The sequence below is a fragment of the Bifidobacterium mongoliense DSM 21395 genome (assembly GCF_000741285.1).
Taxonomy (GTDB): Bacteria; Actinomycetota; Actinomycetes; order Actinomycetales; family Bifidobacteriaceae; genus Bifidobacterium; species Bifidobacterium mongoliense.
In genome coordinates, this window is sequence record NZ_JGZE01000008.1 from 1 (window position 1) to 57,671 (window position 57,671).

The 57,671-nt window shown below is 61.8% G+C and carries 39 protein-coding genes, 3 tRNA genes and 2 pseudogenes; 27 read left to right on the top strand and 17 right to left on the bottom strand.

Translation table 11 applies throughout. From position 1 onward, the window contains the following. The first annotated feature begins 267 nt into the window (after positions 1-267). The 10 genes from BMON_RS03420 to BMON_RS03465 all read left to right on the top strand — a co-directional run bounded on the left by BMON_RS03420 (position 268) and on the right by BMON_RS03465 (position 18,173). Positions 268-3,699 (top strand): adhesin isopeptide-forming adherence domain-containing protein, encoded by a 3,432-nt coding sequence (locus tag BMON_RS03420; protein WP_051917853.1) that lies wholly within the window; start codon positions 268-270, stop codon positions 3,697-3,699. 438 nt (positions 3,700-4,137) lie between these two features. Further along, positions 4,138-4,851 (top strand): GntR family transcriptional regulator, encoded by a 714-nt coding sequence (locus BMON_RS03425; protein WP_033513617.1) that lies wholly within the window; start codon positions 4,138-4,140, stop codon positions 4,849-4,851. A gap of 213 nt (positions 4,852-5,064) precedes the next feature. Further along, positions 5,065-6,459 carry a PTS sugar transporter subunit IIC gene (locus BMON_RS03430; protein ID WP_081882844.1) on the top strand — a complete coding sequence of 465 codons (1,395 nt, stop codon included), beginning with the start codon at positions 5,065-5,067 and terminating at the stop codon, positions 6,457-6,459. A 120-nt stretch (positions 6,460-6,579) separates the two neighbouring features. Then, the gene (locus BMON_RS03435) at positions 6,580-6,882 is read left to right on the top strand and encodes a PTS sugar transporter subunit IIB (protein ID WP_033513616.1); all 303 of its coding nucleotides are present in this window, start codon (positions 6,580-6,582) and stop codon (positions 6,880-6,882) included. Positions 6,883-6,893: 11 nt separating this feature from the next. Next, positions 6,894-7,226 carry a PTS sugar transporter subunit IIA gene (locus tag BMON_RS03440; protein WP_033513625.1) on the top strand — a complete coding sequence of 111 codons (333 nt, stop codon included), beginning with the start codon at positions 6,894-6,896 and terminating at the stop codon, positions 7,224-7,226. Positions 7,227-7,248: 22 nt separating this feature from the next. After that, entirely contained in the window at positions 7,249-8,712 is a 1,464-nt protein-coding gene (locus tag BMON_RS03445; RefSeq protein ID WP_033513623.1) for a 6-phospho-beta-glucosidase, read from the top strand. A 156-nt stretch (positions 8,713-8,868) separates the two neighbouring features. Beyond that, positions 8,869-9,129: an HPr family phosphocarrier protein gene (locus BMON_RS03450; protein WP_033513614.1), complete on the top strand. Its 261-nt coding sequence runs from the start codon at positions 8,869-8,871 to the stop codon at positions 9,127-9,129. After that, on the top strand, positions 9,126-10,769 hold the full coding sequence (ptsP, locus tag BMON_RS03455; RefSeq protein ID WP_237745312.1) for a phosphoenolpyruvate--protein phosphotransferase: 1,644 nt from the start codon (positions 9,126-9,128) through the stop codon (positions 10,767-10,769). Before BMON_RS03450 ends, ptsP begins: the two co-directional genes overlap by 4 nt. Positions 10,770-10,953: 184 nt before the next feature. Then, positions 10,954-16,068, top strand: a complete 5,115-nt coding sequence (locus tag BMON_RS09205; RefSeq protein ID WP_081882845.1) for a carbohydrate-binding protein — start codon at positions 10,954-10,956, stop codon at positions 16,066-16,068. 92 nt (positions 16,069-16,160) lie between these two features. Beyond that, positions 16,161-18,173, top strand: a complete 2,013-nt coding sequence (locus tag BMON_RS03465) for a glycoside hydrolase family 3 protein (protein ID WP_161786351.1) — start codon at positions 16,161-16,163, stop codon at positions 18,171-18,173. A gap of 135 nt (positions 18,174-18,308) precedes the next feature. Here the strand turns inward: BMON_RS03465 and BMON_RS09860 are convergent, their stop codons facing one another. Further along, complete coding sequence (locus tag BMON_RS09860; RefSeq protein WP_033513612.1) at positions 18,309-19,166, bottom strand: mannosyltransferase YkcB-related protein; 858 nt, start codon at positions 19,164-19,166, stop codon at positions 18,309-18,311. A gap of 357 nt (positions 19,167-19,523) precedes the next feature. On the opposite strand from BMON_RS09860, the pseudogene BMON_RS03475 reads away from it, so the two are divergent. Then, positions 19,524-20,710, top strand: a pseudogene (locus BMON_RS03475) (IS256 family transposase). On the opposite strand, the gene BMON_RS09865 reads toward BMON_RS03475, so the two are convergent. The 5 genes from BMON_RS09865 to BMON_RS09870 all read right to left on the bottom strand — a co-directional run bounded on the left by BMON_RS09865 (position 20,634) and on the right by BMON_RS09870 (position 22,995). Then, on the bottom strand, positions 20,634-21,485 hold the full coding sequence (locus tag BMON_RS09865) for a hypothetical protein (RefSeq protein ID WP_156098616.1): 852 nt from the start codon (positions 21,483-21,485) through the stop codon (positions 20,634-20,636). The pseudogene BMON_RS03475 and the gene BMON_RS09865 overlap by 77 nt on opposite strands. Before the next feature lie 130 nt (positions 21,486-21,615). Then, entirely contained in the window at positions 21,616-22,008 is a 393-nt protein-coding gene (locus BMON_RS09210) for a hypothetical protein (RefSeq protein WP_051917856.1), read from the bottom strand. A gap of 255 nt (positions 22,009-22,263) precedes the next feature. Beyond that, positions 22,264-22,488 (bottom strand): helix-turn-helix domain-containing protein, encoded by a 225-nt coding sequence (locus BMON_RS03480; RefSeq protein ID WP_051917857.1) that lies wholly within the window; start codon positions 22,486-22,488, stop codon positions 22,264-22,266. Then, positions 22,485-22,712, bottom strand: a complete 228-nt coding sequence (locus tag BMON_RS10105; protein WP_033513743.1) for a MerR family transcriptional regulator — start codon at positions 22,710-22,712, stop codon at positions 22,485-22,487. Before BMON_RS10105 ends, BMON_RS03480 begins: the two co-directional genes overlap by 4 nt. Continuing rightward, positions 22,705-22,995, bottom strand: coding sequence for a hypothetical protein (locus BMON_RS09870; protein WP_033513745.1), 291 nt, complete (start codon positions 22,993-22,995; stop codon positions 22,705-22,707). Before BMON_RS09870 ends, BMON_RS10105 begins: the two co-directional genes overlap by 8 nt. Positions 22,996-23,096: 101 nt before the next feature. On the opposite strand from BMON_RS09870, the gene BMON_RS09215 reads away from it, so the two are divergent. Both BMON_RS09215 and BMON_RS03500 read left to right on the top strand, forming a co-directional pair. Further along, positions 23,097-23,480, top strand: coding sequence for a helix-turn-helix transcriptional regulator (locus BMON_RS09215; protein WP_051917858.1), 384 nt, complete (start codon positions 23,097-23,099; stop codon positions 23,478-23,480). Beyond that, a complete protein-coding gene (locus BMON_RS03500) occupies positions 23,470-23,934 on the top strand; it encodes an ImmA/IrrE family metallo-endopeptidase (RefSeq protein WP_081882849.1) in 465 nt (154 codons plus the stop codon). The genes BMON_RS09215 and BMON_RS03500 overlap by 11 nt, the downstream gene beginning before the upstream one ends. A 56-nt stretch (positions 23,935-23,990) precedes the next feature. On the opposite strand, the gene BMON_RS03505 is transcribed toward BMON_RS03500, so the two are convergent. From BMON_RS03505 to BMON_RS03515, 3 genes are all read right to left on the bottom strand, one after another. Beyond that, a complete protein-coding gene (locus BMON_RS03505) occupies positions 23,991-25,292 on the bottom strand; it encodes a tyrosine-type recombinase/integrase (RefSeq protein WP_033513746.1) in 1,302 nt (433 codons plus the stop codon). A 191-nt stretch (positions 25,293-25,483) separates the two neighbouring features. After that, a tRNA-Ala gene (locus BMON_RS03510) sits at positions 25,484-25,556 on the bottom strand. Between the two features lie 45 nt (positions 25,557-25,601). Beyond that, a tRNA-Ile gene (locus BMON_RS03515) sits at positions 25,602-25,675 on the bottom strand. A 434-nt stretch (positions 25,676-26,109) separates the two neighbouring features. Here BMON_RS03515 and rhuM point away from each other — a divergent pair. Further along, the gene (gene rhuM, locus BMON_RS09515; RefSeq protein WP_081882850.1) at positions 26,110-26,613 is read left to right on the top strand and encodes a RhuM family protein; all 504 of its coding nucleotides are present in this window, start codon (positions 26,110-26,112) and stop codon (positions 26,611-26,613) included. A 256-nt stretch (positions 26,614-26,869) separates the two neighbouring features. Beyond that, positions 26,870-27,904: a hypothetical protein gene (locus tag BMON_RS03520; protein ID WP_033513774.1), complete on the top strand. Its 1,035-nt coding sequence runs from the start codon at positions 26,870-26,872 to the stop codon at positions 27,902-27,904. Between the two features lie 486 nt (positions 27,905-28,390). Here the strand turns inward: BMON_RS03520 and BMON_RS03525 are convergent. Then, a tRNA-Ile gene (locus tag BMON_RS03525) sits at positions 28,391-28,467 on the bottom strand. 178 nt (positions 28,468-28,645) lie between these two features. On the opposite strand from BMON_RS03525, the gene BMON_RS03530 reads away from it, so the two are divergent. Next, positions 28,646-29,305 (top strand): SprT-like domain-containing protein, encoded by a 660-nt coding sequence (locus BMON_RS03530; protein WP_033512980.1) that lies wholly within the window; start codon positions 28,646-28,648, stop codon positions 29,303-29,305. 297 nt (positions 29,306-29,602) lie between these two features. After that, entirely contained in the window at positions 29,603-30,307 is a 705-nt protein-coding gene (locus BMON_RS03535; RefSeq protein WP_237745313.1) for an SDR family oxidoreductase, read from the top strand. A gap of 30 nt (positions 30,308-30,337) precedes the next feature. Here the strand turns inward: BMON_RS03535 and BMON_RS03540 are convergent, their stop codons facing one another. Then, positions 30,338-31,480, bottom strand: coding sequence for a LacI family DNA-binding transcriptional regulator (locus BMON_RS03540; RefSeq protein WP_081882852.1), 1,143 nt, complete (start codon positions 31,478-31,480; stop codon positions 30,338-30,340). Positions 31,481-31,767: 287 nt separating this feature from the next. On the opposite strand from BMON_RS03540, the gene BMON_RS03545 reads away from it, so the two are divergent. The 7 genes from BMON_RS03545 to bglX all read left to right on the top strand — a co-directional run bounded on the left by BMON_RS03545 (position 31,768) and on the right by bglX (position 44,338). Further along, positions 31,768-33,402: an ABC transporter substrate-binding protein gene (locus BMON_RS03545; RefSeq protein ID WP_033512976.1), complete on the top strand. Its 1,635-nt coding sequence runs from the start codon at positions 31,768-31,770 to the stop codon at positions 33,400-33,402. Between the two features lie 192 nt (positions 33,403-33,594). Further along, on the top strand, positions 33,595-34,575 hold the full coding sequence (locus BMON_RS03550) for an ABC transporter permease (RefSeq protein ID WP_033512974.1): 981 nt from the start codon (positions 33,595-33,597) through the stop codon (positions 34,573-34,575). 5 nt (positions 34,576-34,580) lie between these two features. Then, positions 34,581-35,507, top strand: a complete 927-nt coding sequence (locus BMON_RS03555; protein WP_202805443.1) for an ABC transporter permease — start codon at positions 34,581-34,583, stop codon at positions 35,505-35,507. A 1-nt stretch (position 35,508) separates the two neighbouring features. Then, complete coding sequence (locus BMON_RS03560; protein WP_033512972.1) at positions 35,509-37,233, top strand: ABC transporter ATP-binding protein; 1,725 nt, start codon at positions 35,509-35,511, stop codon at positions 37,231-37,233. A gap of 14 nt (positions 37,234-37,247) precedes the next feature. Continuing rightward, positions 37,248-38,183, top strand: coding sequence for an alpha/beta fold hydrolase (locus BMON_RS03565; RefSeq protein WP_051917859.1), 936 nt, complete (start codon positions 37,248-37,250; stop codon positions 38,181-38,183). A 44-nt stretch (positions 38,184-38,227) separates the two neighbouring features. Next, positions 38,228-42,139 carry a hypothetical protein gene (locus tag BMON_RS03570; RefSeq protein ID WP_033512969.1) on the top strand — a complete coding sequence of 1,304 codons (3,912 nt, stop codon included), beginning with the start codon at positions 38,228-38,230 and terminating at the stop codon, positions 42,137-42,139. A gap of 12 nt (positions 42,140-42,151) precedes the next feature. Beyond that, a complete protein-coding gene (bglX, locus tag BMON_RS03575) occupies positions 42,152-44,338 on the top strand; it encodes a beta-glucosidase BglX (RefSeq protein WP_033512968.1) in 2,187 nt (728 codons plus the stop codon). A gap of 221 nt (positions 44,339-44,559) precedes the next feature. Here the strand turns inward: bglX and BMON_RS03580 are convergent, their stop codons facing one another. The 4 genes and pseudogenes from BMON_RS03580 to BMON_RS03595 all read right to left on the bottom strand — a co-directional run bounded on the left by BMON_RS03580 (position 44,560) and on the right by BMON_RS03595 (position 50,502). Beyond that, positions 44,560-45,039, bottom strand: coding sequence for a Dps family protein (locus BMON_RS03580; RefSeq protein ID WP_033512966.1), 480 nt, complete (start codon positions 45,037-45,039; stop codon positions 44,560-44,562). 444 nt (positions 45,040-45,483) lie between these two features. Continuing rightward, a pseudogene (locus BMON_RS03585) lies at positions 45,484-46,800 on the bottom strand (hemolysin family protein); the annotation flags it as partial. 82 nt (positions 46,801-46,882) lie between these two features. Beyond that, positions 46,883-47,560, bottom strand: a complete 678-nt coding sequence (locus BMON_RS03590) for a carbonic anhydrase (protein ID WP_033512964.1) — start codon at positions 47,558-47,560, stop codon at positions 46,883-46,885. A gap of 185 nt (positions 47,561-47,745) precedes the next feature. After that, on the bottom strand, positions 47,746-50,502 hold the full coding sequence (locus BMON_RS03595; protein ID WP_033512962.1) for a phosphoenolpyruvate carboxylase: 2,757 nt from the start codon (positions 50,500-50,502) through the stop codon (positions 47,746-47,748). A 489-nt stretch (positions 50,503-50,991) separates the two neighbouring features. Here BMON_RS03595 and BMON_RS03600 point away from each other — a divergent pair, with 489 nt between their 5' ends. Further along, on the top strand, positions 50,992-52,713 hold the full coding sequence (locus BMON_RS03600; protein ID WP_051917862.1) for a threonine/serine exporter family protein: 1,722 nt from the start codon (positions 50,992-50,994) through the stop codon (positions 52,711-52,713). A gap of 9 nt (positions 52,714-52,722) precedes the next feature. Here BMON_RS03600 and trpS read toward each other — a convergent pair whose 3' ends face one another. After that, entirely contained in the window at positions 52,723-53,814 is a 1,092-nt protein-coding gene (gene trpS / locus BMON_RS03605) for a tryptophan--tRNA ligase (RefSeq protein ID WP_033512960.1), read from the bottom strand. 141 nt (positions 53,815-53,955) lie between these two features. Between trpS and BMON_RS03610 the strand changes: the two genes are divergently transcribed. Further along, positions 53,956-54,315 (top strand): DUF3073 domain-containing protein, encoded by a 360-nt coding sequence (locus BMON_RS03610; protein WP_033512959.1) that lies wholly within the window; start codon positions 53,956-53,958, stop codon positions 54,313-54,315. Between the two features lie 71 nt (positions 54,316-54,386). Here BMON_RS03610 and BMON_RS03615 read toward each other — a convergent pair whose 3' ends face one another. After that, the gene (locus tag BMON_RS03615) at positions 54,387-54,806 is read right to left on the bottom strand and encodes a sterol carrier family protein (RefSeq protein WP_033512958.1); all 420 of its coding nucleotides are present in this window, start codon (positions 54,804-54,806) and stop codon (positions 54,387-54,389) included. A gap of 217 nt (positions 54,807-55,023) precedes the next feature. Between BMON_RS03615 and BMON_RS03620 the strand changes: the two genes are divergently transcribed. Beyond that, entirely contained in the window at positions 55,024-57,486 is a 2,463-nt protein-coding gene (locus BMON_RS03620; RefSeq protein WP_033512956.1) for a glycogen/starch/alpha-glucan phosphorylase, read from the top strand. Positions 57,487-57,671 lie beyond the last annotated feature (185 nt).

A 57,671-nucleotide genomic window follows, 5' to 3' on the forward strand; every position in this document is an offset into this window, starting at 1 on the left:
CATCTCGTCGGCCTGAAGCGTCCAGCATCCGGGCCCACGGATCTCGGTGACCTTCTGGGTGACCATGCTGGATCCAATTGGGTCTCGAACATGGCTTGGTTGACTTGTATGATTGTATCGGGCATGGTTCTGTCGCCTGCTTTTCTAGAGCGGTTAATGGTCTGGCGACTGAAATCGTACACAGGTGACAAGCCATGCTCCACCACCTCAAAAAGCACCCACCAATTTGCGCAAAAAACCGGACGTTATCTGTCGGCGAAGGTGATCATGCATTATGACGGGCAGAAGAATGGGTATGTGGCCGCGAAGAGTGTGACGAAGAGCATGACCGTCAGCAATGACGGCACGAAGAACTCGCCCGACTTCACACCTTCCGACTTTGGCATGTCGCATTGGCAGGAAGGCACCTACTGGTTTGACGTCCAGGTTGCCAAGCAGGGCAAGATGGCGGCTGCCGTGGATACCACGGATCGTAAGGCTTGTGAATCGTTCCCCGTGGCTGCGGTTCCTCCTGCAAAGCCTTCGAAGAGCATCGAGGACGGCACGTCTGCCGACCAGATGGTGAACCGCACGACGATCACGACCGGTACCGGTCGCGGCGACTACGAGATGACCATTCAGGACAAGATCACACCTAATGGCGTGAGCTATTCCATCGACAAGTACAAGCTGGTGGACACCACGAGTGGTGCCGACGTTTCCGGCGATTTCACGATCACGTGGGACAGAAACGCGAACACGGTTACTGCGGTGCGTGCCGCGTCCAAGGGCGAGATGCCGTTGGACCACACCTATGCGTTCAGCTTCGACGTGACGGTCGCCAAGCCCGACTTCTCCAAGGTGGATGATGTGGCTTCGGTCAAGTGGAATCAGGAGCCGAGCGTGAACACGGATGGCAAGTCGTTCCCGACCTGGCGTCCCAACCCCGACAAGTCCTGGATCAAGGTTGTGGATGGCAAGTGGCAGGCCGTGATCGACCCGTCCAAAAGCAACCAGACCGGTGCCGACACCGAGACGTTCCTGGATGGCGATACGGTCGGCTCGGTGGTCAACGGTACGGTGGCCGCGAACCTGATCCAGGCTCCTACGAAGTTGACTTTGACGGATGATTGGGCGAAGGCCGATTACATCTTCGATGCGGCCGATGCGTCCAAGATCCGCGTGTATGCGGCTGATGCGAGCAGCGAGAAGCAGTCCAGCGTCGCGGACATCGCGAACACGGGCACGGACGTCACCGACCGGTTCATGATTTCGGTGAACGGCACGGTTGCCACGGCGACTGCGAAGGCCGCGTATTTGGCATCGTTGAAGGGCCTGGCGAAGGCCAAGCAGGTGACGTTGCTGATTCCAGGAACCGTGAACTTCGCCAACGGTGGCGGCGCCAAGCAGGTGCGCTCCGACTTCGGCAAGCAGGCGGGCGACGAGCTGACCTTCTGCACGAACCCATCGAACGTGAACGATGGTGCTGGTTTGACGAACGCGGGATCCGAAACCGTGAACACGCAGAGTGAGGATACGAACGAACCTGAGATCTGCGGGTATGTGCCCCCGGTGACGAAGGATGTGCTGGCCGAAGCCTCCCAGGGCGGCGACCAGTCCAGTGTGGACGGCAAGACCGTGTTCCCCGGCCAGAAGGTCGAATACAAGCTTGAGACCACGCCGAAACTGCCCGCGAACCTGGCATACCAGGTCACCAATGTGGGAGTTACTGATAGTTACGACCAGTATCTGAACGTGGACAAGCAGACGTTGGAAGTCACCGATCTGAACACGGGTAACATCATCCCGAAGAGCCAGTACACGAGCACCTGGAACGACGGGGAGCATAATGTGCGTCTCGTGTTCGATGCCGCTTGGGTGAAGGCCAATTGGAAGGCCGGCTCGAACCCTCGTATCATCGTGCGCTTCGAAGGCACCGTCTCCGCTGACGCTCCCGCGAACACGAAGGTGGACAACCAGTGGAAGTTGACCTTGAACAATTCCATCACCCCGTCGAACATCGTGGAGAACACGCCTCCCGACGACCATCCCTCCAAGCAGGACACGCAGAAGGATGCGAAGATCAACATCGATGGCACGACCGCCGTGCTGGGCGACCGGATCTACTATCGCGTCAACCTCGATGCCTCGAAGCTGGACAACACCGCGTATGTGGTGCAGCGCCTGGGCATGGTCGATGACTACGACGAGCAGTACTTGAAGCTCGACACGACGGCGATCCAGGTGCTTGACGCCCAGGGCAGTGACGTGACCGGCAAGTTCAACATCCAGGACAAGGATGGCGTGCTGTACGCCTTCTTCAAGACGGTGGACACGACCATTCCCGCCACGCGCGAGACCGTGAAGGGCGATCCCCAGCCGTCCGACCTGAAGGCGTATTCGACCGCGAAGCCGGATCCGCTCACCTCGCCCGCCATCGACCAGAAGGTGCTTGGCCAGACCTACCAGATCGTGCTGCCCATGACGGTGAAGGCCGTCAAGGACGGGTACACGGTGAAGAACACCGCGATCCAGGTCACCAACAACGAGCAGAAGCTCACCAACACCGTAAGCAACCCGTTGAAGGAGATCAACCCCTCCAAGGATGTCACGGTCAACGTGGGCGGCGCTTCGGCCGACGGTCAGAGCATCTACCTCAACCACCTGTTCCTCTACCAGCTGGACAGCTCCACGCTGCACACGAACCGTGCGTACCAGCAGATCACCGACTGGAAGATCACCGATGACTACGACCAGTCGCATGACCGGTACACCGGCCAGTGGGCGGTGTACGCCACCAAGGATGTGGCCGAATACCAGGACGGCAAGGCCGTGACCTTGGCCAAGAAGGGCGACCGAATCGCCGGCAGTGGCGTGGACTCCACGAAGTTCGGTGGGGACCTGTTCACGGCCGTCGATAAGGATGGTGTGCTCACGGTGACCGCCACGGCTCGTTACCTGGCCATCGCCTCGTCCAACGACACCACGGATCAGGGTTGGCGCGCCTACGTGCAGATGGAACGCATCAAGACCGGGGATGTGAAGAACCAGTTCATCGAGAATCTGAACGGCCAGGATCGCCCGTCGAACGTGGTGGTCACCCACACCCCCGATCAGACACCATCCATCAGCATCGTCAAGTACGACAGGAAGAGTGGCTTGAAGGCCGGTGACCGCAATACGCCAAGCGACGCCCTGAACGTCACAGGTGACACACAGATCGTGTTCCATATCACCAACACCGGCAAGATCAACCTCTCGAAGATTGATTTGAAGGATCAGACCATTACAGGTTCAGGCACGGTCGTGGACTTCAAGTATCCGGCCAACTGGAACACGCTCGTGCTGAAGCCCGGCCAGTCGGTTGACGTCACCGGCACGCTGAAGGGCGTCAAGGCCAACGACCACCACACGGATCGTGCGAAGGTCACCGCCAAGCCGATCATCGACTGCCCGGTCATCGACTCTGACCCGTTCGATGGCAAGACCGCGAAGACCGACCCGGACAAGGTGTGCTATGACACTGCGATCAGCACCAAAGATGATTGGAACGGCTACAACAAGCCCGCTGCCGCGAAGAGTGCTCTGGCGAAAACTGGTGCGGACATTCTCTGGGTGGCTGTAGCGGTTGCCGTGCTCGCCGGTGCAGGTGTTGGCCTGACCTTCTACCGTCGCCGTCTCACTGCCCAACGTGAGGATACTACTGCTCAACAGCAGTAATCATGCTTGCCTCGCTTGCTTCTCTCTTCCAGGCGGGGCATCCCCTACAAGTATTCGCTTATCCAGTCTCTCGAAAGGAGCCATCATCGTGGAGTTCGTCATACTCATGGTGCTGTCACTATGCCGGGCTGCCGCGATAGGAGACAAGCAGCTCGACTATCTGGATGCGGTCTCTCAACACCGCACCGACCCTCATGCGGGGCACTGACGGTTTCGATTCCCGTCGCCCGCTCTCGAAAACATTTCGTCGTGTGCGTGATGGTTGCTGCAGTAGGGCAAGACGTCGTGCTTCATTCCATTGATTCACAAGGCCCCCACAGCTTAGAGCATTGTCGGGGGCTTTCGTGAAGCGAGGCGCGATACACTAATATCATTCGAATGAATCGAATAGATGCTATGCGATAGAGCGGTATACGGTAATCCTGACAGGGGCGGGTTATGACAAGAACAGTGCAGTATCGTGAACTTGCCCATGTCATCAAGCAGAGCATCGATGACGGTCAGTTTCGGCTGACCGGCAAACTCCCCACCGAAGACAACCTCATGAAGTTGTACGGTGTCACTCGGTACTGCGTCAGGAATGCGGTGGCGGTGCTCCAGGAGTCCGGTGACGTGTATCCGGTGCAGGGGAGCGGCATGTTCGTCCGCGAGAACAAGCGTGAAGGGTGCCTGTCCTTGGGGCAGACCCGCGGACTGTCCGCCGAGTTCCCGGGCAAGACGGTTCAGTCAACCGTGCTCTCCTTGGAGCTGGAGCCCGTCGGCGACGCACTGGCGTCACGATTGAAATGCAAGGCGAGCGATATGGCATATAACGTCCAGCGTTTGCGGCTGGTTGACGGGTTGCCTCTGGCGTTGGAGCGTTCGACGTATCTGAAGCGCTTCATTCCGTATCTCAGTGAGGAGATCGCGCAAGGCTCCATATGGGAGTATCTGCGCAACGATCTCGGTCTCAATACCGGTTTTGCCGATAAGGTCTTATATGCCGACCGGCTTTCCTCCGCCGAGGCTGAAGCTCTTGGGCTGAATGCAGGGGACCCCTGTCTCGTCGTGGAAGACGATGTGTACCTGGCCAATGGCGAGATGTTCGACGCTTCACGAGTGGTGTATCACTATGAGCGTGCGAAATTCTTCACTCTCGCTGACTTGAAATAACGCTGACCGACATCTGGTATTGAGCTCTGCCGTCATCAAGGGCTTCCGCCGAGTCGCTTGTCAAACTTATTCGAATGATTTTGACATATACGAATGATGGGATATTCTTGATGAAGTTATTCGCATATTAATAATCTATTCGAATGATTTATGTGGAGAGTAGAGGTGCGGCATCATCGCCGTACCTTGGAAAAATCCAAAGGAGGATTCCAGATGAAGGATTTTGCAGAAAAACTGCTTAATGGATTCATCCGATTTGCAAGTACCAAGGCCGTGACCGCGTTGAAGGACGGCTTCGTGCTGACCATGCCGGCAACTTTGGTCGGTTCATTGTTCATGTTGCTCGCAAATCTGCCATTTGACGGTTATACCGATTTCATGAACAAGTATCTCGGAGAGAACTGGAACGTCGGACTTAACCAGGTCTCAGCCGGGACATTCAATATTTTGGCGCTCATCATTGCCGTGGGCATCGGTTATGCCTATGCGCGAAACGAGAAGCAGGACGGCATTTCAAGCGGTCTGCTCGCGTTGATTTCATTCATTATTCTTTCACCGTCTTCTCTGGCCATCGACAACAGCACGGTTCCTGAACTCGCCAAAGGCAAGAGCGCCGAGGTGGCGAATGTCATCTCGACCTCCTGGACGGGTGGAAACGGTGTTATCACAGCCATCATCGTGGGGTTGATCACCGGTCTGATCTTCACCAAGTGCATGAAGCACAATCTGAGAATCAAACTGCCCGAAGCAGTTCCCGAAGGTGTTTCGAACGCCTTCTCGGCAATGATTCCCGGCTTCATCGTGGTGCTGTGCTCCGCAGTGGTCTATCACCTGTGCAAGGTGTTCGGAGGCGTGTCGTTCACCGAGCTGATCTTCAAGATTCTTCAGATTCCCATGCAGAACCTCACCGACAACTGGGCGGGCGCGATCATCATCACGCTGCTGATCTCAGTGCTCTTCTGGTGCGGAATCCACGGCCCGAACGTGGTCATGGGCATCATGGCACCGCTGCTGACCGCGAATTCTCTGGCGAACCAGTCGCTGATGGACGCGGGCAAAGCCGTGACCGTCGCAAACGGAGGGCATATCCTCACTCCTCAGATCATCGATTGCTTTGTGAAGTTCGGCGGAACCGGAATCACCATCGGCATGCTGATCGCGGCGCTGATGGTGGCCAGATCGAGCCAGATCAAGGAAATCACCAAGCTGTCGATTGTTCCTGGAATTTTCAACATCAACGAACCGGTCATCTTCGGATTGCCGATTGTTTTCAACCCCTTCCTGCTGATTCCCTTCATTCTGGTTCCGCTGATTTCCATGGTCATCACCTATGGAGCGATGGCCATCGGCTTCCTGGCCCCGTTCGGAGCGGTGCAGGTTCCATGGACCACGCCAGTGGTCATCTCCGGCTTCCTGTTGGGCGGGTGGAAGGCCGCGTTGATTCAGATCATCATCCTGGTGATTTCGGTCGCGATTTACTTCCCCTTCATCAAGAAGCAGGATGCAGTGCTGTACGCCCAGGAACAGGCCAATGCGCAGGAAGAATCCGTGGATGCCGAAAAGGGCGGAGAAGCGGCAACAGCAGTGGCAGAGCCTGTAAAGGCCTAGCCCCGAGGATATCCAGACAAATAAGTGAACGCATAAGTCAGGCGAGCCGTCGCCCAATACGGCGCGGCTCGCCAGTACCGCGGCTGTCCATGTCGCCGCAGTCGGATGAAAGGAAACATCATGAAGATCGTATTGTGCTGCAACGCCGGAATGTCGACAAGCATGTTGGTCAAGAAAATGCGGGAGGCCGCGCAGACAGCACATCAGGATGTGAGCATCGATGCTTGCCCCGTCTCTGAAATCGAAGAGAAGGCGGCCGATGCGGATGTGCTGCTGCTGGGACCTCAGGTCCGCTATGAACTCAAGCATGTGCAGGGTGTCTACCCGGATAAGCACGTCGAAGCCATCGCGCCGACCGACTATGGAATGCTCCGAGGGGACAAAGTACTTGCCAGGGCGTTCGAACTGATGAACCAGCAATGATGGAGGCAACGATGACAACAACAGATGAGCAGAGCATCGATTGGGAGACCTGGTGCTTCCAGATGATCACCGCTGCCGGAGAAGCTAAATCCGATTACATGGAAGCCTTGCAGGCCGCCAAGGAACAGGACACGAACAAGGCCGACGAGCTAATGACCAGTGGGGACAAGCATTTCGCCACCTGCCACGATCTGCATACCTCTCTGGTGCAACGTGAGGCCAGCGGGAATCCGGTCCAGGTGTCGCTGCTGCTTACGCATGTGGAAGATCAGATGATGTCTGCGGAAATCATCAAAACGCTCGTTGTCGAGCTCAGGGCATTGTATACGCGACTTGCCCGCTGACCAGAATGATTGGGGTTACATCATGGGATTTCCGAAAGACTTTCTATGGGGTGGCGCGGTTGCCGCTCATCAGCTAGAAGGCGCTTGGGACGTCGACGGCCGTGGACCAAGTATCTGCGATGTGCTGACGGGTGGCAGCAACGATTCGCCACGAGAAATCACGTCGCACGTGATCGAAGGCAAGAACTATCCGAACCACCGCGGAATCGGCTACTACCACACCTTCGAGAACGATAATGCTCTGTTTCGGGAGATGGGCTTCAAATGCTTCCGCACCTCCATATCCTGGTCGCGAATATTCCCTCAAGGCGATGAGTTGGAACCGAACGAAGAAGGTCTGCGTTTCTACGACCGTCTGTTCGCCGATTATCGCGCGAAGGGCATGGAACCCGTGGTGACGCTCTCTCATTTCGAGATGCCGCTTCATCTGGCCAAGGAAGGTGGTTTCGCCAACCGCAAGACGATAGAGTGCTTCGTGCGTTTCGCCGCAACGGTGATGCGCAGATACCACGACAGCGTCAGGTATTGGCTGACCTTCAACGAGGTCAACAATCAGACGAATACCAGCAATCCGATTTTCGCCTACACGAATTCGGGATTGATTCCCGATCCGGAGATGAGTGAACACGAGCGACGCCAGCGGATGTGGCAGTCCGTCCATAACGAGTTCGTCGCCAGCGCCAAGGTCGTGGAGCTCGGGCATGAGATCAACCCTGATTTCGAGATCGGATGCATGCTGGCGATCGTTCCCGTGTACCCGGCAAGCAGCGACCCCGAGGATGTGATGCGCGCCGAAGTGGTGATGCGTGATCGCTTCGTGTTCGGGGATGTCTATGTCAACGGTGAGTATCCGCGATACTTTCTCAAGATGCTTGAGCGTGAGCGCATCCATATCGAGGAGGAGGCCGAAGATCGGGCTATTATCGCCAGAGGCACCGTCGATTTCATATCCATCAGCTATTACATGTCGAGTACGGTCACTGCGGATGAGTCCAAGCCCGATGTTCTGCAATCCGGTTTCCGAGGCAGTGTCCGCAATCCCCATCTGCAGACGACGAGCTGGGGGTGGCAGATTGACCCCATCGGTCTGCGGTACTCTCTGTGCCTGCTGTACGAGCGCTACCGAAAGCCGATTTTCATCGTCGAAAACGGGATTGGGCTATATGAGAAACCCGATGATGAAGGCTATATCGATGATGAGGAGAGAATCGAATACCTTCGCGAACACATCGCCCAGGTGCGCAAGGCCATAGACGAAGACGGCGTTGAAGTAATGGGATACACCGTCTGGGGTTGCATCGATGTGGTCTCCTTCGGCACCGGTGAAATGAAGAAGCGGTATGGACTTATCTATGTCGACGAGGACGACGAAGGCCGCGGCTCCCACAAACGAAGTAGAAAGAAATCGTTCTCATGGTATCGCCGTGTGATCGCGAGCAACGGGGAGGATCTGTCCTCACGGAATCTGCCGGTGCCTGAGCGCTGAGCGGGCGTCTGCAACATCTCGTTCGCATATGTGAGACCTAAACGTCTCGGACATGCAGACACCTGGCATATGCGATGCCGTCGCATCGCTCAGAAGCCGTCATCGGATACCAGGTCATGCCCCGGAGGCGTGAACCATCAACAGGAAGGAAACAACATGTCAATTTCATTCACCACCATTGTCAAGGACCCTGAAGGCATCCATGCGCGTCCGGCGGGCCAGATCGTCAAGGAGGCTCAACGTTTCTCCTCCGACATCACCGTGACCGCAGCTGGGAGCGATGCGGATGCCAAGCGGATTTTTGCAGTCATGGGTCTGGGCGTCAAAACTGGTGATACGTTGACGGTCCGCGTTTCCGGCGATGACGAGGAGCAGGCGGCCAAGGAATTCGAGAGCTTCCTCAGGGAGACCCTATGATGAGGCGGTTGCGTGGCACGGGTGTTTCCTCAGGGATAGCCATCGGCAGAATCCATGTGCTGGCTGCGAAGCACGATGAAGTCCAACGTTACGTCGTCAAGGATGCAGACGCCGAGATCGCGCGCTTCCGGCGTGCTCAGGACCGTGCATTGCAGCAGTTGAAACAGTTGCGGGACAAAGCCGCAAAGGATTTCGGAGAGGGGAAAGCGGAGCTGTTCGATACCCATCAGCTGATGTTGCGGGACCCGGACTACCTGGAGAGCGTAGAAGGATTGATATCCTCGAGCAAGGTCAATGCGGAGTATGCCGTACACAGCACGGCCGAGCAGTTCGCCGCGATGTTCCGTGCCATGGACAGCTCCTACATGCAGGCGCGTGCAGCTGACGTGCGTGATGTGTCATCCCGCGTGATCGACATATTGCAGGCGCCCGCCGAGGCCGACGGGCAGCAAGAAGCCGATGCGCAGCCTCAGGGCGAGCCGTATATCCTAGCCGCGCAGGATTTGGACCCGAGTGAAACCGTTCAACTGGACCGGTCGAAGGTGCTGGCATTCGTCACGGCGGAAGGTTCGGCGAATTCGCATACATCCATCCTGGCCAGATCCATGGGGCTTCCCGCAATCGTCGGCATCGGGGACGAGTTGAACGAGGACTTCGACGGGGTATACGCCATCGTCGACGGTTCACAGGGCGAGCTGCTGCTGGACCCGGATGCCGAAACACTGCATGAGTATCAGAGCAGTCAGCAACGGATTGAGGAGCATCGGCGTCTGCTGCAGGAGCTGAAGGGCAAACCCACCGTAAGCAGTTCCGGTCAGCGGATTCGCTTATACGCGAACATCGCGAATCCCGAAGAGGTGGATAACGTTCTGGCCAATGACGCTGAAGGCATCGGTTTGTTCCGTAGCGAATTCCTGTACCTCGAGAGCGAGGACTTCCCGACGGAGGAATTCCAGTTCAATGCGTACAAGCAGGTCGCGCAGAAGATGGGGGACCGTCTCATAGTCATCAGGACGCTTGATATCGGCGCGGATAAACAGGTGGCCTATTTCGGTCTGGATAAGGAGGACAACCCAGCGTTAGGGTATCGGGCCATACGAATCTGCCTCACGCAACCCGAGATTTTCAAAGTCCAGTTGAGAGCCCTTCTGCGGGCGTCGGCCTTCGGCAATATCGCCATAATGCTGCCGATGATCACCTCCGTCGATGAGGTCAGAAGGAGCAAGGCAATCATTGAGGAAGTCAAGACCGAACTTCGTGCACAGGACATCGAGTTCAATGAAGGCATCCAACTCGGCATCATGGTCGAGACGCCCGCATCGGTGGTGATGGCTCCTGAGTTGGCGAAGGAGGTGGATTTCTTCTCAATCGGCACGAACGACCTCACCCAATACACGCTTGCCTGCGATCGCCAGAATCAGAAACTCCATCAATTCGCGGACCCTCACTCGCCCGCGGTGCTGCGCATGATCGAGATGACCGTGACGGCCGCACATAAGGCTGGAATCTGGTGTGGCATATGCGGTGAGTTGGGCGCTGACCTGACACTGACCGATACCTATCTGCGTATAGGTGTCGATGAGCTGTCGGTGTCGGCACCGATGATACTCCCGCTTCGTGGAGTGATTCGTGGTCGTTGAGTCGCCAGGGCCGTCATCGTGGGTAGGTGGCGGTCCCGTTGAATCGTCAATGAGGGACAGGAGGGGGGAGAACACCGCCAAGATGTGATACCGCCGCTGCCGTGTCAATGGGAAGACGGCACCGGCGTATGGGATAGATAGCAGGGACACACAGGTATGGCACAAGAACGCGCCATACCGCATCATGCACATCGTCGTGCATGATATTCAGAAAGGACAAGTCTTGATCACAAGGAAAAGCGTGCCCACAGCTGCGAAAATCGTCGCGGCTTTGGTATCGGGCGTCGTGGCGCTGTCGGTGATTAGCCCGGCTTCGGCAGACGAAGCCGAGGGCGTCATCGCCCGGGATGCCGTGAGTATGACGACATCATCGTCCGAACATTCACAGGATTCGGGTTGGTACTGGAATCTCAAAGACAGCACTGCGAGCAAACCGAATTGGAGTATCTCAGCCAAGAATGCGCAACAGCCGAAGATCGATCTGACGAATGTGCGTTCAGACGATTCCGGCAGCACAATCGTGGTGAACGATCAGAAGAGCTACCAAAGCATCACAGGCATGGGGACGTCTGTCGACGGCTCCACCGTGGGCAATTGGTGGAAGATGGACGAGGCGCACCGGCGCAGTTTCATCAAGACGATGCTGGATCCGGTGAACGGCGTGGGGCTCAACTCCTTCCGCTTGACCATCGGTACCTCTGATTTCACCGATAAGAACTTCTACACCTATTACGATGCACCCAATGCCTCGCTGAACGGCGCGGCTCCCAACTGGGACGGCGACGGCACGAACGGTTTCAGCATCCAGCAGGACCGCGACGAACATATCATCGACTTTGCCCATGCCATTCAGCAGCAGGCGGCGGAATTGGGGGTCGATGTCAGCTTTTTCGCCTCTCCCTGGACGGCACCGGGATGGATGAAGACCCCGACCGTATCAAGCCAGTCTTATCCTGACAACTCATTGCTGTTGAAAGGCGGTGATTTCAACAGCGCCTACACCAACGACTACGCCAAATATCTCGTCAGATACGTGGAGGAATACAGCAAGGAGGGAATCCCCATCTCCGCACTCACATTGCAGAACGAACCGCTGCTGGAAATCAACTATCCAAGCAACCACATGACCGGTACGCAAGAGGTCAAACTTGCCACTGCGATTAAGTCCGAGCTGACGCGAAGCACGGTGTTGAACGCGTCGCAGCGTGATGTGAAGGTGTGGGCGTACGACCATAATTTTGACGGTGCAGACGCTTTTGTCGCGGAGATGAAGCAATATCCGGAGGATTGGAAGAACGTTGATGGCCTCGCCTTCCACCCCTATGGCGGGGTGCCAGCGACGATGGGGGCTTTGGCGGCAAGCGAGGCAGATAAAAGCATCCACCTGACCGAACGTTCCTGGTGGGGAACCACCGGCTCGAACTGGATGGTGGATTGGTTCCGCAATGGTTCGCAAAGCTACAACAGTTGGGTCTCGATGCTCGACAGTCAAGGCAAAACCCATCATTGGGTAGGGACTCCGGATCCGACTCCCTTCATACAGAACGCCGCTGACGCCAATGACGTGGTAGCCACTCCCGAGGTGTATCTCACGTCGCAATTCTCCCGTTATGTCAGGCCAGGTGATGTGCGTATCGACAGTACGAACGGCAGCGCGGCGACACTCACGAACGTGGCATTCAAGAATCCCAGGACCGGTGTGGTGACGATGGTCGTCGTTAATCAATCCGATAAGGAGCAAAGCTTTACCGCGGTGAACAACGGGGCTCAATTCGTGTCGCAGGTACCGGCGAAACAGGTTGCCACCTACCAGTGGAGCCCGATCGACGGCAGCAGACTGAAAGACATCACCTCTGACATCTCCCTTGCGGACGCCAACCTCAGCGGCGGTGGTGAGAAGAGCGACAACGGTATCACCGGACTGGACGAATCCAGTTCGGTCGAGTATCTGGTGAATGTGCGTTCTGCAGGAACGTACAAGGTCCGATACAAGGTCAAGGCCTCTCGCGAGGATGCACAGGACGTTCCGATCAGCATAGCCAATGCCGGAGGCTTACTGGGTACGGCCCATTATTCCGCTGCGAATGCTGAGGCTTCCACTACGCAGACCTTCATCACTCTGAATAAGGGGATTCAATCGTTGAAACTCGCCTTCCCCAAGGGCGGCGTCGATTTTCTGGGAATCTCATTTGAGGTGGCCCCCGATGCTCAGCCGGTTCCGGGCCAACTGGGAACAGGCAACTATGCCGATCGCAGCGGTATCGCCGTGGTTTCCGACAACGCCCAGGCCTTGCGGAAAGGTGCCTATCTCGATTACGTGGTCGACGTGACTCGTGGCGGCAAACAGAAGGTTTCCGTCGAAGGCGCATCAGACGGCACGGGCGCCGAAGATGGCGGCATCGATCTCTATACGGTCGATGCCGAGGGCGGGCAGACGCCGGTAGGCTTGCGCATTGCGTATGGCAAGAATGCCGAAGTGGAGCTTGCTGCCGGACGGCAAACGATAAGGGTCAGGCTCTCCAACAGCGGCGACGAATTCGGGGGTCTGCTTTTCGGGAACGCCGTATCCGTCTCGCAGCCTGTACTGCGTGAATCCTCATTGAAGGGTGCCGTAGTCGAGGTCGCGCTGCTTCAGGGCGCGTGGTCCCATGATTTGGATACCGCGCAATGGCGGTTGACCGGCGCTCCGAGTGGAGTCGAATACACCGTTGCACGAGTGGACGATATGCATGCGCAGCTGACATTCACCACCGAAGCCGATGTGGACTTCGACAGTAATATCACCGCATACTTGAACGTGTCCTCCAGTCAATACGACGGCACTCCGGACGATGTGCTGCGAGCTCCCATTACCTTCACGGCGATTGATGACCCGGAGACGCTTTCGGCACCCGCTGCCGTGGCGTACCGTGCCGGGGAAACGCGCATAACCATTGATGGCGGTACCTTCAATTCCGCAGCCACCAAGCAGGGTGCAGGCACCCTAAGCGGTGAAATCGCCAAGTACGTCTCCATAGCTTCCGTCGAGGTGAGCGACCCGCATACGTTGATCGTGAAGCTTCAATGGTCCGAGCAGGCCATGTACGGCGATTTGCAGGGCGATTTCACTCTTGCCGCAGCGGCGTACGACGATAGCGACGGAGGTGGCCCCCTTCAGGTTGCGTTGAGATTCACGGGTAGCGATGAGAAACCCTCGGCAATCGCCCTGGGCAACTCCGAAATATCGCTGGGTACGGAGCAGAACAAGCCCTACCGGGGGTCCGCGAGCCTCAGCGATGGGGCGACCAGAGGCGACTATCAGGATTACTACCTCGATGTTCCCCAGGAAGGCGACTACGTGGTCACCTTCAGCATGTGGGATAACGGACAGGTACCGAATGCCTTCAAAATGAGCGGTGGCATGGGACTGGCAATCGATAATCTCGCAAGCATCTCGATTCCGAATCTCTACAATGGTTTTGGCGATTACAAACTCGGTTTGCACCTTGCCAAAGGCCAGCAGACACTGCGCTTCGAGTTGAACGCCGAGGGCGCAAGCATGTGGAATCTGAGAATCAAGCCTTCCTCCGTCAGCCAGATTGCAGGCGGGTCCAATTCCAGCACGATAACTCCTGAGGACGTGGATCACGCCTCAACAGACAAGGTCTGGGGTATCCAAGGCTCGAATCCCAGCAATATCGGGTGGGGCGAGGTCGGCTCCTATCAGGATTATGAGATCAATGTGGATGAAGGAGGAGTGTATGACATCGCCATGGAGGCCGCCAGCGGTGGTGACGGTGCCATTGCGCATCTCCAGGTGCTCGATGGAGGGACGGTCGGTCAAAGCGGGGAACTCACGATACCCAATACGGGTTGGGATGGGTATGGTGTGCAGAAACTCCGTCTTACGTTGAACCCCGGCAGGCATACCCTGCGAGTTACGACGCAAGGGACCGGCATCAACTATCGCAGCCTCGTTTTCACACTCGCTCAGACACTTGAGACCATACCCGTCTCCGACAAAGCCGTGGCACTCGGCGAGGATAAGTCCTACGACCATCAAGGCAGTCTGGAACATGGTCCGGTGAAGGGGAATTACCAGGCCTTCTATCTGGACGTGGCCAACGAGGGGGACTACACCTTGGATTACGGTTTCTGGTCGAATGGCAAATCGGTGCCCGAAGCCATAACCATCTCCGGTTCCGCAATGTCGGACACCCCGGTGAGCTTTCCGGCCACCGGAGCTCCGGCGACCACGGGTGCGCGTAAGACTCTGGTGCATCTCAAGGAGGGAAAGCAAACCCTGCGCGTCTCCTTGGACGCCGAAAACGTGAGCGTCTGGAAACTGAATCTGCAGCCGGTCGCCGTACATGACATCGGCAAGGTTCAAGGGTCTGCGGGCCAGGTTCGTCTGCAGCCGGGTGATGCGATCGGCGGTTCGAACGACAAGGGGTGGGGCATCCGCGACGCGTCAGGCGACGCATCCATCGCCTGGGGTGACAAGGATTCCTATCAGGAGTACCGTGTGGATGCCGCGAGTGCCGGCCGCTATCAGTTCAGCGCCAAAGCCTCCACGGCGACATCGGGAGCTGCGTTGACGCTCAGTGACGTCGCCGCCGACGGCTCGGTTACGGAGCTCACGCGGGTGACCGTGCCGAATTATGGTGATGCCTCATACTCGACGACAGCCCTCGCTTCCTTCGAGTTGGGTAAAGGCGTGCATACCCTGCGCGTATCGTCAACCGTTCCTTCGTTGAACTCCAAGTATGTGAATCTGACGCTTCTCAGCGACGCCGAACCCACACCGGAACCACCCAAGGTCGATACCGCTGCACTGCAGGCGTTGATACAGCAGGCTGAACAGTTGCAGGCTCCTGAGGGAAAGCGGTATACCGAAGCGAGCAAACAGGCTTTGGATGCGGCTATTGCCGCCGGTAAATCCACACTGGGCAATAAGGACGCCACGCAGGTCGAAGTGGACGCTGCCGCCGATTCGCTGCGCAGCGCCATCGACGACATGCTTCTGGAGGATATACCCGGTGGCAACGATGGTGGTAACGGCGGTGACAACGGTGGCAACGGTGGCAACGGTGGCGGTGCTGCGAAGCCGAATGACGGCAGCGGTACGGACAACGGCAGTCAGCATAACAACGACGGCAAAACCCCTCAGAAGTCGAAGGAATCTGGCGCAGCCGGAAAGCACTCAGGCTGGCTGGCCAAAACCGGAGCGGGAATCGCTCCTGTGGTGATTGCGCTCATGCTGGCGGTCGGGGCAAGCGGAGCGTTGCTGAAGGCGCGAGGAAAGTCCGGGCGCCGCTAGGTCGATACCGCCGGGATGAGCGCCAATGAATTCGCTCATCCCGGCGGCATTGCCGCAGCGGCATCGTTAGCAAACCATCTTCAATGATGCAGATGAATACTGAGATTGGAATACGCATGATGAATACACTTGGAAGGCGTCGGGCGAAACAACGGATTACCGTGGCACTAGCAGCGGTGGTCGTCGGCGCGACATCAATTGGTCTAAGCACGGCAGCTGCCAATACGCTGGTCGGCATGGCAGCACCGGTAGCCCAGCAGTCCCAGATTGCTTCGGCGGCGGTTGCACCGAATGGGGAGCGCGTCAAGGCTCTCCTCAACGGCATGTCGTTGGAGGACAAAGTCGGGCAGATGATGCAGCCGGATACCCGGAGCATCACGCCGGAACAAGCTGCCCAGTACCATATCGGTTCGATTCTCAGTGGTGGCGGAGCCGCTCCGTCCACCGGGAATACCGCCCAGGACTGGGCTCAGCGTGCCGATGCCTATCAGAAGGCCATTATCGAAGACTACGGAGTGCCGTTGCTGTACGGCGTCGATGCGGTGCATGGGAACAATAATGTGCTTGATGCAACGATTTTCCCGCACAATGTGAATCTCGGACAGACCGGCGATGCTGATCTCGTTCGAGAAATCGGAGCGATAACCGCTCAGGAGGTCCGTGCGACGGGTGCGAACTGGGCCTTCACTCCGACTCTGGGAATCCCCAAGAACGAACGGTGGGGTCGAAGCTACGAGACCTACGGTGAGAATGCCGAGCTGGTCTCCAAGCTTGGCTCAGCCTACATTGAAGGGTCGCAACGAGGTGCGAAAGGTACCGGATCCTTGTCCGACCAGGGGAGCGTCATGGCGACCGCCAAGCATTTCATAGGCGAGGGCATTACCGCCAACGGCAAGAACCAGGGGGATGTGCCGCTGGACTATAACAGTGCGGAGTTTCAGAGAATACTGCACAGTGAGCTGCTTGTCCCCTATCGCTCGGCAGTGCAGGATGCGGTGGCTTCCGTGATGGTCTCGTATAACAGCATCGGTGGCGTGAAATGCCATGGCAATGCCGCATTGCTCACAGGAGTGTTGAAGAACGAGCTCGGATTCACCGGAATCGTGGTCACCGACTACAACGGTGTCGACCAGATAGAGGGTAGTCTCAGCTACGCTCAGAAGGTCGCGGCATCGGTGAACGCCGGCGTGGATATGCTGATGGTCGATGGGAGCCAAGGTACTCAACCAAAATGGGTGGCTGCGCGTGAAGCCATAATCGATGGGGTCAACAACGGTGACATTCCCATCGAACGAGTCAATGATGCGGCAACGCGTATTCTCAACGCCAAAGAGAGCATGGGGTTGCTGCAGCACCCTGAGTCAGCCTACTCGAACCAGGCTTTGCTGGCGCAGTTCGGCAGCCAGGACCATCGTGCCGTGGCACGCAAAGCGGTTGCCGAATCGCTCACCCTGCTGAAAAATTCGACGACGCAACAGGGTGCCTCCACGCTGATGGCCGACCTGCCCTCCATGAAGAACATCGTGGTTGCGGGTTCCTCGGCGGATGACATCGGTATGCAGAGCGGCGGGTGGACGATTAGTTGGCAGGGATCGCCGGGGAACATCACTGCCGGTACGACCATCTATCAGGGATTGCAGCGTGCGGCGGCAGAACAGGGCAACACTGTTGACCTGGCAAAAGACGGGATATTCCAGAGCGATGACTACGAAGCGGCAATAGTGGTCGCGGGGGAGACTCCATACGCGGAATACGCGGGTGACAGGGAAGCAAATCAGCTGACACTTCAACAAGAGGATGCGAACACCATTGCGACCATCCGCCAGCAGCATCCGAATCTGCCGATTGTGCTGGTGCTCACCAGCGGCCGCGCATTGACCATCACGCCCCAGCTGGCACAGGTGGATGCGCTGGTGATGGCGGGACTGCCTGGTTCTGAGGGCGAAGGGGTGGCTGATATCCTGCTGTCGTCCAAGGATTTTCAGGGGCATCTCACCACGACCTGGCCAAAGGATTCGCAGGACATCCCCGTCAAATTCACCGACGCATCCAAGGTGCTCTTCCCGTATGGCTACGGTTTGAGCAAGACCTCGCGTTCTGAATAAGCGGCCGAGCATATAGGCATCCGCCAGGCCCTGCTTCGCCGAATATTCGCCTGAAGCGGGGCCTGGCGGATATGTGCATACTTGCGGTACGCAGAACATGCTTTGAACACTCGGACCAGATGCTTCCACACGCCCTCAGGAGGCTTCGGCGGATAGGTCGTACACGGTCACTACATCCACGGTGGTTGCGGTGTAGTGTTCGGCGACCCAGGAGGATATCTCGGAAGCGGAGCCCGAACCTCCCATCTGCGTGCCTCCTCCGGACGAGCTGGCGATGTAGTAATGAATCAGTCCTTGCTGCACATATTCCTTGAACTGTTTGAGAGTGGGTGCCGGGTCCGAGCCATTGAAACCGCCGATGGCCATGACCGCTTTCTGCGAAGCCAACTGATAGCTGGCCGCGTTCTGCGAACCGGTGGTTGCGGCTGCCCATCGATACGAGCTTGACGACTGCTCCAGCATCGAGACGATTTTGGAACTTGCAGAGCTGCCGCCCATACCCATGCCGCCCATTGAGCCGCCGCCCTTCTTGTAGCCGGAGTTGAGCACGGCGATGAAGTCGGCCGCGATGGGGTTGTCCCTGCGCAGCGAGCGATCCACTTCGTCAATCTCGATGCTGATGCCGTTGCTCAATACGAGCCATTCGTTGTTTATCCACAGTTCGTATCCATCGGGTACCGTGATGCCGCCCGCATACGTATCGAACTCGGTGTAATCCGCCGGCGTCCACAGCACGACGACGCTGTAATCGGGCAGACGGTACAGGTATCGTGTGTTGGAACGGTACTCAATGGCGGGCATGAACCGCTTTGTCGTTGTTCTGGTGAACTGCTCATGGTCGAACTCGATTTGCTCCACGCCATCGGTAAAGCACCACTGGTTCATGCCCTTGTCGGGGATATGTTCCTCTTGGCCGAGGCGCATGAGCCGTTGCACCGTGGGCGCGTAATCCTCCGTGCTTTGGCTCTTGGATGGCGTTGTGATGCTGGTCATTGGTGGTCCTTTCACTCCCGACTGTTTTCCTGACGCCTGGAATGGCGGCACAACGGAAAGCGGAGAGTCACACCGCGTGTGGGCGAGAACACGGGGAGCGAAGCCCAAGGGGATACGCTGTTTGATCCCCGTGGGCGAAAGCGAGGCGTGAGCGAGAACGCTTCCGGTTTGACTCGTAGCGGGTTGTGCCAGAGTGGAAGGTGGCAGGAAAACCCAATCGTTCAACCATCATGATAACGTCCGGTTTTTTGCGCAAATTGGTGGGTGCTTTTTGAGGTGGTGGAGCATGGCTTGTCACCTGTGTACGATTTCAGTCGCCAGACCATTAACCGCTCTAGAAAAGCAGGCGACAGAACCATGCCCGATACAATCATACAAGTCAACCAAGCCATGTTCGAGACCCAATTGGATCGCATGGTCACCCAGAAGGTCACCGAGATCCGTGGGCCGGATGCTGGACGCTTCAGGCCGACGAGATCACCGGTGCCGCACGCTACGAGCGCTCCGGTGGCAGGAAGGCGTATCGTGCCGGTCATTACGAGCGTGAACTGACACTCAAGGCCGGAAAGATGGCGGTGAGGGTGCCCAAGCTCAAGGGGGCGGTCTTCGAGTCGGCGGTTATCGAACGCTACCGTCGCCGCGAGGAGTCGGTCGAGGAAGCGCTGATCGACATGTATCTGGCGGGTGTCTCCACCCGTCGGGTCGACGACATCAGCCAGGCCCTGTGGGGTGAAAGGATGCCGTCCCAGACCCTGTCGGATCAGTTGAAGAAGGTGTATGCGCAGATCGACCAGTGGCGTGAGCGCCCGCTATCCCAGCCCTACCCGTACGTGTTCATGGACGGGGTCTGGCATAAACGCTCATGGGGTGGTGCCGTGGAGAACGTCAGTGTGCTCGTGGCGATCGGCATTGGTATGGATGGGCATCGGGAGGTGATCGGGGTGGCCGAGGGCATGAAGGAAGACACGCAATCCTGGCGTTCCTTCGTTTCCTCGCTCATCTCGCGTGGGCTTATCGGCGTACGCATGGTGACCGGAGACCGGTGCGCCGGTCTTGTCTCGACGGTCGGCGAGCTCCTGCCCGAAGCGCGCTACCAACGCTGTATGGTGCACTTCATGCGCAACGTGCTCGCCAAGGTCAGTCCCAGGCACACCCGGTGGGCCGCCGACGCGCTGAAAGCGATCTTCGCCATGGAATCACGCGGATCGGCGTTGACCAAGGCCGGGCAGGTCGCCTCCGAGTTGGAGGAGAGGAAACTCAGAGAGGCCGCCAAGTGCCTGCGTGAGGGCATCGATGAAACGACCACGTACCTGATGGAAAGCTATCCGGTCGAGCATCGCAGGCGCATCCGCACCAACAACATGATCGAACGGCTGAACCGGGAGATCCGCAGGAGAACCCGCGTGGTCGGCAGCTTCCCCGACGGCAGGAGCGCCTTGATGCTCATCAGCGCCAGAATCAGATACGTCACCGCCAACGACTGGTCGGCCCGACGCTACCTGGACATGTCCCGACTTCACGACACCATACAGGAAGCGAGTTGAACATCGTGCCATGACAGGCAGAAACAATTTGCGCAAGATTCCGGGCACTACCCGCCGACAGGTTCTCACTTAATGAGGAACCATTATTGGACGTGGTGATCACGTCATGCACCGCAGCGGTGGAACCCACCTTCATCGACGCCGGCGACGACTGCTTCGTGCAAACCGACAGATTATAAGCCACCGGAGGCTCGTCGCTGGACAACACGATCACGATGATGCCAGGAGACTTCGCGGCCTCACGGGCGACCAGCCCATTGATCGTGGTCACACCGTCGGAGAATGGAGTGGTCGTCTGATAGCCGACACCCTCATACGAGTAGGTCTTCCCCTGGGTGACCGCATTCCATGCAGACGCCCACTGAGATGTATTAAATCCACCGGTACTGCCGGTATAGACACCATCGGTGGAAACCGCGCCGACACTGACCAGACGACATCCCGCATCCGTGCTGCCATCGTGCTTCGCGGCATAACGGGACTGGCATTCACTCACCGCACTCGACAACGCCGTGTTCGCTGATGCATCCGCAGGATGCGTGGCATCGTTGTACGAAGTCAGACCCATGCTCGCCAACGCAACGTCCACGTTGGCCAGCGTGGGAGCGCCAAAGCTGTCGCGATAGGCGAAACTGATCTGACCGTCACCGCCCGAGCCTGTGCCGCCGCCACCTGATCCGCCGCCGCCATCGGCGTAGGCCAGTGGTGAAACGAGCGTGGAAAGCGCCGCGATCACAGCAGCAGCTACGGTCGCACCCTTCTTCCAATTCCTCATATTCTTCCCTTATCATGAAGGGGCAGCCCCTTATGGGTTGCCCTAACAGGCCTCTGCTATCGCGTTCATCCGGCAAAAGAGATCCGCGGTAACGGGGGCACAATTGGTGTTCGTCGTGCGTGCGGACATGTCATGGCGTGGATAGGTCATCGTCAGTCGGCAGGCCCAACCGTTGCAGTGCCTGGATGCCGGTGATGCCGGTGTTCAACAGTTTGGCCAGGGTGACCGCGAGACCGTCGGGGGTGGCGTTCTCCTCGTCCCTGCGCAGCAAGGCGAGCACGTGCTTGCATTTCCAGGTGTGCGTGTGGGCGTGGTCGGATGGGTGGCGGGCCTTGATCGTGAGGTTGAGTTCATGGCCGCGTCTGAGCCAGTTGCGGAAACTCGCGTCCCAGTCGGCACTGACCTGTGCCGAGGAGAGACATCGGTCACGGAATTTCGCATATTCGCCATCGCAGTCCAAGCCAAGCGTGGTGGCGAGAGTCTGGTGCGTATCATCGGGCCGCCAATCGCCGATCCCGCTCATCGTGGGTCGGAGACGGCGGTGGGGGAGTCTCTCACTCGGGTTATTGGTCGGGTTATGTGGTTCGTGCGCACCGTGTTGCATGTCTACGGGGTTGTGATTGCATCCCTGGACAGCGCTTTCTGCATCCCTGCGGACATCCACGGGTGCAGGATCTGCACCCGTAACGGTCGTGCTATCCACTGTGTGTCTCGTGACTTGCAGGTTCAGGTCCCATACCGTGGGGCGATGGTTGCCGAGCAGGTATGAGGCGAGCTGCTAGTCGCCGTGGTGTATCGCTCCCAACCGTTCCAGCAGACGCAGCTTGTACTGCACCGTGCGGCGTGACACCTCGGCGATCCGGGACAGTGTCGCCAGACTGGGGTAGGCGCCGGTGCCGTCGGGATTGGCGTAATCACCCAAGGCGATCAGGATGACCTTCGCGGTCGCATCCTTGCCCGTGGGCGCATCGTTCAACGCCCACAGCATGCTGCGCAGACTCATGAGCGTCGCCGGCGATGGATCCGCGTGGTGCTGCGCACCTCGGTGAGCCGTTCGTCCAGATGCTCGATGCTGTCCGTGGACACTCGATACTGGCGTGAGGGCTGGCATACGCGCAGCACGCCCTCCCTGCCGAGCTTGAGGATCTGGCGACGATCCATGCCCAGCATGGTCGATGCCTCACTCAGATTCACCCACTTCGGCACGAACCCGCCACCGCTACTCATGATCGCCCTCTCCGCGCAGACGCGTATCCGTGACCTGAACGCTCGCCTCTTCCCCTGTCGTATCGGGGCTTACCAGGGTCTTGATGTCGACGTGGAAGGCTCGCGCCAGCATCTCCAGCTCATGTACATCGAACGGTGACGTGGAGGGGAACCGCAGGCGGCGTATCAAAGTCACCCGAGGGATCCCCGTCAGTTGCGAGGCGCGCAGCATGGAAGTGCCCGACCGGATGATGACCGCCGCGACATGATGCGCGACGAGTGTCGCGAAACTTGAACTGTCCATGAAAGACATTTTAATGCCCAAACAGGCAGTATGTCAATATCGCAAGTGCCCATAAAGTGCTTGATAATGACTGTTCAGTGTTATAGAGTGTCCATATGGACATGAACGAAGCTACAGCGAAGACCATAGCATCCGAACGATCGGCGGCGGGGCTGACGATCAAACGCCTCGCGGAACGCTCGGGCGTTCCCGAACGCACCCTGATCCGCATCCTCAAGAACGAGCGTGACATCAAGGTCATCCAACTCGCCCAACTCGCCGAGGTGTTCGGCGTCTACCCCCACGAACTCATCCAATCCGCCGAAGCGTTCATCGAACGCGACCAGCGGGGACCCGTCACCCTGGGGGAGCCGCGGCCCAGCGAACTTTCCGAAGCGGACAAAACAGCATACGTGCTCAACAAGATAGGCAACCATGATGTCAGGCTCGCGGCATCGCACGACCCGAACAAATGGGCTGAGGCGGCAGGCGGCGATGGACGATAACAGGCGCATCCTCCCCGATTTCCTGCACCGGGCATACACGCAGATCATCAACGACACCGAGCACCTCGGTGTGAGTGTCGTCAACACGCTGCTTCCCGGGAATCTCACCGGAATATACGATGAAGCAACGAAGCTCATCCTCATCGACCAGCGGCTCATCAGTGCCCAGCAACGCTGCACCCTGGCGCACGAACTCGTGCACTGGGAGCACGCCGACGAAACCTGTTCGGGAACCCTAGGTTCGAAGATCGAGCGTCATGCCCGCATGGAAACCGCATCCAAACTCATACGACCGTGCGAATACGCCCTCGCCGAGAACGAATACGACGGTGACGCCTACGCCATCGCCTGCGAGCTGGACGTCACCGTGCAGGTCATCGAGGACTTCCGTACCTACCTGGCAATGAGCCAAGACATGGCGGGCCAACGGCAAAACACACTGTACCGAATCTGAACCCGCTCATGCAGCACACATGAGAGTTGAGGGGAGGATCGAGTCCGTCCCCGTGTTTATTTGAGTTTTTCAGCTTGCCTCATAACAGCGGTGAGCCGTATCGTCAGTTGCTCGTTCTGCTGCTTGAGTTCCTGTATGCGTTGATCGTTATCCCGTATACGGGAACGCAGCGACTCGACTGTATCCTCACCGGGAATGAGCGAGCCTATCTGCTGCGCGAGGTCCCTTGACCCCGACTGGACACTGTGCTGATAACGCATAGCTGTCTGTGGATCCGAATGACCGGCCGCATCCATGATCTCACGCACCGTCGCACCCTGCTGGGCCAGCAATGTTAACGCCGTATGACGCAGATCGTGGAAACGAAGATCCTTGCGTCCCGCCTGGATTCGGGCCTTGTCGTACCAGCCCCTGAGTGTATTGGGGTGCAGCGGGGCCGAATGGTCATTGACGCCGGGGAAAATAAAAGCGCCGGTTTCGGGACCGGTAAGGTCGAGTAGCGTCTCCATCATTGGTTTCAATTGTGGAGGTATGTTCTCGTCACGTTCACTGTGCTCGGTTTTGGTGCTGCCGATCAGTTCCGGTCCAATGGTCTTGCGGCTCGAGCGAATGTGAAGCACCATATGGTCCAGATCGATGCTGCTTCTGGTGAGCGCGCAGATCTCACCGATACGAGGGCCGTTGCAGAACACGGCGATGTACACCGCTGCACGGTACCGTTCGGGCATGGCCTCGTATATCATGCGTACCTGTGCGATCGTGGCGGGCACCGTCTCGGTGTTGCGTCGCTGCGATGGCGTCATGATGGTGCAGGGATTCCTGGGAATCATTGGGCTTTCCCCATCGGGCCCGGGACTGCTGGCGGATGCCAACACGCTCTTGAGCACTTTGAGCGCATTGATGCACATGCTGCGCTGCGAATGATCCAACCCGTCCCACCACCGATCCACATCACGGCTCGTGATCTCGGCCAAGCGTCGTTTGCCGAAAAACGGGAGGATATGGTTCGTCGCGTCCTTGCGTATCCTGTAGACCGTGCCTGCCTGGAGTTGGTCGCCCGACCGGGTGCGTCGCAGACCCAGCCATTGTTCAAAGTATTGGGCGAAGGTCAACGAGCGGCGCTGCTGCTCCCGAAGGATCTCCCTTTCAGGCTGCCATGAATGGGCGTCGATACGAAGTTTGGCATCCCTGAGCCACACCAGCGCACCGGCCTCGTCATCAATGTCGAAGCTCGCATACTGGCGCTCCCTTAATCCAGGCCACTTGTCGAACGCCCAGAAGGGCGTCAGATAACTCGCCTCTATCCACGCGCTCGTCCGATTGCTCTTATGCCGAAGCGTACCGAATCTCCGAGTCATAAAATCTCCCTGTATCCGTTAACCATGCTGCTTTTACCACATGAATTACCACGCCAAACAGGAAATAACAAGCGAAAACACGCCACTGCACGTCAAGATAGACCAACAGGGAAACCCTGGAAATACAATGGGAAAACACTGGAATGGCAACAAAAAAGGCCGGTCACAGTGGACCGACCTTTAAACAACCGTGGAGCTAGCCGGATTCGAACCGGCGACCCTCTGCTTGCAAAGCAGATGCGCTACCAGCTGCGCCATAGCCCCGAAACAGTAAGCGATGCTGCGATATAACCGCGCCATCGTGCTGCGTGGGCCCGGGAGGACTTGAACCTCCGACCTCATCCTTATCAGGGATGCGCTCTAACCAGCTGAGCTACGGGCCCGCACCATACATCGCGAGATGTACGAGTATGCACAATACCCGACGTGAGCGACATACGCAATGCGGCAGCCTAGTCGGAGTTCATGCGGTGTCACGGTCCGTCATGGTGCCTTTCCGATCGTCTGCGGACGCACGTACGGAGGCTAGTCGAGGAGCACGGTATCAAGGAGACGCGGGGAAAGCCGCCAGGAATAATGGATAACGGATAACGACGACGGGAGGCCCTCATGACATCGAGGGCTTACGAGAGAATCGGCATCCACGAAGTTCAATCGGCGAACAGTTACAGTGTCGCAGGAGGCGTCCCATGTCCGATGTCACGTCCACCCACGAGAACGCTCGCTCCGACGACGTTCAGTTCCATGAGTCTTCGGATGGCTCGGTCCAGCTGGCAGTGCGGACCGACAGTGACACGGTGTGGCTGACGCGCCAGCAATGGCGGCGTTGTTCGGTCGCGACGTGAAGACGATGGGCAAACATATTGCGAATGCGCGTCGGGAAGAACTGAATGCAGTCCCAACTGTCGCAAAATTTGCGACAGTTCAACATGAGGGTGATCGGCTTGTGACGCGTCAGGTCGAGCATGACGACCTCGATATGATTGTGTCTGTTGGTTACCGTGTCAAATCCTCGGAGGGTGTGCGTTTCTGCCAATGGTCTAATCAGGTACTTCGCCAGTATGTGATGAAGGGTGCGGCACTGAACGAGCAGCGACTGCAACACATCAGTCAGGTGCCGGGCCAAGGCCGACGAGCGGAGATCGAGGCAGTCCCTGAAGGCCTTGCGCGAATTACGATGATACGGCGGACCGGTTCACTCTCTGTCGGAACCGAGGTTTTATACTCGGCTTGTGCTCACGTGCTGAGCATATTGGGGTATGCCGGGGGAGAAGAGGAATATGGACGAGAACCGTCGTCATTGTGCGCATTGCGGGAGTGAGATCGAGCAAGGGCAGGCGTTCTGCACGAATTGCGGGCAGCAGGTAGAGCCGGGAGTTGAACAGAGGGCTACGCTGGACGGAAAGCAGAAGGCCGAACAAAAGATAGACGAGGAGCCCACGGCGGCACCGACTCTGACGGACTGGGAACAGACCACGGTGATGCCGATGTGTCCGAGCCCGACTGAGTCCAATCAGACGGCCTCTGCCCCTGTCCCGGTACCTGCCTCGGCGCCGACGGCGTTCGCTCCGGCAGGCGTGAGCCAGGTGAGTCCGGCCCGCAGCACGTCAAGGCTGTCGCTGCTCATCGGCATCGGCGTCATCGTGGCGTGTGTGGCCATATATGCGGCGTGCACCGCGTGGCAATACGCGGATTATCGTCAACTGACGCAGCAGACGATGAGCAGGCAGGCCGAGCTGCAAGGGGCGCTCGAGCGGGCGTCGAAGACGCTGAACGACGTTGATCAGGATACGGTTGCCGATAATACGGCGGTTGATGTGCTGCGAGCCAGCGTGCGTTCGGTGAAGACCGTTGGGGTGAGCCCGCGGCCGGTCGCGCACCCTCTGCTGATCTGGGAGCTTGTTCCCGCCAATCGCGACATGCGCACCTATCTGGGGAGCAGTCGGTCGGCGGTCACCGACCTGCATGCGGGTACGACGAAACTACGCGAGGCCGAGGAAGCCGGGGAGCGCAGTACGGCGCAGCAGAATCTGCAGACGGAGATCGACGACGCCAAGCAGGCGTTGGACTCCGCGAAGACGGCCGGCGTCCCCGACGCGACGATTAGTCCGTTGTCAGCGACAGTCGAGCGAGCCGATGCCATGAGCGGTGCGGCGCATACGGCGACAGTGGAGGCATATCGCGGCATGACGAGTCGTCTCAAGGACGCGACCGACACCCTGAACGGTGCGGTCACGCGGTTCGATCGACACCATTGCTCCTCGTTCGCCGGCATCTTCGACCTGTTCCAAGGCGATGCCGAGTTGACGTTGGGTGGGGATTGCAGCGTCACCCTCGGTTCGCACGATCCGTCCTCGCCCAAGGATTCCCACGAATACGAGGCGGGGTCGTTCCGCCAGAACGCCAATGGTTCCAGCACATGGCAGGCCGACGGCAACACGTACACCTATTCACCCAAAGGCGTGCACGACAGTGCACTGGATTCCTTCATGAATGATGTCTCGCAGAGCGACGACAACGCCGCAGGTTCGTTGGATGATCTGACCAATAGCCACGCGAAGCTAGATGAACAGGATGCGTCGGGGTCGTCCATGTTGTTCCTGGGGCGATAGTGGCTCACTTGGTCCACCAACGCTGACTGAACGTTGACCAACTGGCGGCCGCCCGCCACCGGAACCTCCGTGGTGCGCTTTGTGTAGTCTTTTGTGCGCAGACCGTCGGTGCCCGGCTCGTCGCGGTGCTGTGGATTGGCGGTATAGGCCATTTCTGGTTTTCCGTTTCTCCTGGGCCGGTCAAAAGTACTACACAAAGTGAACGGTCCGTCCGAATCGGGCTTACGTAACGGGTGAATGGGGATTCGGACCGCTGGAAATGCGCCGTCACGGCGTGGGGGCCGCCGAGCGGCCGTCCACGCCCGGTGTCAATGCCGTCGAGCAGGGCTTCGGCATTCGGAACCGCTTGGCGGGAAGTGGTTGCGACGCCGTATGCGGCTCACATTGCTTTACGTGACCCTACGTAACCCTACGTAACCCGGTCGTGAGAGGTCGTTGGCGGCATCGCCAACGCAAATGGGCGGCTCAATGAGCCGCCCATTTTCATGGTGGGCCCGGGAGGACTTGAACCTCCGACCTCATCCTTATCAGGGATGCGCTCTAACCAGCTGAGCTACGGGCCCGCACAACATGCACCATAAGTGCACAACAAGATAGGGTACGCGCTCCCATGGATTAGTCAACCGAAGAGTTGCGTGTCGCCGCCGTGGAGCCATTGCCGGTGTATTCATGAGCTGATTGCGGGTTGTGGCAGGCCCGGGGAATGGGTTCCGGTCAGCGGGTGGCGTGATAATACGGGGCATGCCACGCCACGCGAACCGTCTGCCCGCCGCACCCACTGCACCGGCGACGGCTTCCGTGCCGGCTGAGCGATGGAAGACGGCTGAGCGACGGAAGACGGTCGAGCGACAGATGATGGTCGACGGGCGTCTGGTCCGTGTGCGGCGCAAGCGGATCAAGAACCTGTACCTACGCATCAGCGCCGAGGATGCGAGCATCGTGGTGTCCGCACCGATGCGCACCAGCGAGGCCGCCATCGCGGCGTTCGCCCGTGCACATCACGAGTGGATCGACCGGCAGGAACACCGCATCCGCACGCAGGACCGCGAAGCGCTGCAATGGACGCCGGAACTGCGATCCCGTGCGGCCGGCACCCTTAATGCCGCCCTGCCCGAGTTGCTCGAGCGGTGGAGGCCGATCGTGGGGAAGGGCCCCAGTCGCATCACGATTCGCACCATGACCACTCGCTGGGGTTCGTGTACTCCGCGCACCAGGCGGATACGCCTCAACCTGCAGCTGGGATTGATGGATCGACGTCTGCTGGAGTACGTGTTTGTCCACGAGCTGACCCATCTGTGGTCGGCGGGCCACGGTGCCGATTTCCAGCGGCATATGGACCGGTATCTGCCGCAATGGCGGTCCCTGCGCAGGGAGCTCAACCGTGAGCGCGTACGCCGGTGACGACACGGCGATACGCCGGCCGCGAAGCGACGCAAGGACCTTCCCGGGACTTACCATGAGGGCGTAGGAACGGGCGGCCTCGGGCAGCGTGACGGTCGTCCCGACAGTGGAAGGAAGTCGTCATGGCTGATGGCATGAAGCATACGAACGATAGCGGCAGCAACGATAGCGGTAGCAACAACAGCAGCGGCAATGCCAGCGCGACCAACAGCAACGGCAATGGCATCAACGCCAGCAACAACACGGCGAAGCGTGCGGTGGTGACGGGGGGCGTCCAGCGGCATCGGCGCCGCGACAGTGCGCGAACTGGCCGCGGCCGGCTGGACGGTGGTCGCACTCGCGCGGCGCGAGGACCGGCTACGGGAGCTGACGGAGAGTGTGGGCGCGGCGGGCAGTTACGTCGTCTGCGATCTGACTGATGAGGCGTCCACGCAGCGTGCGGTCGAGGAGATTCTGCGCGGCGGCGCGGTGAAGGCGCTGGTCAATTGCGCCGGCGGCGCGATAGGCAAGGATCCGGTCGCCGAAGCATCCTTGGATGATTGGCGTGCGATGTACGAGCTCAATGTGCTCGGGACCTTACGCATCACGCAGAAGCTGCTGTCGACTCTGAAGCAGGCGCCTGACGGCGGCACCGTGCTCATCGTGTCGTCCACCGCGGGCATCGAGCCCTACGAGGGCGGCGCGGGGTACTGCGCCTCGAAGTCCGCCGAACGCATCATGGCGCGGGTCCTGCGGCTCGAGCAGATAGGCGAGCCGTTGCGCGTCATCGACATCGCACCTGGGTTGGTCAAGACCGAGGAGTTCTCGGTGAAGCGTTTCGGCGGCGACAGCTCCCGGGCTGCCGCAGTGTACGAGGGCGTGCCCGACCCGTTGCGCGCCGAGGACATCGCGCAGGCTGCCCGGTGGGCGCTCGACCAGCCCGACCGGATCGACGTCGATTCCATCGTGGTGCGGCCGCGGGCCGAAGGCTCGTATACGAAGCTGTACCGCGAGACGAGGTAGGGTGGTGCGAAATCACGGCACCGATGACCCTCAGGCGTCCGGCAGCACACCCTCGCTGCTTTCGCGCAGCAGGACGGTGACCGGCAGTTCCGTCGACATCGCGGGTGCGTCCGGGGTGTCGACCCGTTTGACCAGTGTGGCCACGGCCGCACGCCCGAGTTCGAGCATCGGCTGCTTGACAGTGGTCAGGCGTGGGTTGCTGGTATCGGTTTCGGTGATGCCATCGAAGCCGGTGACGATGACGCGGTCCGGCACTGCGATGCCGGCGCGGCGCAATGCCGTGAGCGCGCCGAGTGCCATCTGATCGTTGGCGCAAATGAGGGCCTCGGGCAGCTGATCCTGTTCGACCAGCGTCGAGGTGATGTCGAAGGCCGTGCGTTGCGAGAACTGGCCGCGATAGATCGGCGCGGCGGCAGGATTCAAACCACGGAGCGTCAGCGCCTCGCAGAAGCCTCGTAGCGTTTGGCGCTGTCGGGGGAGTCGTCCGGGCCGGTCATGTAGCGATTCGGGCAACGTGGTGCGCGTCGAGGAGATGTCCCACCAAGCGCTCATCCCTTTGCGGTTGCTCACCCGCACGAGGTCGAACTCCCCTTCGTGGGCGGTGGGGGAGCTGGCGATCATGACCAGGGGCCGCCGGCGGTGCAGCGCTTCGAGCATGTGGTCGGGTATGCTGCGGGCCAGCACGATGATGCCGTCCACCTTGCCGCTCACATCGTTGACGACGTGGGAGATGTCCGCATCGGAATGCCCCATGCCCAGGCTCACGACGAGGGAGAGCCCCTGACGCCATGCCTCCAGCTCGCAGCCGCGCAGCACGGTGTCGAAGTACAGCGAATCGTATCGGGCGACGACGTGGTGGGTCGGGCGGTCGATGACCATGTTCGCCTCATCGACCGTGGCCAGCTCGAAGTCCGACAGGGAATCCAGTTCGTCGATGGTCGGCAGGAACAGCGCGATGCTGTTCGTGCGCCGTGCGGCCAGGCTCTGCGCGCTGCCGCTGGGGACGTAGCCGAGCCGGTCGATGGCTGTGCGAATGGCCTGGCGGGTGGTGGCTCTGACCGCATTCGGGGTGCGCAATGAGCGAGACACCGTGGCGATGGATACCCCCGCCTCTCGCGCGACGTCATAGACGGTCGGCTTCTTGTCCACTGCGACTCCTTGCACCGCTTTCATTCATTCCTTGCATCCTATCAGCACGGATCGGTGAAACGCCCAAAATCTGACAGCGCTCTCATTGGGCGTGTCGTCATGTGGACATGATGGATAGGCTTGATATATAAGGGAAACGATGAGTGGATGACAGGGAGTGAACAGAGGTTGCCAAAACGAATGTAAGCGCATACAATAAGAAGATGTCACACGAAGTCAGTGGGACCGGGCGGTGCCGAACGGCGATGCTGAGTGGATGCTCAGTTGATGCTAAGTAGGCGACATGTCAACGTAGACAGAAAGAAAGAGCAATGAAGATTAAGAGAATCGCAGCGACGGTGTTGGCGTTCGTCACACTGCTCAGCGTGGGCGCATGCGGTGCGGGGAACAACTCCGCACAATCCGGAGGCAAGGACGGCCTGCTGTTCGCAGGCGATAGCGGCAGCCCCACATTCACCAGGAATTTCAACCCCTTCTCCTCCTCCAAGCGCATCGGCATCAACTTCATCTATGAGCCGTTGCAGGTCGTCAACGCGATCGACGGCAAGGCCACGCCGTTCCTCGCCACCGGCAACAAGGTCGTCGACCCGAAGACCATCACCTACACCATCCGCGATGGCGTGAAGTGGTCCGACGGCCAGGCCATGACCGCCAAGGACGTCGTGTACACCTTCAACCTTATGAAGAAGCAGCCTTCCCTTGACTCGCTCGGCGTGTGGCAGCACATCGCCTCCATCGACGAGCAGGGCAGCACCGTGACCTTCCATCTGAAGGACGACGACATTCCGGCCGCCACCATCATCAACCAGCAGCTCATCGTCCCCGAGCACATCTGGAGCAAGCAGAGCGACCCGGTGAAGTGGACCAACGAGAATCCGGTCGGATCCGGTCCGTACAAACTCGGTCAATACACCCCGAACCAGTACACGCTCGAGAAGAACCAAAGCTACTGGCAGGCCGGCAAGGTCGCGGCGGAGAAGATCATCCTGCCCGCCTCGAACAAGCAGCTCGACCTTGTTAACAAGGGTTATGACTGGGGCTATTCCTACATGACTAACGTCGACAAGACCTGGGGCGGCCCGAACCGCCAGCACAACCACTACTGGTTCCCTCCCGGCGGCACCGTCTCGCTGTTCCCGAACCTGACCAAGGCGCCGTTCAACAACGTCGACTTCCGTCAGGGCCTCAACTACGCCATCAACCGTGAGAAGATCGCCAAGGACGCCGAGGAAGGCTACGTCGAAGGCGCGCCGCAGACCGGTCTCCTTCTGCCGAACCAGAAGATGTGGGTCAACGACAAGATCGCCAATCAGGGCAAGATTGACCAGAACGCCGCCAAGGCGCTCGAGTACTTCGCCAAGGCCGGGTACACCAAGTCCGGCGACAAGCTCGTCGACTCGACCGGCAAGCAGCTGCAGCTCAACATCACCGTGCCCAACGGCTACACCGACTGGCTGCGCGGCGTGCAGACCCTGCAGTCCCAGCTGGGCGAACTCGGCATCTCCGTCAAACTCCAGCAGCCGCAGCCGGCCGCATACGTCCAGCAGCAGAACAACGGCGACTTCGATCTGATCGTCTCCTCCTTCGGCGGTACGGGCGCTCCGTTCCAGGACTATAACAACCTGCTCAACAGCGAGTTCGCCCTGCCCGTGGGACAGGCGACCTCCGCCAACTTCGAGCGCTACAAGAATCCGAAGGCCGACGAACTGCTCGCGCAGCTCAAGCGCACCGCCGATCAAAGCCAGCAGAAGGCCATCATCGACCAGCTGCAGCAGATCGTATACGACGACGTGCCCGTGGTCTCCATGTTCTACGGCGGCCTGTGGGGCCTGTTCAGCGACAAGAACTACACCAACTGGCCCAGCGAGGAGAACCCCTACGCCACGCCTGCCACGTGGACGCAGAACAGCCTGCTCGTCGTGACCACCATCAAGAAGGCCCGCTAACCGGACCATGTCGGCCGCGCCACGGTGGTGCGCGGCCGACGGCGGGTCCCCAGCCGGACCCGGACATGTCGTGATCCACCACCACGTGGGCATCGGCCGATTGCCGGCGATGCCCACGCATCACGTTCAACCGTCGTCACAGGTCGACGAACGCCACCTGCTTGTTCGGCAATCCTCATGAAAGGTCGTCGAGTGCGTTACTTCCTCGGGAAAATCGGGTTGTTCCTGCTCACGTTGTGGGCAGCGATAACCGTCAACTTCATCCTGCCCAGACTCATGCCGGGTTCGCCCGCTGACGCCGCGGTGGCCAAACTCTCGCAGAACGGTCCGGTGACCCCCGAGATGCGCGCCTCCATCGAAGCCCAGCTCGGCGTGCCCAAGGGCAATATCTTCAGCCAGTACCTGGAGTATCTCAACAACGTCATCCACTTCAATTTCGGCGTCTCCTACAGCAACTTCCCCTCCAACGTCTCCACGCTCATCGCGAACAGCCTGCCGTGGACCCTGACGCTGGTCGGCGTCGTCACCGTGCTCTCCTTCATCATCGGCACCGTGCTGGGCGCCGTGATGGCCTGGCGGCGCGGACACAGCATCGACACGATCGGCAGCGTCGGCGGCTCGTTCCTTTCGGCTTTCCCGGCGTTCTGGCTCGCCCTCATGCTGCTGTACTTCCTGGGCTACCTCGCCGGCGCCTTCCCCACCTCCGGAGCGTATTCGGCCGAGAACGTCCCCGGATTCTCCGGCGCGTTCATCGGCGACGCCCTGTCCCATGCGGTGCTGCCCGGCCTGACCATCCTGCTCACCTCGCTGGGCGGATCGATCATGGGCATGCGCAACACCATGATCAGCACGCTCGGTGACGACTACGTGACCTTCGCCCAGGCGAACGGCCTGCACCAGCGCACCGTCGTGCTCAAATACGCCGCGCGCAACGCCCTCCTGCCCAACCTGACCTCCTTCGGTCTGCAGATCGGCGGCGTGGTCGGCGGCTCGCTGCTCGTCGAACAGGTCTTCTCCTACCCCGGAGTCGGCCAGCTGCTCTACCAGGCCGTCTCCAACCAGGACTACCCGCTCATGCAGGCGATCTTCCTGATGATCACCATCAGCGTCCTGACCGCCAACTTCATCGTCGACATCCTCTACGGCGTGCTCGACCCGAGAACCAGGAGATGATATCGATGGCTACATCAGTGCGACAGCGCACCGCCTCCACAGACAACGACAACGGTGACGACAACGGTTTCACACGCGCCATGCGCGTCGTGGGCCGCGCCTTCTCGACCGTCTGGACCGTGCCCAAAGCGCGATTCGGCCTCATCCTGTTCGGCCTCATCATCCTCGTCGCCGCATGCGCGCCGATCCTGAGCCCATACAACCCGCGCCAGAACGATTTCGGCAACAGCGCCGGCCTATCGCTCGCCCACCCGCTCGGCACCACGTCGAGCGGCCAGGACGTGCTGTCCCAGCTCATCTGGGGCGGGCGCATCTCGGTGACCGTCGCCTTGAGCGCGGGCCTGATGTCGACGGTCATCGCCGTCGTCATCGGCCTGAGCTGGGGCTACATGCGCACGTTCAGCGGCGAGTTCGTCGGATTCCTCGTGAACCTCTTCCTCGTCATCCCCTCGTTGCCGCTCATGATCATCATCGCGGCCTACCTGCAGAACGGCGGCATGGGCGTCATCACCCTCGTGATCGTGCTCACCGGCTGGGCGTGGGGCGCGCGCGTCCTGCGCAGCCAGACGCAGTCGCTGCGCTCGCGTGACTTCGTGACCGCCGCGGCGTTCAGCGGCGACGGCACCTGGCGCATCATCTTCCACGAGATCTTCCCCAACATGCTCTCGCTGATCATCAACAACTTCTTCGGCGCGGCCACCGCCGCCGTCCTGGCGGAATCGGGGCTGGAGTTCCTGGGCCTGGGCGACTCGACCACCATCTCCTGGGGCACCATGCTCTACTGGGCGCAGAACAACAACGTGCTGCTCACCGGGCAGTGGGCGCTGCTGCTCGCCCCCGGCCTCATGATCGCGTTGCTCGCCGTCTCCATGACATTCATCAACTTCGGTGTGGACCGCCTGAGCAATCCGCGCCTGCGCGAAGGGAACTGATATGAGCCTACTGAGCGTTCGCCATCTTTCCATCGAATACGACACCCCGGGCATCGAGCCCGTCAAGGCCGTGAACGATGTGAGCTTCGACCTTGACCAAGGTGAATTCGTCGGCCTCGTCGGCGAATCCGGGTCGGGCAAGTCCACGCTGGGCTTCGCCGTGACCAGGCTGGCCAAGCCGCCGGCAAGGATCAGCGAAGGGTCCGTGCTGTTCGACGGCAAGGACATCACCACCCTGACCGATGAGCAACTGCGCGTGCAGCGTCACGGCGGTTTCGCCATGGTCCTGCAGTCCGGGATGAACGCGCTGAACCCCGTGCGCACCGTGCGCAAGCACTTCATCGACATCTTCAAGGCGCACCGCCACGTGCCGCGTGATCGCTTCGCCTCGCGCGCGCTCGAGCTCATCGGCAAGGTAGGGCTCCCCAAGGAGACCCTCGACCGGTACCCCGGTGAGCTGTCCGGCGGTATGCGCCAGCGCGTCTCGATTGCGCTCGCCCTCTCGCTGGACCCCAAGCTCATGGTCTTCGACGAGCCGACGACCGCACTGGATGTGCTCGTGCAGCACGAGGTGATGGACACCATACGGGAGTTGCAGGCCCAGGAGGGCTTCACCGCCATCCTCATCAGCCATGATCTCGGCATCGTGCTCGAATCGACCCAGCGCGTGCTCGTCATGCACAACGGCTCCATCGTCGAGGATGCGCCCAGCAAGCAGATTCTCGAGCACCCGCAGGACGAATACACCCGCATGCTGCTGAGCCACTACGGCGACCCCCGGGCCGAGACGGTGTCGGTGCCCGGTCTGCGCCGCAGGCCGGCTCCCGCAGAGGGTGCCGCTGCGGTGGATACGGAGGCGGCCGCGGCGCCGCAGGACGCAGGATCGACGTCGCATGGGGCGTCGGCCGGAAGTGCCGATCAGGCCGCGAATGACGCCATGACGGTGAAACTCAGCGGCGTTAGCAAGGTCTATCCGGCCCGTCGGCGCGGCGATGAATCCGTCACCGCGGTCAACGACGTGTCCTTCACGCTCACCCCGGGTGAATCGCTCGCCTTGGTGGGGGCGTCGGGTTCGGGCAAATCGACCATCGCCAAGATGCTCACCGGCGTCGAACAGCCCACGTCCGGCACCGTCACCCTCGGCACGACCCGCATCGACCGGATGCGCAGCAAGCGTGACCTGCGCCGCCTGCACTCCGACATCCAGATGGTCTTCCAGGACCCGTATGCCGCCCTCAACCCCCTGCACACCGTCGAGTACATCCTCACCAGGCCGATTCTCAACTACAGCGGTCTGCGCGGGGCGGCGGCCCGGACCCGGATGCTCGAACTGCTCGAGACCGTGGGGCTCACGCCCGTGGAGCAGTACGCCGCGAAACTGCCGCATCAGCTTTCCGGCGGCCAGCGGCAGCGTGTCGTCATCGCGCGCGCCCTCGCCTCGAACCCCAAGGTGCTCGTGGCCGACGAACCGGTGTCGATGCTCGACATGACGCTGCGCGCCGGCGTGCTGGCGCTGCTCGAGGATCTGCGGGAGCGGCTCAACGTGAGCATGCTGTACATCACCCACGACCTGCTCTCCGCCAGGCTCATCACCGACCGGATCATGGTGCTCAACCACGGCACCGTCGTGGAGCGCGGCGCGACCGCCGAGGTGCTGCAGCACCCCAAGGACGACTACACCATCCGCCTGCTCGACGCGATACCGAAACTCAAGACCAGCGACTGACAGGAGCACGCATCATGACCGAATCCCAGCAGGGGAGGGCGCCGCACGGATCTCGCGGATCCTCCCGCGCAACGCCACGGATCCACCCCATCGCGCCGTTCGGCGCCCTGCCGGTGCCCCGCGGCGTGGAGACGCTCGGGATCGACATCACCGTCGGCAGGCTCACGGCCATACGTGCCGTGCCGGACGGCATACCGACGAACGGCGTCGTGCTCATGGTCCCGGGCTTCACCGGTTCCAAGGAGGACTTCTACGCACTCCTGCCCCTCGTCGCCGCCTTGGGCTGGGACACCTGGGCCATATCGCAGCGCGGCCAGGCCGATTCGGTCGCGCCGCGCGGCATCGACGCCTACGCCTCCCGGCATCTCGCCGGCGACGTGGTCGAGGTGGCCCGGGCCATCGAACGGGTCACCGGAGCCGATCGCGTGCATCTGCTGGGGCACAGCTTCGGCGGAACGGTGAGTCAGGCGGCGGTGATCGCCGACCCGAGTCCATTCAAGAGCCTGACCCTCATGTGCTCCGGGCCGCACGGTTGGCCCGGTCGCCACGATATCGACCGTCGCATGCTGCTGGAGCATCCCGGCACCGATCTGTGGAGGCTCAACAACCCCGAACGCGCCGACGCTCCGGATGCGGAGTTGGGCGGCGAGCTCTTCTACCGTCAGCGCGCCGAGGCCACCAGCACCGATGAGCTGTTGGCGGCGCTCGATCAGCTCGCCGATGTGCACGACACGACCTACGAGGTGGCCGAAAGCCATCTGCCGGTCATGGTCTGCCACGGCGCCGACGACCCCGCCTGGCCCCAGGACTGGCAACGTCGGATGGCGCGCATGCTCAAGGCCCGCTATGCGGTGATCCCGAGGGCTGCGCACTGCCCGAACATGGAGAACCCGGTCGATACGGCCGTCCTCCTCGATGACTTCTGGACCGACGTGCAGCGCAAGGCGTAACAGCTCAGCGCCACGCACGATCCATACCATACGAACGCATACGCATGCAAGAGAAAGAGAAGACCATGACGATGACGGATTCGCGTTGTTCGCGGACTTGGAACGACGGTCACGGAGCGGCCCAGGCCGCTGCGCAGTCCACCGTGAGGTCGGGTGACCTGTCCCTCACCCTGAACGGGACCGGCGACCTCGCCGCGATTCGTCTCGGCGACCTGCAGATTTCGCAGTACCTCGCCGGCGAACACGATGCCTCCGTCTGCGGGCTCTGGCTCCGCCATCACACCGCCCGCGGCCTTGACGTGGCTCCGTTGACCGGGGTGCGTGCCCGGGGCACCTATCAGTGCGTGGACGGTCGCATGCGTTGGGACGGCCAGGCGCTGGGCATGCGCTGGAGCGTGGAGTTGCGGCCCTGCGCCAACGGCGCGGACGGGGCTGACTCCGGTACCGGCGCCGGTTCCTCGGGCGATATCGACGCCGCGGGCAATGCCGGCGCCGGCCCCACCGGCGATGCCGACTTCACGAGTGAAGCGGCCCCCACCGTCGACGCCGCCTGGACCTGGACCGTTGCCATTCGGCCATTGGACGCAGCGGCTCCCGTCGATCCCGACGCCGGGCTGTGGGACATCGTCACCGCGCAGGACCTCGCGCTCGCCCCCATCGGCCAGGCGTTGACCAGTGAGCCTTATATCTCGCAGTATGTGGCGTTCCATGCCCACGACGACGAGGGCATCGGCCCGGTGCTCGCCGCACGGCAGACCATGGCGTGCGCGCCGCAGCTGCCGTTGTTCGTCACCGCCATCGCCGAGGGCGGTCAGGGCTATATGACCGACGGATTCGATTTCTACGGTCGCGAGGCGCGCCTGGGAGGAGAGCCCCGTGCCTTGAGGAACGCCGATTGGTCGGGGGAGCGCATCGATCAGTACGAGTTCGCCATGGCCTGTCTGCAGGCCCGGCCGCGCCCGATGAACGACATCTTGGTGTGGCATGTCGTCAGCGTCGTATCAAGCGATTACCGGGGCGAGATGGGAGCGGCATGTCGCCGTTTTGCGGACGGTCTCGCACGGCGTCATTCGGCCGATGCGGCCGATGCGGCCGCTGCGGCAGAGGCCGGCACTGTGCTTCAGAGCGATGACCCGCATGACGATGCGCCGGCGGCGCTGGTCTCCGATCCCGTCCCCGCCGAACCGCAGGACACGCGCAGAAGGGCTTCGTTGCTCGCCACGTCGCCGCTGCTCAACGGCGACGAGCCCGATGACGGTGCGCTTGCGGCGATGCTGGGCGGCGCTCCGATCTCACCGGAATACGACGACGCGGGCCATCTGCTCTCATGCTTCTCCGACCGGGCACGGCATCTTGTCAGCCGCGCGAAGGAACTGCTCGTCGATCGTTCGCACGGGCAGATCCTGCTGTGCGGCGACGTGATCGATCCCGAACGTCCGGTGCTCGCCACGACCACCTATGCGCCCGGGGTGTTCGCATCCCACGTGGTGCTGGGCAACACGAACATGCATCGTCTGATCTCGGTGCACCACACGAGCCTCAATCTGCTGCGCTCCCAGGGCGTGCGCATACTCGTGCGCTCGCAGGCGCTGCCCCGGACCGACCATGCCGCCGGTACCAACGGCTGGCGCATGCTCGGCGTCCCCTCGGCCTACATCATGGAGCTCGGCGGATCACGCTGGATCTACCGGCTGGGCGACGCCACCGTCATCGTGGACACGACCGCTTCGGCCGAGGATGACCACATCGTCGTCGCTCTGCGCAGTTCCGTGGCCATGGACGTCATGGCGACCATGGACGTCGAGACGGCGGATCACTGGACGGCGTCCGCTCGCTTCGACGACGACCTGTCCGGCGTGGTGCTCGCGCCGGCTGCCGGTACGGCCCCCGCCGACGCATGCCCCGGGCTGCGTTATGCGATGGCCTCTCCCGATGCGACGCTGGAGGACGACGACGCCGCGCTCTTCGCCGACGGTCTGCCGCAGGGCAGCGGCGTGCTCGTCTTCCGCGCCGAGGAAACGACGTCGATGCACCTGATCATGGCGGCGGGTATGCAGGGCGACCAGGCCGTCGGCGACCTCGCCTCGGCATCGTGCCGCACGGCCATGGACGGCATCGTCACCGGGGGTTCGGGTATTACCGGTATGCATCTTCTGCGGTCCGACCCGTGGCGCGAGCGCATGCTGACACGGCATTTCGAGACGATCACCGGCTTCGCCCGAGGGCTACACGTCCACGGTGACGGTCGGCTGAGCGAGTTCAACCTCGTCATGCCGTGGTTCATGCAGAACGCGCTCGTCCACTTCCTCTCCCCGCATGGACTTGAACAGTATTCCGGGGCCGCGTGGGGCACACGGGACGTGTGCCAGGGGCCGCTCGAGGCGGCGCTCGCGTTCGGACACTACGACATCGTGCGCGAGATTCTGCTCAAGGTCTTCGCGCATCAGAACGCCGACGGCTCCCTGCCGCAATGGTTCATGTTTGACGCCTACGCGTCGATGTACCAGCACGATTCCCACGGCGACATCCCGGTATGGCCGCTCATGGCAGTGGCCGAGTATCTCGGTGCCACCGGCGACCACGCCCTGCTCGGGCGTACGGTCGGCTTCTGGGATACGCAGGCCGATCGGCCGTGCGAGACGGCGTCGACGGTCGCCGACCACCTGGAACGCACGCTCGACTACATCCGCACCCACCGGGTCCCGGGCACCGCGCTGTTCAGTTACGGCGAAGGGGATTGGGACGACACCCTGCAGCCGGCGCAGGCCTCGATGAAGAAGGACATGGCCTCCACATGGACCATCGCCCTGCTGTATCAGGCCACGCGCGCCCTGAGCGAACGGTTGCCGCACGATGGTGATGCCCCGGCCCAGCGGCTCGCCGACGCCTTCGGTCAGGAGGCCGAGACCATACACACGGCGTTCGCTCGTGATTTCATCTTCGACGGGGTGCTCGCGGGGTACGTCTCCTTCCGTGACGGCATGCCCATGCCGCTCATCCACCCCGATGACCGGCATACCGGCATCCGCTACCGCCTCATTCCCATGACGCGATCGATCATCGCCGGACTGCTCGATGCGGCGGGCGAGCGGCGTCACGAGTCGATCATCGACGAGCATCTGCACTACCCCGACGGGGTGCGGCTCATGAGCCAGCCCGCCGCGTTCCACGATGGCGTGACCACCGTGTTCAAACGCGCTGAGCAGGCGGCGAACATCGGTCGCGAGATCGGCCTCATGTACACGCATGCCCATATTCGCTACTCAGAGGCACTCGGCCTGCTCGGTCGTGAGACTTTGGGGCGTGAGCTGCTGCGCATCAGCCCGGTGGGCCAATTCGCCCGGCTGGCGACGAGCGAACCGCGGCAGCGCAACTGCTACTTCGCCTCCTCCGACGCCGATTTCCCCGATCGCACCACCGCGGCCGCGCAGTGGGACCGCTTGCGCGACGGTGCCGCCGATCCCGTGGGTGTGCGCGGCGGCTGGCGCGTGTATTCCTCCGGCCCCGGCATCTACCTGCGGCAGATGATGCAGCATCTGTTCGGCATCCAGCTACACACCGACCGTGTCGTATTCGATCCCGTGCTCGAGGCCGGTGACGACGGCACCGTGATCGACGTCGCACTGTTCGGTACGATGCGTCATATCCGCTATCGCGTGGTGGACGGCGCGGTTCCGGTCGAGGTGAGCGTCGGCGGCCGGTCCGTCGCGGGCGATCGCGTCGCGCTGCCGTACCGCCAGGGCGGCATATCGGTGAGCGCCGCCCTGCTCGGCGACGCCGAGGACCTCACCGTCACCGTCGGCACGGCCCGGGTCGCCGCCACCAAACCCGCCGCCACCAACTCCGCCACTACCAACCCCACCGTCGACGCTCCTGCCGTCGGCACCGGCACCGGGGCCACGGCCGCCGCCACCAGTGGGGCGGCTGGCGAGACCACTTCGACAACCATGAGATGAGGACCATTCACGATGCAACATGACGCACTGATCGATCTGCTCGACAGGATGACGCTCGAGGAGAAGGTCGGCCAGCTCGTGCAGCTGACCGGCGACTTCTATTCCGACCGGGCCGACGCCCGCACCGGCCCCATGGCGCAGCTGGGGGTGAAGGACTCGGAGCTGGCGAACGTGGGCACCGTGCTTGGCGTCTCGGGCGCCGAGGAATGTGCGAGGATCCAACGGTCCTATATGGCGCGCAACCGCCTGCATATCCCGACCATGTTCATGGCCGACATCATCCACGGCTACCGCACGATCTTCCCCATAACGCTCGCCATCGGCGCCTCGTGGAACACCCGGGCCGCAGAGACCGCCGCCGAGGTGTCCGCCCGGGAAGCCTCCGCGGCGGGGTTGTCGCTCACCTTCTCGCCCATGGTCGATCTGGTGCGTGACCCCAGGTGGGGACGGGTGATGGAATCCACCGGCGAGGATCCGTATCTGAACGCCCGCATGGCCGAAGCCTTCGTGCACGGCTACCAGGGCGATGACCTGCTCGGCGACACCTCGCGCGTCGCCGCCTGCGTCAAGCATTTCGCCGGATACGGCGCGCCGGTCGCCGGACGCGAATACAACACGGTCAACATGTCCGAACGCCAGTTGCGCGATATGTATCTGCCGGGGTACCGGGCCGCCATCGCGGCCGGGGCGAAAACCGTGATGACCGCTTTCAATACCGTGGACGGCATACCGGCCACCGGCAACCGTCACCTGATGCGCGACATCCTCAGGGGCGAATGGGGCTTCGACGGCGTGCTGATCTCCGACTTCAACGCCGTGCGCGAGCTCGAGGCCCACGGTGTGGCCGCCGACGACCGGCAGGCCGCCGACTTGGCGATGCATGCGGGCGTCGATATCGAGATGATGAGCATCTGCTACATGCGCGAGCTGCCCGGGCTGATCCGCGAGGGCCGCGTCGACGCATCCCTGGTCGACGAGGCCGTGCTGCGCATCCTGACGCTCAAGAACGACCTGGGCCTGTTCGAGCATCCGTTCCGCGGTGTCGACCCCGAAGCGCCGACGGTCGTCCGGCCCGATGCCACCTCCCGCGCGGCCGCTCGCCGGGTCGCCGCCCAATCGGCCGTGCTGTTGGCGAACCATGGGTCCGTGCTCCCGTTGCGATCGTTCACGACGGTCGCGCTGCTGGGCCCGGTCGCCCGTTCGCACGATGTGCTGGGCTCCTGGTCGGCCCAAGGCGTCCCCGCGGAGGCGGTGAGCCTGGCCGACGGATTGCAGGAGGCCGCACGTCGGCACGACATCGATCTCGAAGTCGCCCGATACGGCCAGAAGCCCGAGGATTACACGAAGCTCGACGACGCCACGTTCCAGGAGGCCGTGGCGCTCGCCCGACGCGCCGACGTGGTGGTCCTCGCCCTGGGCGAGCCCTCCGCCATGAGCGGTGAAGCCTCGAGCCGCACCGATATCAGGCTGCCGCAGGCGCAGGTCGAGCTGTTCGACGCCGTGCGGGCGGTGAACCCCCATGTCGTGGTGGTGCTGTCGAATGGCAGGCCGTTGGATCTCGGGCAGATCGACGGCGCGCAGGCGATCCTGGAGTCCTGGTTCCTGGGCACCGAAAGCGGTGCCGCGCTCGCCGACATCCTGTGCGGCGACACCAACCCGTCCGGCCGCTTGTCGATGTCGTTCCCCGAAAGCGTGGGGCAGGTGCCGGTGTACTACAACGGCGACACCACCGGACGCCCCTATGAGGTCGCGCCGCAGGAGAAATATGTGTCGAAGTATCTCGACGCCGGCAACTACGCCCGATACCCCTTCGGTTTCGGGCTGAGCTACAGCCACTTCGTCTACGGCGAGCCGGAGCTGACGTCCACCACCTTCGATGCCGAGCATCCGCTCGAGATCGCCGTCGATGTCACCAACGACTCCGATGCCGATGGCGTCGACGTCGTGCAGCTCTACGTGCGCGATCCCGTCGCCGCCGTGGTACGGCCCGTCAGGGAGCTCAAGGGCTTCCATCGTGTCGCCATCGCGGCGCATGAGACCGTCACCGTGAGATTCACGCTATGCGAACGTGATGTGCGCTACGTGCATCCCGATCTTGCGGAACGCAGCGACCCCGGCGACTTCCTCGTCAGCGTGGGGCCGAACAGCCGCGACCTGAACTCCCCGATGACCGTGCGGCTCACCGAGACGGCGGCGTAGGCGACGTCCATGCGCGGCATCGAGGGACGTGCCCCGATACCGCGCACACGGGCCGACGTGCGGCCTGATAGGGGCCGATAGGGGGCCTGACGTACGGCAAACGGCGGGTATGCCAGCTGCAGATCGTGCAGTGGATACCCGCCGTTTGTCCTATGGTTGCCGTGTCGTCCAGCCGTGCATCGCGCGACTCAACGAGGCAGGCACCTCGGTCCGATCGTGGATCAGATGAGGTGGCTGCGCATGAACCACTGGAACTTCTCGAGGTCCTGCACGTGGTCTTGGACGATGTTGGAGCTGATCACGTCGAGCTCATCGAGCTCCTTGATGGCCTCGCGGTCATCGGCGATGAAGGAGTCGTAGAAGTCGCACAGCGCCTTCAGATAATCCAGCGTGGAGTGGCGGCCTGTCAGGTCCATGCCCTTCCAAGTGCGGTTGCGCATGATGTCGTCCGGGCGACCCTCGGCGCTGCCACCCAGCGTCGCGATGCGCTCTGCGGTCTCATCGGCCTGATTGCGCACAATCTCGATCTGGGGGTCGAGCATCTCGTGGACGGCGATGAAGTTCGGTCCGGTCACATTCCAGTGAGCGTGCTTGAGAATCAGCGACGCCTCCTGCTCCTGGCTGAGACGATTCTGCAGAATCGCGACGATCTTCTCGGAAGCGGCCTCATCAAGTCCTGGAACTACAAATTCAAGTGCCATTGCTATTTCCTTTCTGTGTCCTATGGACATCTCGTGGTTTCCATTGTAGTCGGAACGCCGTCGGTGTCATGTACCGTGTGAGCGCTCACCGTGGCATGGGTCAAGCATGCCAACGGTTGCGCGGCGACCTGCGCGAATGTGAAGAGTGCGACGTTTGCGCCCGTGGCATAGGTCGGGGCGCCGACGTCAGGCCTTGGCGTGGTTGTCGTCGGCCTTGTCTTCGCGGCGACCGGTTGTGCCACCGCGGTCCACCCGCTCGGTGGTCTCGCGTATGGCTTCGACGCGACGTGCACCCGAGGGGATCACGTCGACACGGACCGGTGCCGCGGATCCGACCGCGCCCCCTGTGGCTCCCGTGCGCGTGCCCGCGCTTGCGCCGGCATCCGTGTGTGCCTGGGTTGATGCCGAGGTCGATGCGGTACCCGAACCTGACGCCGTGCCTGACGCTCCCGCGTCGGCGTCGTCACCCAGCAGACTCTTGCGTACCTCGATCGTCTCGATGCGCCGGTTGTCGACTTCGGTGACGACCATCTCGTACCCGTCGTCGGAGTGCAGCACCTCGCCCACGGTCCCCATGGTGCCGGTATGCGCCAGGAAGTAGCCGGCCACGGTCTCGTACGGCCCGTCCTCGAGCTCGATGCCCGTGAGGTCGGCGAAGTCCTCGATGGTCATCGAGGCGTCCACGGTCGCGACGCCATTGACGAAGGCCGTGCGGTCATCACGGGGCCCACCCTTCTCCTCGGGCAGATCGTATTCGTCGCGGATGTCGCCCACGAGCTCCTCGGTCATGTCCTCGAGGGTCACGATGCCGTCGGTGCCGCCGTACTCGTCGATGACCACCGCCAGGTGGATGCCCCTCTTGCGCAGCAGTTCGAGGCTGGGCAGCAGTTTCGACGTGCCGGGCAGCGAGATGCCGTCCCGCGTCACGTCGGCCACCGTCTTCGCCTTCGGGTCGCGCACGTCCAAGAGATCGCGCACATGCACGAAGCCGAGCACGTCGTCGAAGTCCTTGCCCGTGACCGGGTAGCGCGAATACGGCATCGAGCGCACGTAGGTGGCCGCCTCCTTCAGCGTCTGGCTGCCTTCGAGGAAGACCACGTCGGCGCGCGGCCGCATCACCTCGGCGACGATGGTCTCGGAAGCGTCGAAGACGTCGTCAAGGATGGTGCGTTCGTCCTTGCCCAGGCGGGTGTTGGTGTTGACCAGCACGCGCAGCTCATCGTCGGAGACCTCGGTCTCCGTCTCGTTGGGATCGAAGCCGATGAGGCGCACGAAACCGTTCGTGTTCTTGCCGATGAGCCAGATGAGCGGGCTGCAGATCTTCGCGAACACGTCGATGGCGGGCACCACGGCCCGCGCTATCTGCGTGGTGCGCTGCATGGCGATGCGTTTGGGCACCATCTCGGAGATCACGATGGAGCAGTAGGAGATGATCAGGGTGAGCACGATCGTGGTCAGCGGCCTGGCGACATTGCCGGGCACACCCCATCCGATGACGTGGGGCACGATGAACGGTGAGATCGAGGATTCGCCGAACGATGCCGATAGGAATCCGGACAGCGTGACGCCGATCTGCACCGTGGACAGGAACGTGTTGGGGTCCCGGGCGATCGTCGCGACGCGGGCCCCGCGGGCGTCCTCCTGCTCCATCTGGTCGAGCTGCGAGCCGCGCAGGCTCACCAGGGCGAGCTCGGTTCCGGAGAACATGGAGCCGAGCACGAGGAAGACGAACACCAAGAGGATATTCAAGCCGAGTGACATGTCTCCCACTGTAAAGGGCCGGGTTGTCAATCGGCTACGGGTGATATCTCGGTGATATCCGGCGGCGTATCCGAGCGCGATATCAGAAGGAGAGCACCTCGACCTTTCCGGTGCTCAGCTGGTACCGTGCGCCCACCATCATGATCTTCTGGTCGGCCAGGGCCTGGCGGATGATCGCGGAACGGTCCACGAGCTGCTCGATGGTCCGGGCGATGTGGACGCGCTCGTAGTCGTCGGTCGAGTCAAGTTCCGATTCGCGGGACTGCTGGATGGAGGCGCCGACCGACCGCACGATGATGGAGTCCGAAGCGTCGATGAGTTGGTCCAGTTCGACCGTGCCGTCGAGCGTCGCCCGGTCGGTGAGCTCGTCGAGGACCGGGACGGTGGAGGCGACCGCGCCGCAATGCTCGTGGCCGAGCACCACCAGCAGCGCCACGTGGAGCGCCGTGACCGCGAACTCCAATGAGGCGACCACCGCGTCATCGAGCACTTCGCCGGCGGTGCGGATGGTGAACATGTCGCCCAGGCCCTGGTCGAAGATGATCTCGGGGGGTACGCGCGAGTCGGAGCACGACAGCACCGCGGCGTCCGGGTGCTGGCCGTCGATCAGGGATTCGCGGGTGTCCTTGTCCTGCCAGGGGTGCTCGGCGGTCGACTGGGCGAAGCGTCGGTTCCCCGCGAGCATGCGGCTCCAAGCGGCGGTGGAACGGCCCTCCTCGTCCTCGGCGGCGTGGCGGTCTGCGGTGGTGTTGTCGGTCATATGATGTCCGGTTCCTTGGTGTGGTGTGGATGGTTGAAATCGTGTGCGTCTGTGCATGTGTTCATGTGCGTGCGTGGGCAGATCCGCTTCGGCGGATAACGGCTCCAGTCTCCAGCGAAGCCCGCCGACCGTGCCGAAATACGGCGGGTCAGGCGGGCTTCGCTGGAGATGGATTCGACTGGGAATCAGCCGGTGTTCTGCAGGCCGGCGGCGACTCCCGAAACGGTGCAGAGGATCAGGTAGATGAACCCGGCCTGTTGGCTCTGGCTGAGCTCCTCCTTGTCCACCTTGCGCCGCAGCGAGCCGAGCGCGAGCACCTGCGTGACGGAGAGCGCGTCGACATAGGGCGAACGAATCCTGATGGCGCGGCCGAGCACGTGGCGGTGCTGCAACGGCCATTCGTCACCGACGATGCGCAGCACCCATGCCCGGGTGAGCTCCATCTCGTCGAGCACCTTGTCGCGCAGATCGTCGCGGTCGCCGAGCGCCAGATACATCTTGGCGATACGCACGTCCGTCTTCGCCAGCGACATCTCGATGTTGTCGATGAAGGTGGAGAACAGCGGCCATTCGCGGTAGGCGGCCTGCAGGGTCTTGAGATCGCCGAACTGCTCGCAGGCGGTGCCCAAGCCATACCAGGCGGCGAGGTTGATGCGCGCCTGAGCCCAGGAGAACACCCACGGAATGGTGCGCAGGTCGTCGAGCGACTTCGCGCCCAGACCGCGCTTCGCGGGTCGGGAGCCGATCGGCAGGAGGCCGACCTCGGTCAGCGGCGTCACGGTGGAGAACCACGGGGCGAAGTCGTCGGCCTTGATGAGGTCGAGGAAGCGAGCATGCGAGGAGTCGCTGAGCGACTGCGCCATGTCGGCGTACCGTTCGGTCATCTCCGTGTTCGTCTTCTCGACGCTCGGGGCGGACTGCAGGAGCGTCGCCGCGGCCACGGACTCGACGTGGCGTACGGCCAGCACCGGGTTGCCGTAGCGGGCGAAGATAGATTCACCCTGCTCGGTGAGCTTGAACCGGCAGTTGACCGAACCGACGGGCTGCGCGAGCACCGCACGGTTGGCCGGGCCGCCGCCACGGCCGACGGCGCCGCCGCGACCATGGAACAGGGTCAGGTCGATGTGGTGGCGCTTCGCCCACTTCGCGATGCGCTCCTGTGCGGAGTGCAGGGCGAGGGTGGCGGTCGTCGGGCCGGCGTCCTTGGAGGAGTCGGAGTACCCGAGCATGACCTCCATCCTGTTGCCGGTGGCCTTGAGCCGCGCCTGGACCTCGGGGATCTTGATCATTTCCTCGAGGACATCCACCGAATTCTCGAGATCCTGGAGCTGTTCGAACAGCGGGATCACGTCGATGGTCGGCACATCCTTGGGTTGCGAGAACGCCATGCGGTTGAGCTCGTAGACGTCGCGGATGTTCTGCGCGGACTTGGTGAACGAGATGATGTAGCGTCGCGCGGCCTTGATGCCGTTGCGGCGCTGGATGGAACCCAGGGCGCGGAAGGTGTCGAGCACCTCGTGCGTCATCGGTTGCAGCTCGCCGCGTTCGCCGTGCAGGCCGTGCTCCCGGATGTCGTCCAGGGCGCGCGAATGCACGAGCGAGTGCTGACGGAATTCCATCTCGACCATGTGGAAGCCGAAGGTTTCGGCCTTCCAGATCAGGTCCTGCAAGGGGCCGTAAGCCGCGCGCAGATCTCCGGCCGCGGCCAGGGACCGCTGCACGGTTTTGAGGTCGGCGATGAAGTCGTCGCAGTTGGTGTACATGAGGTCGGCGTCGCGTTCGACCGTGTAGTGCAGCCGGTCCGCCATGACGAGCATCACGGCGCGGTGGGTTTCACGGGTCGAAATCAGCGAGGCCTTGTCGGTGAGCCGTTCGCTCATTTCCTTCTGGCGTCCCCACAGATGCAGCAGTTCGTCGCTGGCCGGCGTGGTGCCGGTCTCCATGGTCAGGTTGCGGCCGACGATGCGCGTGGCGCGCTCAAGGGCGGTGATCATGTGGTCGCTGAATTTGCGCGCGACCTTGCGGCTGACCTTGGCTGTGACGTTCGGGTTGCCGTCGCGGTCGGAGCCGATCCAGCTGCCGGGGTGGAAGAACGCGGGGCATTCCGGTTCGCTCAGTCCGGCCTTGTCACCCAGCAGCCAGTCGTCGAAGCGGCGGTAGACCTTGGGGATGGTGTCGAACAGGGTGTCATCGAAGATGTCGATGATGGTGTCGGCCTCTTCGACCGGCGTCGGCTTCTTGAGGGCGATCGGCGAGGTGCGCAGCAGGGCGTCGATCTCGTTGTAGAGACGCCGGGTGTTCTCGTGCTTGTCGGTGCCGCCCAACGTCGCGTTGGCGCTGAGCAGGTCGGAGACGCGGCGGATCTTGCCGGCGACGGCCTTGCGGCGGGCCTCCGTGGGGTGGGCCGTGAACACGGGGTGGAACTCGAGCTTGTCGAGCAGATCCCGGGCCTTCGCGGGCCCCATCTCGGCGAGCAGCTGGTGGTAGGCGCCGGTCATCTCGTCCACCGGATCGGTGGGATCGTCCTCATTGACCGCGGCCGCACGCTTGTGGATCGAGGTCACGCGGTAGTTCTCCTCGCACAGATTGGCGAGGTGGAAGTACGTGGTGAATGCTCGGGCCAGCAGCTGGGCGTCATGCAGATTCATCGCATCGATGACGTCGCGTGCCCGGCTCAGATTGTCGCCGTGAGCGTCGGCATCGTCCTCGGCCTCGCCGTTATGAGCGGCGCTGGCGGCGACGACGTAGTTGCGCACCGTATCGAACTGGGTGAGCAGTTCGGGATCGAATTCCCCGAGAATATCGCGCAGAACGTGCAGACACAGATCCATATCTCGTTGCAGCGATGGCGGGAGATTACGCTCCTCGACCGATCGCGCCACGGAGTCGATGGGTGCTTTTGCATCCGTCGCAGACGTGTTGATTGGATTATCTTGTGACATCAGACCTCCTTTGCCGAAGTCCGGTTGCTCGGTCTGCCGGTCCCTCGCGGCTCCTCCGCGATTGTGATAACCGGTCGTTGCAAGCCCAAAGCCCTCGTTCGACACTGTCGAGCACATTGTAAGACCCGCTAATCGACATTCGTGTCAACTTGTCCATAAGGGCCGTATCCCGCCATATCGTAGCGTGTCGTGGTCGTGGGCCTCACCCCGCCTGCGATGGGATGCGCCGCCGTCGAGCGCCCTGTTTCGTCCCATTTCCGTACGGGCCCGGCATGGGTGCGGCACCAGACGCTGTGATACTTGGCATGCGCTAGTACTGGTGATGTGAGTTTCATCAAACGACAGCCAGCAGCGCAGATTCCTCCCACGGGGGCGCCGTCCCCACATGCCCAGGGCTCCTCCGACGACGATTCCCGGGAATTCAGGTACCCCGATGAGGCCGCGCAGGGGCCGGAGGACCAGAATCATGGTCATCAGGAGACCCACAGCATGGACGAAAGCGTCGAGGCGGTGAGCCAATACCACACGCACTCCATACCGCTGGATATGGAGGACATCGAGCGCGACTGGGACAAGCCGGTCGCCGATGCGGGCATCGCCGGCAAGGCCAGCGTGATCGTCCGCGTCGGCATGCTCGACCTCGGTTCGGGCACAGGCAGTTTCCGTGTCCGTGAGATGATGCACCGCATCGCCTTCCCGCTGGGGGTCCACGTCAGGGCCGATGTCAACCTCACGGACATCGAGGCCTCCTGCACCGATGGCAAGGCGCGGGTGACCGAAGTGGTCGACCTGCCCTCCACGGGGGTCAACACCGAGCGGATCTGGCTGCTCGAGCATTTCGCGGATTGGTTCAACATCAAACTCGGCGAAAACTCGGTCTACCATGCCAAGCCCGCCGTGTCCCAGGAGCTCGTGGAGCAGCTGGGCAACCCCACGGCCGGCAAGTCCGTGCTGCGGGCGGCGGCCGAGGCCAAGGCACGCAAGGCCAGCGAAGCGCATGAAGCGCATACGGCGAGCCTGCAAACGCCGGTGGTGCCATCGCCGTCGCAGACAACGGCACCACAGTCGGAGGGCACGCAGCAGGAGAATCCGGACGGTCAGTCCCAGCTGCAAGGCGAGACCCGGTCGGCGAAGACCCCTCGCTCGGAACGCAAGCCCCTCGGTCAGTACGCCGAGCATTTCGACCATATCGGCCTGCGGCCCGACGCGGACCATGGCCATCGCGGGGTCACGCTCGGCCAGGTGCACGCCCGACTCGATCTCATCGAGCAACGCAAGCCGTTGTACCAGCCGCTGTTCTCCGGATTCGCCTCGGGTGTGGCCTGCGCATCCTTCGTGTTCCTGCTCGGCGGCGGCCCCTTCGATATGCTGGGCGCCTTCTTCGGCGCCTTCATCGGCCACTGGGTGCGTCGCCGGCTCTTCGCCCACCACCTCAACCAGTTCTTCGTCACCTTCGTGTCCGTCGCCATCGCGGCGCTCGTGTGCACCGGCACGCTGCGGCTGATCGGTATGGTCGACCCGGTCGCGCTGCAGCACGATACCGCGTACATCGGCGCCACGCTCTTCGTCATCCCCGGCTTCCCGCTCATCACAGGCGGGCTGGATATGGCCAAGATCGACTTCCCCTCCGGCATTCAGCGCCTGTGCTACACCATGACCATCATCCTCATGGCCACGTTCGCCGGGTGGATGGTCGCGGTCATCGTGCATCTCAACCCGCAGGGCTTCGCGCCGCTCGGCCTCAACCCATGGCTCAACGGGGCGCTGCGCTGCGTCGCGGCCTTCGCCGGGGTCTGGGGATTCTCCGTGCTGTTCAATTCGCCGCAACGCATGTGCATGACCGCCGCGTTCATCGGGGCCATCACCGACACCCTGCGGCTCACCATCGTCGACTTCGGGGTGCCCACCGAGGCGGCGGCCTTCATCGGCGCGCTGTTGTCGGGGCTATTGGCTTCCGCCTGGCGCTCATCCGTGCGCAGGGGGTTGCTGCCGCCGTATCTGGGCTATCCGCGCATCTGCCTGACGGTGCCCTCGATCGTGATCATGGTGCCGGGACTGTATATGTACCAGGCCATGTTCCATCTCGGCCAGTTCGATACACTGCTGGCGCTCAACTGGGCGTTCCGCGCCTTCATGGTCATCATCTGCCTGCCGATCGGGCTCGCCATGGCGCGCGTCATCACCGACAAGAGCTGGCGCTACGACGTCTGAGACACCGTCTCAGTACCGCATACCCATCGCGTCGCGCACCTGGTCGAGCGTCTCGTTGGCGATGGCGTTGGCACGGGCGTTGCCGTCGTGCAGGATGTCGCGCACGACGTCCATGTCCTTGGCGAACTCGGCCCGGCGCTCGCGGTAGGGCGCCAGGTAGGTGTTCACCGACTCGGTGACGTACGCCTTGAGGGCCCCGGCGCCGCCGTCGCCGATCTCCTCCGCGATGTCCTTGGGGTCACGCCCGGTCGTCAGGCCGGCCGTGGTGAGGAGCGCCGACACCTGCGGGCGGGCGATGGGGTCGAAGGTGATGCGGCGCTGCGAATCCGTGGGGCTCTTCTTGATGAGCTTGGCCGTCTGCTCGGCGGTCGCACCCAGTATGATCGAGTTGCCATAGGACTTGCTCATCTTGCGCCCATCCAGACCCGGGATCTCGGAGGCGTCGGAAAGGATGGCCTCGGGCTCCGGGAAGACCGGGTGCTTCGGGGCGTAGCGTTCGTTGAAACGACGGGCGATGGTGCGCGTCTGCTCGATGTGGGGCAGCTGGTCCTTGCCCACGGGCACGACGTTGCCCTTGCAGAAGAGGATGTCGCAGGCCTGATGCACCGGATAGGTCAGCAGCAGGCCGGTCAGGGTGTGGCCCGAGGCCTCCATCTCGGACTTCACGGTGGGGTTGCGGTGCAGCTCGGCCTCGGTCACCAGTGACAGGAACGGCAGCATGAGCTGATTGGCGGCGGGGACCGAGGAATGGGTGAAGATCATGGTCCGTTTCGGATCGATGCCGGCGGCGAGGTATTCAAGGACGAGGTTGAGGACATTGTCCTGGATGTGCTCGGTGGTGTCGCGGTCGGTGATGACCTGGTAGTCGGCGATGATGATGTTGGTGTTCACGCCGAGGTCCTGCATGGCCACGCGCTCGCGGATCGTACCGAAGTAGTGGCCGAGGTGCAGGCGGCCCGTCGGGCGGTCGCCTGTGAGCATCGTGTAGCGCCCGGGATCGGCCTTGAGCGCCGCGAGCGTCTTGTCGGACTGCCGCTGCGCGGCGAGGAAGCTGTCGCTCATTTCGTTGCCCGCCGCGGTCAGATGCTGCATATCGGTCATGCCAAAGTCCTTCGAACACTGGGAAACGCTTGGAATATGGCTTTTATGGTAAAAGTCTGAGCCGACAACGAAACGTCGTGGAGCTGGTGGTACTCTCTTATGTGATGAATTGAAAGCAAATGTAATGAATCAGGGGGTCAGATGGGCCGCGGACGTCAGAAAGCCAAGCAGAAGAAAATAGCCCGTAAGCTCAAGTACTTGACGACCGATACCGATTACGGCGAGCTGGCCAAAGAGCTGAGCGTCCAGGAGCCGGGTTCCGCTTCGGTCGGCCCCTTTGCCGATGACGATCATGCGGCCGAAAGCGCCAAAGAGGCGCAACCAAGCGCACAGGAGCCTGCCGAGGAGGATCTCGACGAGTATGCCCGCTGGGCGGCCGAGGCCGCGGCGAAGGCGACAAGCGGTGAGCTTCCGGTGGTCAAGCCGCGGCGCAAGGCGCCGCACATGCCGCATATGCCGGTTCCGAAGCCCAGCGCATTGAAAAAGCCCAAGCACGACTGAAGGCCGACGGCCGGAAGCTGTTGTGGGCGTATTTGCCTACGTTGGGGCTGTTGTTTGCCGCCGGGCCGCATTCACACCGGCAGTAGGGCGCTGAGATCGTCCCGTTCGCCGACCGCGCTGATATGACCGGCCTCCTTCTCCTCCGCCCACGTGGTCAGTCCGCACGCCAGGCGCATCCACACCTCGGGTTCGAGCTCGATGACGTCCGGCGGCGTGAGGTTATGGGGGTCCGAGGCGGGGCCGTCCAGGATCTTGATGGCCCCCCACGGCGCCACCCGCACCTCCACACCTTGGCCCGGGGCCTTGCGTTCGAGGAGATACAGGGCGTACCGCACCGCCATCGCCCATACGGGTCGGGGCAGTTCGGGCTCGATCGACAGGCGTGAGGCCAGGTCGCCCACCCCGGCGGCACGGGCCCGCAGCCCGGCCGTCCTCCAGGTGTCGAAGGCTGCGAGGCCTCGGGGGATATCGCGTTCGTGTATGGCGTCCATACCATGTATTGTGCCGCCGGATGCCCGGAAAACCAAGGGGTCCGCGCGCCGGGCAGAGGGGCTGCGAGGTTTCGGCATCACATCGATTCGTGATAAGCTTGCGACTGACAACGTATGCAATGATGCTGCCTGCGCGAGCCGGGTGGTTGCCTTGGGGTGGAGTGTGAACCGGGGGCATGCGATGCACACGGGCAGCCGTCTAAGAGGGAGTCATAGCATGACCGAATACACTGCGCCGAAGGCCTCGATCACTTCGGCAGCGTTCACGGATGAGATTCGCGAGCAACTGCGTTACACCCAGGGCGTCACGCCTGAACAGGCCACCGCGGCCGACGTCTACGTCGCCACGGCAGCGGCCGTTCGCCGTCACCTCATGGATGCCTGGATGACGACACAGCACGACATGGTCACGGGCTCGACGAAGGCCGTCGGGTATTTCAGCGCCGAGTTCCTCATGGGCAAGCAGTTGCGCAACGCCCTGCTCAACGCCGGCCTGAGCGACCAGTTCGATGATGCCGTCAAAGCCCTGGGGTGCGATGCCCGGGACGTCATCGACGCCGAATACGAACCCGGACTGGGCAACGGCGGTCTGGGTCGTCTCGCCGCCTGCTATATCGACTCACTCGCGTCCAAAGGCGTTCCCGCCTTCGGCTACGGCATCCAGTACCGCTACGGCATCTTCCGCCAGGAATTCGACGAGCAAGGCCGCCAGGTGGAGCGCCCAGACTATTGGCTGGCCAACGAGGAGCCGTGGGGACACATCGACTACAACCGTTCGCAGCGTGTGGGCTTCGGCGGCGTCGTTACCGGCAAGGACGACGTCAGGACCTGGGAACCGGCCTGGTGCGTGCGTGCCGTACCGGTCGACTACATGGTGCCCGGCTACGAATCCGGCAGGGTCAACACCCTGCGTCTGTGGAGCGCCCGCAGCTACGACGAGTTCGATCTGCTGACTTTCAACCGTTCCGGATACCTCGCCGCCGTCAAACCGCAGGTGAAGGCGGAGAACATCTCGAAGATCCTCTACCCCGAGGATTCCACGCCTCAGGGCAAGGAGCTGCGTCTCGAGCAGCAGTACTTCTTCACGGCTGCCTCGATCCACGACGCCATCCGTGTCTTCTACCCCGGCCAGGAGCACCCGGACCTCACCACGCTGCCGGACAAGATCTGCTTCCAGCTCAACGACACCCACCCGGTCATCGGCATCCCCGAACTCATGCGCGTCATGATCGACGAATATGGCTACGACTGGGACACCGCCTGGCGCACGACCACGGCCTGCTTTAACTACACCTGCCACACGCTGCTGCCCGAGGCCCTCGAGGTCTGGCCCGCCAGCCTCATCGGCTCGCTGCTGCCACGCCATCTCGAGATCATCAAGGAGATCGACAGGCGCTTCGTCGCCCAGCTCAAGACCCTGACCGACGACGCCGAGAAGATCGACCGCATGCGCATCGTGACCCTCGCCGCCGACGGCAAGGAGCCCAAGGTGCGCATGGCCTACCTCGCCACCGCGGGCGGATCGCACGTCAACGGCGTCGCGGCGCTGCATTCCGAACTGCTCAAGGATGTGACCCTGCGCGACTTCTCCGACGTGTTCGGTGACAAGTTCACGAACGTGACCAACGGCGTCACCCCGCGTCGTTTCGTCAAACTGGCGAACCCGCGGCTCTCCGACCTCATCACCGATGGCCTGGGCACGGACCGCTGGGTCTCCCACCTCGACATGCTCAAGGAGCTCGTGCCGCTGGCCAAGGACGATGCGTTCGTGCGCCGGTTCGCCGAGGTCAAGCAGGCCAACAAGGTCGACTTCGCCGCGTATGCGCGCCGTGAGTACGGCTTCGAGATCGATCCGAACACCATGATCAACTCCATGGTCAAGCGGCTGCACGAGTACAAGCGGCAGAGCCTCAAGATCCTCGCCGTGATCTCGCAGTACGCCGACATCAAGAGCGGTCGCGTCGCCGCCGAGGACATCGTGCCGCGCACCGTGGTCTTCGGCGCCAAGGCCGCCCCCGGCTATCGCATGGCCAAGCTGACCATCCGGCTCATCAACAACGTGGCCCGGGTCATCAACGCCGATCCGGACGTCAAGGGCAGGCTGTCGGTCTATTACCCCTGGAACTACAACATCCGTCTGGCCGAGCACCTCATCCCCGCCACCGACCTCGACGAGCAGATCTCGCAGGCCGGCAAGGAGGCTTCCGGCACGGGCAATATGAAGTTCGCGCTCAACGGCGCCCTGACCGTGGGCACCCTGGACGGTGCGAACGTGGAGATCCGCGAGCTCGTGGGCCCGGAGAACTTCTTCCTCTTCGGCATGACCGTCGACGAGGTGGAGGCCCTCTACGACAAGGGCTATCAGCCGTCCTCCTACTACGATGCCGATCCTCGGCTCAAGCAGGCCGTCGACATGGTCTCCGACGGCACGTTCTCCGATGGTGACCGCGGCGTGTACAAGCCGCTGACCTCCGACTGGTTGAATAAGGACTACTTCATGACCATGGCGGACTTCAGCGCCTACATGGATATCCAGGGCGAGATCGAGACACTGTACCGCGATCCGCTCGAGTGGAACCGCAAAGCGCTGCTCAACGTCGCCAATTCGGGCTACTTCAGCTCCGATCGCGCGATCGATGATTACCTGGCGAACATCTGGAAGACCGGTCCGATGGACTGAGATTCCATGGGTGGCGCTGATGTGCCGCTGAATTGATGGGGGTCGGCAGGGTTCGTGCCGGCCCCCATCAGTGTTATCGGGCCGGACCCCGTTGACACGTCGGATGGGGTTCACGGTTTTTGTGCGGCCCGTAAACCCTCCACTAGAAACCGCCACGCCTAGGCTCCGTGATGCCTGTTCGGCCC

Excerpts from the sequence above, each read along its gene's own strand:
- BMON_RS03420 (WP_051917853.1), top strand. The coding sequence starts at position 268 with ATGCATTATGACGGGCAGAAGAATGGGTATGTGGCCGCGAAGAGTGTG.
- BMON_RS03425 (WP_033513617.1), top strand. The coding sequence starts at position 4,138 with ATGACAAGAACAGTGCAGTATCGTGAACTTGCCCATGTCATCAAGCAG.
- BMON_RS03430 (WP_081882844.1), top strand. The coding sequence starts at position 5,065 with ATGAAGGATTTTGCAGAAAAACTGCTTAATGGATTCATCCGATTTGCA.
- BMON_RS03435 (WP_033513616.1), top strand. The coding sequence starts at position 6,580 with ATGAAGATCGTATTGTGCTGCAACGCCGGAATGTCGACAAGCATGTTG.
- BMON_RS03440 (WP_033513625.1), top strand. The coding sequence starts at position 6,894 with ATGACAACAACAGATGAGCAGAGCATCGATTGGGAGACCTGGTGCTTC.
- BMON_RS03445 (WP_033513623.1), top strand. The coding sequence starts at position 7,249 with ATGGGATTTCCGAAAGACTTTCTATGGGGTGGCGCGGTTGCCGCTCAT.
- BMON_RS03450 (WP_033513614.1), top strand. The coding sequence starts at position 8,869 with ATGTCAATTTCATTCACCACCATTGTCAAGGACCCTGAAGGCATCCAT.
- ptsP (WP_237745312.1), top strand. The coding sequence starts at position 9,126 with ATGATGAGGCGGTTGCGTGGCACGGGTGTTTCCTCAGGGATAGCCATC.
- BMON_RS09205 (WP_081882845.1), top strand. The coding sequence starts at position 10,954 with ATGCACATCGTCGTGCATGATATTCAGAAAGGACAAGTCTTGATCACA.
- BMON_RS03465 (WP_161786351.1), top strand. The coding sequence starts at position 16,161 with ATGAATACTGAGATTGGAATACGCATGATGAATACACTTGGAAGGCGT.
- BMON_RS09860 (WP_033513612.1), bottom strand. The coding sequence starts at position 19,166 with ATGACCAGCATCACAACGCCATCCAAGAGCCAAAGCACGGAGGATTAC.
- BMON_RS09865 (WP_156098616.1), bottom strand. The coding sequence starts at position 21,485 with ATGAGGAATTGGAAGAAGGGTGCGACCGTAGCTGCTGCTGTGATCGCG.
- BMON_RS09210 (WP_051917856.1), bottom strand. The coding sequence starts at position 22,008 with ATGAGCGGGATCGGCGATTGGCGGCCCGATGATACGCACCAGACTCTC.
- BMON_RS03480 (WP_051917857.1), bottom strand. The coding sequence starts at position 22,488 with ATGAGTCTGCGCAGCATGCTGTGGGCGTTGAACGATGCGCCCACGGGC.
- BMON_RS10105 (WP_033513743.1), bottom strand. The coding sequence starts at position 22,712 with ATGAGTAGCGGTGGCGGGTTCGTGCCGAAGTGGGTGAATCTGAGTGAG.
- BMON_RS09870 (WP_033513745.1), bottom strand. The coding sequence starts at position 22,995 with ATGGACAGTTCAAGTTTCGCGACACTCGTCGCGCATCATGTCGCGGCG.
- BMON_RS09215 (WP_051917858.1), top strand. The coding sequence starts at position 23,097 with ATGAACGAAGCTACAGCGAAGACCATAGCATCCGAACGATCGGCGGCG.
- BMON_RS03500 (WP_081882849.1), top strand. The coding sequence starts at position 23,470 with ATGGACGATAACAGGCGCATCCTCCCCGATTTCCTGCACCGGGCATAC.
- BMON_RS03505 (WP_033513746.1), bottom strand. The coding sequence starts at position 25,292 with ATGACTCGGAGATTCGGTACGCTTCGGCATAAGAGCAATCGGACGAGC.
- rhuM (WP_081882850.1), top strand. The coding sequence starts at position 26,110 with ATGGCGGCGTTGTTCGGTCGCGACGTGAAGACGATGGGCAAACATATT.
- BMON_RS03530 (WP_033512980.1), top strand. The coding sequence starts at position 28,646 with ATGCCACGCCACGCGAACCGTCTGCCCGCCGCACCCACTGCACCGGCG.
- BMON_RS03540 (WP_081882852.1), bottom strand. The coding sequence starts at position 31,480 with ATGAAAGCGGTGCAAGGAGTCGCAGTGGACAAGAAGCCGACCGTCTAT.
- BMON_RS03545 (WP_033512976.1), top strand. The coding sequence starts at position 31,768 with ATGAAGATTAAGAGAATCGCAGCGACGGTGTTGGCGTTCGTCACACTG.
- BMON_RS03555 (WP_202805443.1), top strand. The coding sequence starts at position 34,581 with ATGGCTACATCAGTGCGACAGCGCACCGCCTCCACAGACAACGACAAC.
- BMON_RS03560 (WP_033512972.1), top strand. The coding sequence starts at position 35,509 with ATGAGCCTACTGAGCGTTCGCCATCTTTCCATCGAATACGACACCCCG.
- BMON_RS03565 (WP_051917859.1), top strand. The coding sequence starts at position 37,248 with ATGACCGAATCCCAGCAGGGGAGGGCGCCGCACGGATCTCGCGGATCC.
- BMON_RS03570 (WP_033512969.1), top strand. The coding sequence starts at position 38,228 with ATGCAAGAGAAAGAGAAGACCATGACGATGACGGATTCGCGTTGTTCG.
- bglX (WP_033512968.1), top strand. The coding sequence starts at position 42,152 with ATGCAACATGACGCACTGATCGATCTGCTCGACAGGATGACGCTCGAG.
- BMON_RS03580 (WP_033512966.1), bottom strand. The coding sequence starts at position 45,039 with ATGGCACTTGAATTTGTAGTTCCAGGACTTGATGAGGCCGCTTCCGAG.
- BMON_RS03590 (WP_033512964.1), bottom strand. The coding sequence starts at position 47,560 with ATGACCGACAACACCACCGCAGACCGCCACGCCGCCGAGGACGAGGAG.
- BMON_RS03595 (WP_033512962.1), bottom strand. The coding sequence starts at position 50,502 with ATGTCACAAGATAATCCAATCAACACGTCTGCGACGGATGCAAAAGCA.
- BMON_RS03600 (WP_051917862.1), top strand. The coding sequence starts at position 50,992 with ATGGACGAAAGCGTCGAGGCGGTGAGCCAATACCACACGCACTCCATA.
- trpS (WP_033512960.1), bottom strand. The coding sequence starts at position 53,814 with ATGACCGATATGCAGCATCTGACCGCGGCGGGCAACGAAATGAGCGAC.
- BMON_RS03610 (WP_033512959.1), top strand. The coding sequence starts at position 53,956 with ATGGGCCGCGGACGTCAGAAAGCCAAGCAGAAGAAAATAGCCCGTAAG.
- BMON_RS03615 (WP_033512958.1), bottom strand. The coding sequence starts at position 54,806 with ATGGACGCCATACACGAACGCGATATCCCCCGAGGCCTCGCAGCCTTC.
- BMON_RS03620 (WP_033512956.1), top strand. The coding sequence starts at position 55,024 with ATGACCGAATACACTGCGCCGAAGGCCTCGATCACTTCGGCAGCGTTC.